Below are 47,556 nucleotides of genomic sequence, written 5' to 3'. Positions count from 1 at the left end.
CACCTGGCCGACTGACCCACCGACTCTGCCCACCCGACCCGACGGACGGAGTCCGGCGCAGCTTCCCGAAGCCTGCGAAGCAGCGCGAGGGGAGCCAACAGGAAGGGCCCGGGCGGCCATGGTCAAACAAGGCAAGTCGATCATCCGACTCACACCCGTGAAGTGGGGACCGGTGGCCACCGGCGGCTTCCCCGCACACCTGGCCGACTGACCCACCGACTCCGCCCACCCGACCCGACGGACGGAGTCCGGCGCAGCTTCCCGAAGCCTGCGAAGCAGCGCGAGGGGAGCGAACAGGAAGAGCCCGGGCGGCCATGGTCAAACAGGGCAAGTCGATCATCCGACTCACACCCGTGAAGTGGGGACCGGTGGCCACCGGCGGCTTCCCGGCGCGGTTGGTGCGGGAGGGCTGACGGCCTGGGGCGCATGAGGGCTCAGCCCCGCTGTGCCATCACCTCGATGCCGGCGACGAGGGTCTCCAGGGCGTAGGCGAAGTCCCGTTCGCGCATCTCCTCGACGGTGTCGCCGCCGCGGGCCTCCATGAGGTCCGCGGACTGCTGGATGACCTCGTGGGGTTCGAGGGTGTCGGACACCGCGCTCATGGCGTGGCGGAAGTACTCCTCCTGGGTCATGCCGGCGGTGGCGCAGCGCTGGACGAAGTGGCCCTCGATGGTGCCGAAGCCGTACACGAACTGGAAGACCGCCGAGATGGCGCCGGCCTGGCCGCGCGCGGGCAGCCCGGTGCGGCGGATCACGCGCTGCACGGCGAGCGAGAAGTCGAGCGCGTGCGGGCCGATGTTGAGGAAGGTGCCGGCGAGCGGCGACAGCCAGGGGTGGCGGACCAGGACCGCCCGGTACTCCTTGGCCAGCGTGCGCAGTTGGTCCCGCCAGTCCTCGTCGGAGTCCGCCGGGGGCAGCCGTACCTCGTCGAACGCCTGGTCCAGCGCCAGTTCCAGCAGGTCGTCCTTGGTGTCCACGTACCAGTAGACCGACATCGCCGTCACGTTCAGCTCGGCGGCCAGCCTGCGCATCGAGAACTTGGCCAGCCCTTCCGCGTCCAGCAGCCGAACGGCCGTCTCGGTGATCCGCTCCCGGTCCAGCCCCGACGGCTGCCCGCCCCGCCCCGCCCGTGCCTTCCCCTCCAGCCAGACACTGGCCCGCGCGGACCCACCACTCCGACCGGCTCCCCGCACCATGACGCACCTTCCGAGACACATTTCGCCGCCGGTGACGATGCTAGGCGCGCAACACCCCCGAAGGCGCGCCGCGCACGCCGCTCCTGGGCGCGCACAGCCCCCTTCGCAACGCGCACAGCCGCCTTCCCACGGGCGCGCGCAGCGCGCCTCTCAGGGCTCAGGGGCGCGGGGAACTGCGCGACCAGCCACGCCCAACCCGCAGCCGCCCGACTGCAGGACCCCCGAGCTATGAGGCGGCCACCAACTCCGCATCGGCCTTCTCGGCCCTGCGCAGCAGCCCCGCAGCCACCAACCCCCCGAGCAGCACAGCCACGGCCCCCACCAACAAACTCGTCTCCAGCCCGGACGAGAACGCGGACATGACCTCGGCCCTCTCCGCAGCCGTACCCGCCCCCGCCAACGCCGCAGGCAACGACGCCGCCGCCACCGAAATCAGCGCCGCGAACCGCGAGTTGAGCACCGCCCCCAACACGGCCACCCCCAACCCCGTCCCGAACTCCGCGAGCGTGCCGTTGATCCCGGCCCCCACCCCCGCCTTCGCCGGCGGAATCGCGCTCATGATCGCGTGCGCCATCGCGGGGTTGGCGATCGCGCAGCCCATCCCGATCAGCACCAGCCCGAGCAGTGTCCCGGCGTAACCGCCGGAGGCCATCGTCGCGATGGAGACCAGCCCGCCGGACATCAGCACCATGCCCAACGCGATCGACACCGGCATCCCGAGCTTCGCCGTCCACTTCGCCGACAGCCCGGAGAAGTTGAGCGCGACGACGACCAGGGCGAGGGGCGCGGTCCGCAACCCCGCCTCCAGCGCGTCGTATCCGAGCACGAACTGCAGATGCTGGGTGAGCAGGAACAGCGCGCCCCCCATGCCGAAGGTGATGAGGACCGCGCCCGCGACGGCGCCGGTGAACCGCCGGTCGCGGAAGAAGTGCAGGTCGAGCATGGGGTACGGGATACGGCTCTCCCAGTACGCGAAGGCCCCGAGGACGAGCACGGCGACGGCGGCCGTGGCCGCTACCCGGCCGGACGTCCAGCCGTGCTCGGGGCCCGAGATGATCGCGTACACCAGTGCCGTCATACCGATCGTCGACAGCAGCGCGCCCAGCAGGTCCGGCCGGTCGCCCTGTGGGTTCTTCGACTCGGGGACCAGGGCGATCACGGCCACCACGCCCAGCGCGGCGACCGGCAGGTTGATCAGGAAGATGGCGCCCCACCAGAAGTGGCCGAGCATGAAGCCGCCGAGGAGGGGACCGGCCGCGAAGCCGAGTGCGTTGACCGCGGCCCAGATGCCGATCGCCTTCGGCTGTTCCTCGGGCGTGAAGATCTGCATGGCGACGGCGAGGGTCGTGGTGAGCAGCAGTGCGCCGCCGACGCCCATCCCGGCCCGCGCGGTGATCAACTGCCCGGTGGACTGGGCGAGTCCGGCCACCAGCGAGCCGATGCCGAACAGCACCAGGCCCGCGATCAGCATCTTCTTGCGGCCGTATCGGTCGGCCGCGCTGCCCGCGGTGAGCAGCAGGCCCGACTGCACCAGCGAGTACGCGTTGATCATCCACTGGATGTCCGACGTGGTGGCCCCCAGCTCCTCCGTGAGAGAGGGGATCGCCACGTTCAGCACGGTGTTGTCGAGCAGCACAGTGAGCTGCGCGAGACAGATGACGCCGAGGATCAGCCAGCGTTGCGGATGCCCCTGGGTGGTGGGGGTGAAGGGGGTGGAGGGGGTCGACGACATGCTGTACACCGTAGAGCAGTTCCTATACGGCGTACAACGCACATCTCGGCGGCGTACGGAAAGGGCGGTGGCCCAGGGGTTTCTCCTCACCCCGGGCCACCGCCCCGCTCCACCGCAGCCTTGGCTACTTCGCCTGCGTCAGGTCGTAGAACGTCGTGCCGTCGACCGTCACCGACTCGAAGTTCTCCTGGACCCAAGAGCTGATCTGCGAGGAGGTGCCGTCGCTGCTGCCGCCCATGCCGCCGCCGGAGCCGCTGGAGATGAAGTAGTGGATCTTGCCGTCCGCCACGTACTTCTTGAACTCCGCGAGGGTCGGGGAGGGGTCGGTGCCGTTGAAGCCACCGATCGCCATGACCGGGTCGCCGGTGGAGAGCTGGTAGCTCGCCGCGTTCTGGGCGCCGATGGCGGCGGCGGCCCAGGTGTAGTCACTCGCGTTCTTCTCCAGCAGTTCCTTGGCCTCGTCGCTGACGGAGGTGCCGTTGATCAGACCGCCCATGCCGCCACCGCCGCCGCCACCCATGCCGCCGCCGTCACCGTTCTGGGTCTGGCCGTTGCCGTTCTGCCGGCCCTGGCTGTTCTGGCCCTGCTGGTTGTTCTGGCCCTGCTGGTTGTTCTGGCCGCCGCCGAAGCCGCCGGTCGGGGGCTGGCCCGTCTGACCGTTGCCGTTCTGGCCGCCCTGCTGCTGGTTCTGGCCGTTGCCCTGCTGGTTGTTCTGGCCCGGCATACCGCCACCGCCACCACCAGGACCGCCGCCCATGCCGCCACCGCCGCCGGGACCGCCACCTCGGCCGCCCTGGACGGACGGACCGGCCGTGACGATCGAGCCGGTGTGGCCCTCGCCCAGGGTGGTGAGGGTGTACGCCGTCGGGCCGGCGAGTGCCGTGACCAAGCTCAGGCCCACGACCGCCAGGGCCGGTTGACGACCCAGCTTGGCCACGAAGACCAGGCCGAGCGCCGCGACCAGGCCGCCGATGAGCACGGCCCACTTGAGCCAGGGCAGGTAGTCGGTGGAGCGGTTGAGGAGGACGTAACCCCAGACGGCCGTGGCCGTCATGGCCGCCGCCATGGTGATCGACGCCCAGAACCTGGTCCGCTGGTCCCAGAGCAGAGCCGCGCCCATGCCGATCAGCGGCGCGATGTAGGGGGCGAGGGCCACGGTGTAGTACTCGTGGAAGATGCCCTGCATGAAGCTGAAGACCACCATGGTGATCAACAGCGCACCGCCCCAGAGGAGGAAGGCCGCACGGGTGGTGTCCGTGCGCTTCAGCTTCCGGGTGGCCCAGATCGCGGCGCCCAGCAGGATCAGGGCGGCCGGGATCAGCCAGGAGATCTGGCCGCCGATGGAGGAACTGAACATCCGGTCCCAGCCGGTCTCGCCCCAGTTGCCGCCACCGCCGCCTCCGCCACCGCCGACGCTGCCGGTCTCCTCGCCGTTGAGGCGGCCGAGACCGTTGTAGCCGAAGGTCAGTTCGAGGAAGGAGTTGTTCTGCGAGCCGCCGATGTACGGGCGGGAGGACGCGGGCCACAGCTCGACGATCGCGACCCACCAGCCACCGGCGACGACCATCGCGAACCCGGCGAGCAGCACCTGGCTGACCCGCTTCTTCACCGAGGCCGGCGCGAAGACGACGTACACGATCGCCAGGGGCGGCAGGATCAGGAAGGCCTGCAGGGTCTTGACCAGGAAGGCGAGGCCGATGGCGACGCCCGCCCAGACCAGCCACTTCGTCTGGGCCTTCTCCATCGCGCGCTGCGTGCAGTAGACCGCGGCGGCCATCAGCAGCGCGAGGGCCGCGTCCGGGTTGTTGAAGCGGAACATCAGCGCGGCTACGGGCGTGAGCGCGAACACCGCCATGGTGATGAAGCCGGCCGTGGCGTTGAAGCGACGGCGTACGGCCGCCCACAGCACCCCGGCGGTGGCGACGGCCATCAGGACCTGCGGGAACAGGATCGCGAAGGAGTTGAGGCCGAAGAGCCGTACCGACAGCGCCATCGGCCAGAGCGAGGCCGGGGGCTTGTCGACGGTGATGGCGTTGGCGGAGTCCAGCGAGCCGAAGAAGAAGGCCTTCCAGGACTGGCTGCCCGCCTGCACGGCCGCCGAGTAGAAGGAGTTGGCGTAGCCGGAGGCCGTGAGGTTCCAGGTGTAGAGGCCGCCGATCAGCAGCAGCGTGAGGAGGAAGCCCGGGCGTAGCCAGCGGTTGTCCTCCGGCCGCCCTCTCCACAGCCGCTTGGCGAAGGGCTGCTTGGGCTCACCGGCGCCGGGGGCCGGAGGCGCGGCGGGTGCCTCCGGAACCACCGGCTCCTGCAGCGCGGTCGAGGTGGGCGGCGGCCCCGAGTCGGGGCCCGGACCCCCCGGCCGGCTCGTCGTCTCGAACTGCGTGGTCATTGTGCGTTCCTCGAATCCTGATCGTGCGGGCGCACCGGCCGCATCTGCATGGTCGCGTCCCCCCAGGTGCGGTCCGCGGCTTCACCGGCACGGAACCGGGTCGTGGTGTACGGGGCGTTCCCGTACGGGGCTCGTGGCGCCGTCACGTACTCGGCGCGGTCGTTCTGGGGCGCCGTCGGGCGCTGCGGCATCGGGTGGAACCGGTCCTGGTGGCCGTACGGGCCGGGCTGGCCGGGACGCACCCCCATCGATGTCGTGTATGTGGGCGAGGCCGGGTGGGCGGGCTGGTGCGAGGCGACGACGGTCGAGCCCGAAGAAGTGGGCGACCCGTCGTTGGCTGACCCGTCGTTGGGCGAGCCGTCGCCCCGGTCCGGGAAGACCCACGCCCGGAAGAGCAGGAACCGCAGCACCGTCGCCGCGAGGTTGGCGGCGATGAGGACCGCCAGTTCCGTGGAGTGCGCGGGGTCGGAGGTCGCCGCGTTGAGGGCGGCCAGCGAGCCGCTGGTGAGGGCCAGGCCGATGCCGAACACCACCAGGCCCTGTGCCTGGTGCTTGACGACACCGCTCCGGCCGCGGACGCCGAAGGTCAGGCGCCGGTTGGCCGCCGTGTTGGCGACCGCCGAGACCAGCAGGGCGAGCGCGTTGGCGATCTGCGACCCCGAGAAGGTCCGGAAGCCGCTGTAGAGGAGCAGGTAGAAGAGCGTGGAGAGGCCGCCGACGACGCAGAAGCCGAGGAGCTGGCGGGCGAGGCCACGCGGAACGTCCTGGATCTCGCGGTCCCGGGGGTCGTCCCCGAACGGCCGGGCGAGCCGGTCCAGCGAGAGCGATCCGGTGGCGAGGGCCTTGCCGACCCGCCACACACCCTTGAGGTCGTCGGTCGCCGTCTTCACGATGTGGACGGTCGAGTTCGGGTCGTCGACCCAGTCGACGGGCACTTCGTGGATCCGCAGCCCTGCCCGCTCCGCGAGCACCAGCATCTCGGTGTCGAAGAACCACCCGGTGTCCTCGACAAGGGGCAGCAGCACTTGAGCGACATCCCGGCGTATCGCCTTGAACCCGCACTGGGCGTCCGAGAAACGGGCCTGGAGCGAGCCGCGCAGGATCAGGTTGTACGCCCGGCTGATGAACTCACGCTTGGTGCCGCGCACCACCCGCGAGGAGCGGGCGAGCCGGGAGCCGATCGCGAGGTCCGAGTGACCGGAGATCAGCGGAGCCACCAGCGGCAGCAGGGCGTTCAGGTCGGTGGACAGGTCCACGTCCATGTAGGCGAGGACCGGCGCGTCGGACGCGGACCACACGGTCCGCAGCGCCCGCCCGCGCCCCTTCTGCTCCAGTCGGAAGGACTTGACCTCGGGGAGCTCCGCCTCCAGCCGCGCGGCCACCTGCGGGGTGGTGTCCGTGGACGCGTTGTCCGCGATCGTGATGCGGAAGGCGTACGGGAACGTGCGCGCGAGGTGCTCGTGCAGTCTGAGCACGCACGGCTGGAGGTCCTTCTCCTCGTTGTAGACGGGGATCACTACGTCCAGGACAGGCGTACCGGCGTTTCCGGCCGGGAGGTGCTCCCGCGCCGGCAGGGTGCCGGGAGAAGAGTCGGTTCGCATGACAACTACATTCGCGAGCCGCTCTGTTATGCCCGTGTGCTCACACTGTGGTGTGCCTGTGAGTCCGATTGCCAGTTTGTTGCGTCGGTCACCAAGTCGTTTCCATCGAACTCGCCGTCGAACTGCACGTCTTCGAGCTGCCAGTTCGCGGCGTCGTCGAGCAGCGGTACGTCCCGGCCGAGGGCCGGCAGATGCACCGTGAACACGGTCCTGCCGGGCACGCTGTCGACGGTCACGGCACCGCCGTGCGCGTCGGCCACGGCCTGCACGATGGCGAGGCCGAGCCCGGTCGAGCCGGACGCCCTGGACCGCGACGAGTCACCTCGCGCGAACCGCTCGAACACGTGCGGCAGCAACTCCTCCGGGATACCCTGCCCGTCGTCCTCGACATCGACACACATCCACGGCCCACGCCGCTGGAGGCGCGCGGTGACGGTCGTCCCGGGTGGGGTGTGTGTGCGGGCGTTCGCCAGCAGATTGACGAGCACCTGCTGCAGTCGCGCCGCGTCCGCCGACACGAGCGCCGGCATGTCGGGCAGATCGAGCCGCCAGTTGTGACTCCGCCCGGCGACACGCGCGTCGCTGACGGTGTCCACGACGAGGGGGATGAGGTCCGTCTGCTCGAACTGCAGCGGCCGCCCGGCGTCGAGCCGCGCGAGCAGCAGCAGATCCTCGACGAGCATGGTCATACGCGCGGACTCGGACTCGATCCGCCCGAGCGCGTGCCGGGTGTCGGGCCCGATCTCTTCTCTGCCGCGCCGGGTCAGCTCGGCGTAGCCACGAATGGAGGCGAGAGGCGTCCGCAGCTCATGACTGGCGTCCGCGACGAACTGCCGTACGCGCGTCTCGCTCTCCTGCCGCGAGTGCAGGGCGCCGTGGATGTGGTTGAGCATCCGGTTGAGCGCGGCGCCGACCTGGCCGACCTCGGTGTGCGTGTCGGTCTCGGAGGCCGGCACCCGCTCGTTGAGGGTGACTTCGCCCGTGTGCAGGGGCAGCTCGGAGACACGGGTCGCGGTGGAGGCGACCTTGCGCAGGGGGCGCAGGGCCACACCGACGAGGACGGAACCGGCGATGCCGGCGGCGATGAGGCCGGCGCCGGTGACGCTGAGTTCTACGACGATGAGGGTGCTGAGGGTGTTGGTGACGGAGTCGGTGGGCAGGCCCACGTAGAACGTGTCGCCGTCACGGTTGGTCTCGTACTGAACCAGGTAATCGCCCTGGTCGGGAAGACTGACCTTGTGCGCCTGGCCGTCCTGCGAGACCTCGGCGAGCGCGGCGAGGTCCGCCCCGCTCAGCGTGACGGCCGTCATTTCCGGCTGCCCGGTGGTGTCGGAGGTCGCCAGCTCGCCGACGACACCCTTGACGACGGTCCCGTTCTGTACGACGGCGCCGATCGTGTACTCCGGCGAACCGCCCTTCGTGACGAACTGGAGTTTCTCGTCCGTCGTCAGGGTGATGGTCCCGGTGCTGCCCGGCGCCCCAGCCTGACCGCCGCCCGGCCCCTTGGGCCCGTCGGTGCGCTTGGCGATGCCTTCGACATTGGTCGCCAACTGCTCGTACAGATGCTCGCTCAGCGCGAACGTCGTCACCGTCCCGATGACGGAAGCCACCACCGCGATCAAGGCCACCGCGGAGACGACGAGCCGCGTACGCAGCGTGCGCGGCTGTCCTCGCCTCAGCCTCGGCCTCGGCTGCCTCTGCGTACGCGTCCGTCGTCGCCCGCTCATGACGCGGCGGGCTTGATCAGGTAACCGGCCCCACGCCGGGTGTGGATCATCGGCTCGCGCCCGGCGTCGATCTTCCGCCGCAGATACGAGATGTAGAGCTCGACCACGTTGGCCTGCCCGCCGAAGTCGTACGACCACACACGGTCGAGGATCTGCGCCTTGCTGAGCACCCGCCGCGGGTTCCGCATGAGGAAGCGCAGCAGCTCGAACTCGGTGGCGGTGAGGTGGATGTTCGCCCCGCCGCGCGACACCTCGTGGCTGTCCTCGTCGAGCATGAGGTCACCGACGACGAGCACGGAGTCGGAGCGGCGGTCGGCGGCACCGGAGCGGCGGATGAGCCCGCGCAGCCGGGCGACGACCTCCTCGAGGCTGAACGGCTTGGTGACGTAGTCGTCACCGCCGGCGGTGAGCCCGGCGATCCGGTCCTCGACCGCGTCCTTCGCGGTGAGGAAGAGCACCGGCACCTCCGGCAGCTCGCGCCGCAGCCGCCCGAGGACGGTCAGCCCGTCCATGTCGGGCAGCATCATGTCGAGAACGACGGCGTCGGGCCGGAAGTCCCGGGCGGTCTGGATGGCACCCGTGCCATCCCCCGCACTCCGGATCTGCCATCCCTCATAGCGCAGGGCCATGGACAGCAGTTCGGTGATCGACAGCTCGTCGTCCACCACAAGCACTCGGACGGGGCTCCCGTCCGGCCTCAGCAGTTCGGTGCGCCCCTGGGGCGAGGTCGTGGTCATGCTGGACACCTTGTCGGGGCCTCCTGAGAACACCCTTTCCGGAACCTGTGATTTTTCTGAGAAACGCACAGGCGCCTCTCAGGCAACCCCTGGGAAGATCTCCGACTTCTCGGACACGACCCCCGCCGACCAGCGCTTTCCTGCCCCTTCCCACGGCAATTCCCAGGCCGGCTCACCGCGAACCCACAGCTTCAAGACCACAGGAACCACGCCGTACGCCCCTGCCCTGACCCCACCTTTATGCAAGCGCCGTCATGCTTCGCCTCCTCCTCTCACGAAGCTGTGGCTCCGCTCGACCTTGGCGATGTGCAGCGTGTACCTCTCGTACCACTCGGCCCGCCCCCGCGCCTTCGCCGCCCGGTGCTCGACATTGCCCCGCCACTCCTCGACGGCTTCGGCATCCCGGAAGTACCCCACAGTGATGGCCGACCCGCCGGGCGTCCGAGCGTGATCCATCCCGAGGAACCCCGGCACACCCTTCACCAGCTCCTCCATCCGCTCGGCGGTCTCCCCGTACCCGCTCTGGTCCTCGGTCCGCGTGGAGGTGAAGACGACGGCGTAGTACGGGGGTTCATGGGCGGGTACGGGCGCGACGACAGATGCGTCGGCAGATACGTTGCCCAGTACGTCGTCAGGTGCCTCGTCAGGTGCTATCCGCTGATCACTCATGGCATCACTCTCGGGCCGGGCCGCGCCCGACGTCCACGGCCTTTCCGAACGGGATCCAAAAGGGATCGAAGTCTTTACCTGCCGAGCCCACCGAGCCCTACAGCTCAGGCCCCCTCAGGCCCTCAGGCCCCCCTCAGAACAGCCCGTCCTGCACGCTCCCGCTCCCTCGGCTCCTCAACTCGCGTACGGGCACGGTGAGTGCGTCACGAGCCCCCTCACCGACGGGAGCGGTCAACTCCCACCCGGTCATGAGCCGCGTATCGAGAACGACGACCCCACGCCCGGTGGCCAGATGCACATCGGGCCCGGCGACGGCGAGCACCTCACCGCCCACGGCCCCACCCGCGACCAGCTCACTCACCACACCGTCGGCGGCCGGCAACCCGTCGAGCCCGAACATCCCGAAGTGATCGACGGCTTGGAACGGCACAGGCTCCAGCGACTCGGGCCACCCCGCGAGCCCGAGGGCCCGCCCATGCAGCAGCGCCAACTCCCCGACGCGCTCCTCGACGGCCGGCAGATCGGCCCTCACGACCCGCTTCTCGGCGTACGGAATCCGATCCGGCACCTTGAGCGCGGCCCGCAGCACCTCCTCCGCCCGCCGCGCGGCCATCAGCGGCCCCCGGCCGAGCCACCCGAAGGAGACCGCCCCCTGCTCCAACAGCCGCGCCGGTCCCCGCTCGACCGCCGTGATCCCGACCTTCACCATTCCGGGCCCGAACCACGCGAGGTACACGTGATACGGCCGCGGATCATCGGCGATGGTGTCGGCGGCCACGGAATGCGCCCGGTCGAGTCGCGCGCACTCCTCACACCGAGCTCCGGTACTCCGCCCCGGCACCCCTGCCCGCACCGGACACGGGTTGCCCCGAGCGCCGACGCACGTCCGCCGCCCCTCGCTCACGACCCCGAAAGCAACCGCCTTCCCCTGCGGCAAGGGGCTCCCGCGCCCGCCCGCCCAGCTCAACAGCGGCCCGTCCGCACCCCACCGCAGCCCTGTACATCTCCACACGCGTGCCATCCCCCACGACATTAGAGGGCACCACTGACAGCGCCTCCGACCTGCAGACCGAGCTTCGCCCCCTCACTCACTCCGGAGGAGCGATGGGGACTGCCCGGTAGTCCGGGACCTCAAAGAGGTTCGTCGTCGGAGGCGGCGATGCCGCGGTGGCACGGCTGCGATGCCGCGGTGGCACGGCTGGCGGCATGGCTGAGTGCGCCCCCTGCGGAGCGGAACCCAGCGGTCGGTTCTACAGCTTGCTCATCTTTGTGTACGGGCTCAAGATCCGCTGTCGCGCCGACCCGAAGTCGACGAGCGCCGCGATTCCGTCCTCGATGCCGATCACCCGGCCGAGGCCGTACATGTCGTGTGTGACCTGGTCGCCCACCTCGAAGTGCTTCGGAGGCGGGGCGACCGGGGCCTTGAAGGGGCTGGTGGGCAAATAGCGCTTCGGTGCACCTGGCTTTGTCATTGCGACCAGTATGCGCCCCCGCGTATCCGCCAGTCCTCCACGTTCCGCGTCCGCGCCCCTCCCCGACCCCCTCGACCCACCCCACGGGCCCACAGCCAGCACCAACGCCGAAGGCCCCGGATCTCTCCGGGGCCTTCGGTCGATGTGCACTCGGCAGGATTCGAACCTGCAACCTTCTGATCCGTAGTCAGATGCTCTATCCGTTAAGCTACGAGTGCTTGTTTTGTTTTCTGCCGATCCTGGCCCTTTCGGCCCGCTCTCGGCGACAGGAAGAACATTACATGACTGCCGTCGTCCTGTGAAATCCGTTTGCCATATCCCTTGTGACCTGGGGAAATGCCTTCTGGGGCGCTCTCAGGGCGGAGGACGGGAACGATGAAGCCCCGGTCGGATGGACCGGGGCTTCGGTGATCGAGCGCGGAGGCGGAGGGATTTGAACCCTCGATGGGATTGAAGTCCCAAACCGCATTAGCAGTGTGTTGGGATTCGTCTGGTTATGACGGATCCCAACCCGCCAAAACGCCCCGCCGCAGGTCAGCGCCGGAGTGCCATCCGAGGCGGTTGACCCTCGTCGGAACACGTCCGTGCCTCTTGGTGCCAGCGGCGTGCCATCAACGGCGCGGCGCCACGCGCTACTTCGAGGGGTCCAGGCCGGCGCCCACGTCACCCTCCTCGGTGCCGGCGAGGACGATCCGCCGCACCTGCTGACGGGTGTAGCCGGTCGCCTCACAGATGTCCTTTTGAGGGACCTCGTCCGCGTCCGCCTGCCGGATGGCCGCCGCCAACTCCTTACGAAGGATGTCCGCCCGCGTCTCGGCTTCCCTGAACCGGCGCGCGACGTGCTCCAGTGATCGCTTGTCCATGACACCCAGTGTTCCATTCGCCATCATGGAACATGACGTTACCTAGATCGCTGATGAATTACTAGGCCAGAACCCTTTGACAGGGAACACTATGTTCCCTAGAGTGGAGATGTCGGAAGGGAAACCGGACGACAACGCAAGCGGCCCCCGGCGGTGCGTCAACACCGACCGAGGGCCTACGGAATCACCTGCGCTAACAGGAGACCCGCTGTGCTGAACCTTCTCATGACCCCCCGCACGGTCCGTACCGTGCGCGGCATCCTCGGCACCGTTGCCGACGCCGTCCGCTCCGTCGTCGCCCCGGCGACGCTCGTCGAGCAGACCGCCGCCGAGGCGCTGGCCCCCGCCGCCGACCCGGCGGACGTCTACACCGAGGCCGACATGCCCGAGCTGGTCGCCATCGAGCGCGCCGCCCTCGGCTTCGACCTCGCCTCCGACAACGCCAGGCGTGCCGACAGGGCGAAGCGCGCCGCCCGCAAAATCCTGGACCGCCTCCCGGCCGGCCGCTACGGCAACTGGATCGTCGAGCGCGTCGCCTCCAACCGGCAGACCGCCGACCTCGACCAGATCCGGGCCATCTTCAAGGCGAACGGCCTCGGCCCGGTCCCCATGAAGTCGAACGCCCCGTCGCTGAAGGTCACCCGCGCCGAGGTCGGCGCCCCGGCCGACGCCGACACCCCGGTCCTCGCCGCCGTCTGAGCGTCACCCCGTAGACCGCCGCCAGGGGTGCGCACCAGTGCCCACCCCCGGACGGTCCACCACCCAGCACCACAGCCACAGATCACCACCGGAGAGAAGGCACCGCCGTGCTCAACACCGAGATCCAGGCCAGCACCGCCACCAACCAGCCCGTCCCGTGCATGAAGACGGAGGGCCGCAAGGTCCGCGTCACCTTCGACCCGAAGAAGACCGGCGCGCCCGCCGCGTTCCTCACCGACGGCGCCCGCGAGCACACCGAGCCCACCGAAGAGCAGACCGCCGCAAGGGCCTTCGTCGACCACGTCGAGGCCACCAAGGGCCCCCAGGGCCTGGACCGGCTCCACGCCGCACTGCCCGCCATCGTCGACAAGGCCATGCGGGACACGGTCCCCAGCCAGTACACGCCGGCCCTCGCCGCAGCGGTCGCCGAGGACATCTTCGCCCGCCTGATGGCAGCCAGGGCGAACAGCACCCGGTGCACCGACGGCGTGGCCTGGTGCGACGGAGATCCGGTCAACCACACGGACGACGACGACCACCGGCACCAGGGCGCCGAGCACACGCTGAACGGCTCCTACCTCTGCGACCCCGGTACCGAGGGCATCGCCACCTTCTACCTGGCGAAGTGGCGCGACAGCCAGCCGCACCTGGTGTTCCAGGGCACGGGCTTGTGGGCGGACATCGACCTGGCGCAGGTCGACGAGCTGATCGGTGACGCGGTCCCGTGGCTGACCCAGCTGATCGCCACCCGGCGGCACCTGTCGATCCTCCTGAACCCCGGCCGGACGCCGTTCGAGGAGACCGGCGAGCAGCAGACGGCGTCGGCCGGATTCGACCTCGCCACCCGCGCCATGGACGTGGCGCTGGAGAACACCGCCGACCGTGCCGGGACGCTGCGCGCGCTGCGCACCTTCCTGGACATGGCCGAGGCCGAGCAGGCGTAGCACCGACGGGCCCGGGGTCGGCGACCCTACCGCCGCCCCGGGCCCTTGACCCGAACCCCACCTGATCAAGGAGTCCAGACCCGTGAGCAACGTACAGCCCACCCCCCGCGACGTGTACACCTACGCCGACGCCGTCGCCCACTGCCCCACCCACCGCGCCCAACACAAGCAGGCCGAGGCCCGCTACGCCGAGTTCCTCGCCGAGTACGGCGCCTCCATCCAGCGCCGCGACCGCCTCACCCTCGGCCTCCGCGCCGCGCGCACCACGGCGGTGAACGCATGAGCGAGCAGCCCACCCCCGCACTGGACGAGGCCCGCGACCTCCGTCAGCTCCTGGCCGCCGTCCTCGAAGCCCTCGACATCCCGGCGCCCGCGACCGTCGGCGACACCGACGCGCACCACACGCTCCTCGCCGACCGGGCCATGGACGCCGTGGTTGCCCTTCAGTGCGTCCTCCAGCGCGGCGACTGCGCCGGCTGGTCGGCGGACTACCTGCGGGCCCGTCTCGCCGAGAAGCCGGCCACCGGCTACCGGCACTGGGGTGACGTCGAGCGGCCCGACGAGGACCAGGCCACCGAGAAGGCCGCCCGCGCCTCCGTCAGCACCGAGGCCGGTGAGCACCAGTGAGCAGCGCCGAGCCCAACACCACGACCGTCAACGTCCTCGTCACCCAGAGCCGCACCGTCGCAGAGCCCGACTGGTGCGCCGGACACAGCGGCGACCGCGCCCAGTTCCTGCCCGACATCACCCACTACGGCCCCGAACACGACCTCGACTTCCGCGACCACACCCTGTGGAAGGCGATGCTCACCCAGGCCCCGTACTCCGGCGCCCCGCAGATCGGCATGTACGTCGAGCAGACCGGCTACACCGGCGCCCTGGACGCGGCGGGCCTGGACGAGCTGGCGGACGCCATGCACCGGCACGCGCTGTACCTGAGGCGCCTGGCCACCCGGCTGTCCGCGCTGGAGGTCAGCGAATGATCAGCAACCCGTCCCGCGCGCTCGCCGTCGCGGCTGGCGTCGTCATCGTCGCGCTCACGGCCGCCGCGTTCTGGCTGTCGTACGCGCACCTCGCCGAGGTCGCCCTCGCCAACGGCATGGAGAACAAGGAGATCCGGGCGTGGGCGTGGCCCGCGACCCTCGACCTGTTCATCGTCGCCGGCGAACTCCTCATGCTGCGGGCCGCGCTCGCCAGCGAGGTCGACCCGTGGGCGATCGGCCTTACGGTCGTCGGCTCCGGCTCGTCGATCGCGTTGAACGTGGCCGGCGTCGGCACCGCCGCCAGCACCCTCGACTACGTGGTCGCCGCCGTACCGCCCACGGCCGCGCTGCTCGCGTTCGGCGCCCTGATGCGGCAGATCCACCAGGCCCTCGCCAAGCGCGAGGAGTCGGCCAACCGTGTCGATACCGACACAGTTGCGGCCCCCGAAGTGACCGTGGAGCGCGTCGAGGATGACCGGCCGCAGCCCGCGCTGGAGCCCGCCCCGCTGGTCGTCCCGCCGCTCGACGAGGGCGTGTTCTGGAGCCCCTCGTGGCGCCGTGATCTGACTGCCAAGGCGGCCGCTTCGGTACCCGCCGAAGAGGCTCGGGAGGCGGTCACCGACCCGTACGAGGAGTGGTCACCCGACCTCGACGACGAGAAGGGGTACGCGTCAGTCCCGACCCCCAGCGGCGACCACGGCCACGCCGAGAAGGTGACCACTTCGGTAGGCGCGGACACCCCCCGGCAGGTGGTCACCGAGGTCGTGATGCTCACTCCGTCTGAGCTGCGGCGGAGGGCCTCCAAGTTGAACCGTGAGCTGGTCGCCTCGACGTCCCGGCCGGTGACCATCGACCGGCTCCGTGACGAGTTCAACCTCAGCCGCCGCGAGGCCGCCGAACTGCGGCGGGAAGTGGTCGGCACCGTGGCAATCGTTCCCGGGGAGGCCCGGTCATGAAGCCGATCGTGTTCGGTGCCGTCCTGGCCCTCGTCTGGCTGCTGTTCGGGTCGCCGCTGACGCTGCCCTCCGCAGGCCTGATTCAGGTTGAATCGCCGGTCACCATCGCCTTCGCCGCCGGTCTCCTCGCCCGCCCGTACCTGCGCCGGTCGAGGAGGTGGACGGCATGAGCGACGCCCTGGAGAAGGCCGTGCGGGAGGCGGTCGAGGCCGCCAAGAACTCCGAGCAGTTGGACGCCATCCGCAACGACCTGATCGCGCAGGCGGTCACGCGCGGGTTGCAGTCGATGCAGTCGCCGACGTGCCAGCACCACCAGCCCAAGCCGGAGTTCGACGCGAAGAAGTGGCTCGTCATCGGCGGGGTGGTCATCTCCGGTGGCCTGGTCGCCTCCCTGTTCGCGGTCGCCGTCGCGATCGGTGCCGTGTCCGTCGCGATCCTCGCCCTCGTCGTCCGCTCGATGTGGGCCGACATGCAGAAGGGAGGCCGCTCGTGAGCCGGCCGCCCGGCCGCCGCGCCGTCCGTGTCCTCGGCCTGATCGCCGTGGCCGTCACCGTGGCCTGCCTGGTCGTCGTCGGCTGCACCCCGGAGCAGGGTCCGGCTGGCACGGTCGTCGACCGCGACAAGCGGGCCTTGACCGTCCGCCAGACCGACGGCACCGAGATGCGGTTCACGGTCAGCAAGAAGACCGCCCGGTCGTGCCCCGAGGGTGCCGCCTACCCGCAGTGCGCCGACAACCCCAGCTGGACCCGCCGCTGACCTGCCCTTCCGTCCCCCGCCAGGCGTCCTGTTTCAGGACATCTGCGGGGGTGCGGTGGGGCAGGCCAACCGGCCAGCCACAACCCGGAAGGAACCCCATGGCCGACAACCCCGACATCGCGTTCTCGGACTTCACCACCGCCGAGAAGCTGCGCGTCATCGCACTGACCGCCCGCATGGCCAAGCGCGGCCTGGCCGACGACGGAAGCGGCCGGATCATCCGTGACCTGCAACAGCGCGTCGAGGCCATCGAGAGCCAGGCGCTCAAGCGCAAGAAGAAGTAGCCACGCCCCGGGGGCGGCCCCAACTGTCCAGGCCACGGCCGCCCCCGGGCCCCTTGCACTCCGCAGAGAGAAGGAAGACCAGCATGACCGACACCGTCCCCGAGCGGGTCAACGGGCACGCCAAACCGGCCGTGTCCCTCCTCAAGCTCGCCCCCACACCCGACACCACCCTGGCCCCCGAGACGGTCGTCGAGGACAAGCCGCGCGCCCGCCGCCGGGTACGCATCGACTCCCTGCGGCGCGTCGTCGTCGAGGCCCGCGAGCACGGCGCGTACCGGGCCGTCGTACGACACGGCTCGTACGCCGTCGGCGGGACCCGCATCCTCACCCGCAGGGCGTGGGACTCCCGGACGACCGCCCGCCACGAGCGGATGATGCGCCAGGCCGAGGCCGCCGGGAACGAAGAACTCGTACGGCAGTGGGAACAGCGGGCGTATGCCTACCGGTTCGCCCGGCACCGCCGCCGCGTGGAGCTGCTACAGATGGCCCTCAACGCGCCCAAGGCTCTCGCGTCCGCCGCGGCGACCGGCACGGGCGCCCTACTGATGCTCGGCGTACTGATGGCCCTGGCCACCGAGGACACCCGCGACATTTACACGCCCATCGCGACCGTCGTGGACTTCGTCGGCTGGGTCGCGTTCATCGCCGGCGTCGTCTGGGAGCCGCTGCTGTACTCGCTGCCCGTCATGGCCATCGCCGGGGCGTGGGCCGTCGGCCGCAACCGGCAGACCGCACCCGCGTGGGCCCTCCCCGCCGACGCCGAGGACCGCGACGTCGTCCCCGACGAGGGCGCGATCATCCGCGCGCTGGGCAACCTGGGCATCGCCCCGCTCAACAAGGCCATCAAGGAAGGGTGGCAGCCGCGTTGGGTGCAGCCGACCACCCGGTCCGGGAACGGCTGGCACACCCAGCTGCAGCTTCCCCTCGGCGTCACCGTCGAGATGATCGCCGGGAAGAAGTCGGTCCTGGCGCACAACCTGCTGCGTAAGCCCGTCGAGGTGTGGCCGACCGAGCCCCCGAAGCAGGCCGGCGTACTCGATCTGTGGGTCGCCGACCAGGGCTCACTGTCCGGCGCCGTACCTGCGTGGCCGCTGCTCACCGAGGGCGTCACCGACTACTTCAAGGGCGTGCCCGTCGCCGTCTCCCAGCGCGGGGAGCCCATCATCGGCAAGCTCATGGCCGCGAACTGGATGGTCGGCGGGATCATGGGCTCGGGTAAGACGTCCATCGTCATCGCCCTGCTGCTCGGCGCGATCCTCGACCCACTCGTCATCGTCGAGGCCTACGTCATGGCCTACAACGTCGACTACGACCCGCTCAAGCCCCGTATGCGCGTGCTGGTCAAGGGCGACGAGGACGAAGACCTGCGGGCCGCGCTGGTCGCCCTGCGAAACCTGCGGGACGAGGTCACCGAGCGCGGCAAGCTGCTGGAAGAACTCGGCGGCGACGCCACCAAGCTCACGCGTGAACTGGCCCTGAAGGATCCGCGGATGCGGCCGAAGGTCGTCGTCTTCGACGAGGTCCACGAGCTGTTCGGGCACAAGGAGTACGGCAAGGAAGCCGCCGAGCTGGCCGTGAAGGTACTGAAGAAGGCGAGGAAGGTCGGCATCACCCTCGTCTTTGTGACCGTGTCCCCCACGGCCGACAGCATCCCGCGCGACGTCACCCGCAACACCTCCCACCGGGTCGCGTTCGCGGTCGGCGACCACGTTGCGAACGACGGCCTCCTCGGCTCCGGCAAGCACAAGGCCGGCATTACCGCCACCACACTCATCCCCGGCGAGGACGTCGGCACGGCCGTGACCGTGGGATTCAGCAGCAAGCCGTTCGAAGTGATCCGATCCCACTACGTCGCCCGCGACCCCGAGAAGGGCATCGACGAGGTGACGTCGGTCGTCGAGCGGGCGATGGGCCTGTACGAGGGCACGGGTGCGGTGGATGAGCCGACGTTCGAGCCGCTCGACCCGCTCACGGACGTCGCGGCCGTCCTCGGCGACGCCCCGCGGATGCTCACCTCCGAGGTGCTGCACCGGCTCGCCGAGCGCCGGCCGGACGCGTACCGGGAGTGGGGTCCGGTCGACCTGAAGAAGGCGCTGGAGCCGTTCGGTGCCGAGCCGTACAAGTCGGGTGGCAAGTCGACCGTGGCCCGCGACCGCGTCCAGGACGCCATCCTGGAGCGCCTTGCTGACGACGTCGACGACGAGGGAGGCGGCGACATCTGAGGGAGTTCTCCCTCACCGCCTCCCTATACCGCCTCCCTCGGGTTGACCTGCGCATATGCCAGCCGAGGGAGGCAAGGGAGGCGTGTCTCGGCACCTGCGGGACAGGGGAAACGGACAGTTCAGCCTCCCCTGCCGCCCCTCCCTCCCTGTGCGTCAGTCAGGCTGTTGCTGGCCGGCACACGACGAAGCCCCGCCACCGGGCGGGGCTTCTACTCGTTCTCGTGAGCTACTCAGTGTCATGACTAGTCACGCTGATCGGCCGCGGTCTGGACCTCGGCCCGAACAGGAATGAATCCCCGAAGGACGTCGAGGCGAGGCCTGACACGGTGCCGTGAAGCATCCTTCCTGATCAATCCGCGAGCTTCGAGGACGTTGAGATCACGGCTGATAGTGCGATCGTGGCGCCCGGCATACATCTCAGAGATCCACGGATTGAGATGACGAACTGACGCCGTGGCTGTCCACGAACCAGGGGGCAGCTCCAACGCGACCTGCTGGCGACGCATTGCCGAATCACCCTTTTGATCCGCAAATTGCTCGTGTACGAAGTTGCGCCAGGTCACTTCATAGTGCTGGGAACTGATCCGCTCGATCTGCGACCGCAGCCCATCGACGAAGCCCTGCACGGCATACGCCAGGAAGGTCTGCACTTCGTACGGACGCTCCTTGCTGGAGCGATGGAGGACCTGGCGGTAGCGGTCTTCTGTGATGCTGTAGTGGTCACTTAGCAGATGTGCTGCGACTGCCGGAACGCCCGCTTTGAGCAGCAGCTGAAACTCAATGGTCCGAGCGGTTCGACCATTGCCGTCGCCAAACGGATGGATCCAGGCCAGGTAAAGATGAGCTAGGACCGCTGATGTGAAGGCGGACGCAAAGCGGACCTCCTCCGGCTGGGAGGCGGCCGCTACCTCTACCTCGCGCAACCACTCGCACAGCTTGCGCACCAGGTAGTCGCAGTCCTCTGCCGGAGCGCCCACATAGTTGTGACCGACGCTCACCCCGACGGTGCGGAACTCTCCGGGCACAACATGGTCTTCGTGTTCAAGATCCGTGAGCATCAGCTTGTTGATCTCAAGGACTCGGTCCACCGTCAGATCGAGCGGCTTGCCATCAACGACATCCTTATGGATGAGGCTGTAGGCAGCCAGGATGTTGTCGATCTCCTGTTGCTGGTACTGACGTGAGGGCGGTAGCTGAAGGTCGTTCTCGGCGACGCGGCGCACCTCGTCCTCGGAGAGTGTGTTGCCCTCGATCGCAGCCGTTCCACGCGCACCTTTCGCCAGGTACACCATGTACAGCTCTTCCTGTACGTCAGGGCGAAGCGGCGTACGCGCGATGTGCTCGCATTTTGAGCGAATTTCACCGATCTGCATCCAGAGCAGCGGGGCCACGATGTCAAGTCTGTGATTGAACGTGATCCACGGGTGAGTCGACTCGTACTGTCGCACAGGATGTCCCCCCAGGATTTCAACATCAGTGCAGCTCATCGTGCTCATACGGCATTTTTACACCGTTTTTTGACCCTGGCTATGTCCAGGAGGTGTGACGTTACAGATGTCCACCGATTGAGGCAACGTGGCGGTCCGTTGCCCTCAAGTACGTTGCGGAGCCATCGCGCTGTTAGTACCCACACATCCGGTCCGCCGCCGCGCCACTCGATCAGCCCGGACGCAGCGACGTACGCCTCATCCGCGTCCTCGATCCCGGCCCGGCGCAGGAACTCGGCGACGCCCCGCAGTCCGTACGCGCGACCGAGGATCTCCCCGTCGACGCGCACGCGCACGCGCCGGCCGCCGTCCTCGTCGGGCGGGTACACGACCACGGGCATCACAGAAGCCATGCCGTCAGCCTCACCCAGACCGCGGCAGCCCGCATCCTCGTGCTCTGTCTGAGTGACAGGCCCTCGACAAACCGCACGATCAGGCGGAGCGGAGCCAAGACGGGGAGGGGAGGACTCTCCGCATGAACAGCCGAGATCGCATTCCAGTCAGGACAGTCACCCCGACTCGGGAGCAGGCGATCCGCGCCGCAGCCGAGTCGCTGATCGACGCGGTCGCCGAGCGGGCGTTGCGGACACCGCGTGAAGCGGCGGAAGCCGCCTGGTATCCCGGTCATCCGCTCGGCTCGATCGAAGCCATCGAGGCCGAGATCATCCGCCGACGAGCAGCCGGGACCGCCGCATGACCCGCGAAGAGCGCCGAGCGATTCTCGGCGACGAGACGATCGCCAAGATCCGCAAGCGCGTACAGGCCGCACCAGACCCGAGCCCCGAGCTCGTCGAAGAACTCCGCCGGATCATGACGCGCCCCGGCGGCGCGGTCCCGGCGCCCCGGGCAGCGGCTGGCCCCGACGCTGGAAGCGCGGCATGAGCGAGCCGTTCTCTCTCGCCGACGCGGAGGCCGCTTTCGGCCCCAAAGCCTGGAAGCACGTGGGCGACGAAGTCGCTGCCGCTCCGAAGTTCAGCCCCGAGCAGGTCATGGCCTTGCGGGCTTTGTTCGCCGCTAGCCCTCACCGCAGCCCCCGTAGGGCACGGTGAGGGCCTTTCGCATGTCCAGCCAGGTCACCCGCTCGGACCGTTCGCTAAGCGTCCACACTCAGCCTGATCAATGATCGAGGAAGAACCGCCCCTACTTCCCGATCTACAGGCCGGGCTATCGATGGCGACGCATCCGGAAACGTCAATTCTCGTGGCGCACTGGCTTGCTGCTGGCGGCACCCTGCTCGTCGTTGTGGGGTCAGCCGCCCAGGCTTGGTTCGCGATTGTGGAGTACCGAGATCTACTGGATCGGACACAGATCGGCGATCTTGCGCGGAAGACACTTGCGCTGACCAACAAGGCTCGTAGCGTCTTCTGGATTTTCACCTTGCTTCGTGAGACGCGGGACATGGTCCGAACGATTGAAGTGGTGCAACAGAAAGTCTTTGAGGTCAAGCAGGAAGGCGGGGAGGCCGCGCAGCGTCTCGCGGAACTTGTCCGTACATACCTCGGCTGGCTGGCCATTCTGGTTGGAGCCTCAGCCGTCTTCGTATCAACAGTGATCGAGCTTGCGGTGGACTACGGAGACGCTACTTACGCGGCGCTTGTGGGCGTGGGCATCGTGGTCGTGGTCCTGGTCGCTCAGCGAATCTTGCAGGTAGTGCGCTGGGGCAAAGCCCGGTGGAATAGATGAGCGCGACGAGCCCCCAGCGTGCCATCTGGGTGCCGACACGCCTCAAAGTGGCAGGTTAAAGCCAATACACCGCATCCCCTATGCGGTTGCACCCTCTACTGCCGCAGAGGGCCAGAGCGGGACCTGCGACACCAGGTCGACGGCCTCCACCCACTCGGCCAGAGGCAGCGACCGCTCAACGACGTACCAGGCGTCCGGGTCTCCTCCCAACCGCGTGGACGTGAGCGCCTCAGCGGCACCCGGAGGCAGATGGTCCCAGGCCCACGAAACCCACCGGTGAACCTCGCCGTCGGACACATCGAGCGCGATCCGTATCTGGCGTACGTCGAGTTTCGCCGGGAGAGACGCCGGATCGGGGTTGTCGCTGAGGTGTACGGTGCGCCGGAGCTCCGGCATATCGTCGGGATCACGGGGCCATGTGGCACGGATTTCGCCAGCCGCAAGGATGCCCGCCCAGTGCTCGGCGTCGGTGAAGTGATACAGCAGCATCGCTGCACGATATGGGCCGCCACGGGCAAACCAACAGTCCGGGTCACAACTCATCCGCATGCCCGCGCAGATGACGCCCGGCGCGGTTGTTGCGCGCAATCCATCCCACCGTGTCTACCAGCCGCGCAATCTGCCGCAATCTCCGTACGCCCGGCCGCCATCCGCCGCATTCTGAGGACTCACCCACCGGCACGAGAGGGAGACCGGCCATGGCCCTACAGCTCCGCATGCTCGGCACCACCAGCGACGACGGCAAGTGCCCCACCCTGTACGAGGACGTCGACACCGGCGACATCGTCGTGCAGGGCTACACCGTCACCGACCCCGAGGACGTCGCGCAGCTTCAGAACATCCTCGACGGCGAGTCGTTCGTGCGTGTCCCGCGCGAGCTGCTCACCCGCTTCGCCCCCAAGGAGTAGAGGCGTGCCGCAGTTCATCGACGACACGACGTTCGGCGCCTACTTCGAGGAGTTCGAGCACACGGCCTGGCGGCTGGAGTCCCGCCGCGGCTACGCCTCCGACCGTGCCGGCGAGAAGTACCGCCACTACCTCGACACCGGGGAGGTGCCGGACGACTCGCACCGGCCCTGGTGCGTCAACGTTCGGGCCCAGACCGAGCAGGGCAAGCGCATCGAGCGCGTACGGATCGTCGACTCGCCACCCACGCAGGAGCAGCTGTTCCTGCTCGCCGGTGCCGCGATCAACAACGCGGCGGGCGAGAACATCCGCAACCTGTGGCGTACGGACGCGGACAAGGCCCGCCTACCCGCTGAGGACTTCTGGCTGTTCGACTCCCGCCGCGCCCTGGTCCTGCACTTCGACGACACGGACGGCTACCTCGGCGCCGAACTCGTCGAGGACCCGGAGCGCATCGTCCGGTTCTGCCAGATCCGGGATGCCGCCTGGCATCACGCCATCCGGCGCGAGGAGTTCGTGGCGCAGGTAGCTTCGACCGTGTGAGCACCGACTACCAGCAGGCCCGCGAGGGGCTCGGTGCGTGGCTGCGTGAGCTGCGCACCGAGACCGGCCTGAACGGCAAGGACTTCGCCGAGCGCCTCGGCTGGCAGCGCTCCAAGGTCAGCAGGCTGGAGAACGGCAAGCAGACCGCGACCGAGACGGACGTCGAGGCGTGGGCCCGCGCCGCCGAGCGACCGGACGCCGTCGACAAGTTGAAGCGCCGCCTGCGCAGCCTGGAGACGGCGTACCGGAGTTGGAAGCGGCAGCTGTCGGCCGGCCACCGTGCGGTGCAGGAGAGCCACGTCGTCCAGGAGGCGCAGGCCGAGACGATCCACATCTTCGAGTCCGGCATCATCCCCGGCATCTTCCAGACCGCCGACTACGCGCGCGGCGTCCTGACCGACGTGTCCGACCGCCTTGGTACGCCCCGCGACGTCGAGGAGGGAGTGCGGGCCCGGATGAAGCGCCAAGAGGCTGTGTACGAGCCGGGCCGCCGCTTCCACGTCCTGATGTGGGAGGGCGCCTTGCACGTCGTACGGTGCGCGCCGGAGGCCATGGCCGCGCAGCTCAACCGTCTCAGCGGGTTCATCGGCCTCGACACCGTGACGCTCGGCGTGATCCCCCTCGGTGCCCGTACGCCGTTCTCCCCGAAGCACGGGTTCTGGATCATCGACGAGCGGCTCGTCGTCGCCGACACCTGGAATGCCGAGTTGTGGCTGGACTCCGCGGAGGACGTGGCGTTCTATCGCAAGGTGTGGGACCTGATGCGTGAGACCGCGGTCTTCGACCACCAGGCGCACCGGCTGATCGCGCGGGCGCGGGCCGGTCTCACCCTCTCGTGAGCAATCGGCGGCAACCGCTCTGACTGCGGGCGCAATCCCGCGCAATCGGTGCGCAACCAGGCAACCGGAGTCCCTACGGTCCTGGCCATGACCCCCTCGACGCGGATAGCGGCCCTGTACGAGGCCGGGGACGCGTGGCTCGCCGAAGCCTCCGCACACCCGCACCTCGTACGCCAGGCGTGGGATGTGGAGGCGCTCGCACCGATCGCCAGCGGCCGGCGCTGGCTCGCCGTCGAGGCCCGGCTCCTCGACACGATGAACGCGGTCAACCGGATCGGGATCGAGCGACTCGGCCCGGTCCTCGCCGACCCCGGCGTCGAGCGGGCCTGGTGGCTGATCGCGCCGGACGCGGCCGAAGACCTCGCCGACATACGGCAGGTACGCGTCCGTCCGGAGGGCTGGCCGCTGCACTGCCCGCCGACCGGCTGGTATCAGTGCGGCCGTCTGTGGATCCACCGCCCGGACGGCAGCGGCCAGTTGAACGACCCCACGCTGATCGCTGCCGCGCTCGGCCCCGGCGGCGGACACTGACTTCCTTCGGAGGCACCTGATGAGGCAGCAGACGACTGACGAACCGCCCGTCGTGCTGATGGATCCGACGCGCCCGCCGCGGCCTGTCCCGGGGTGCGATGTGTGTGCGGCGCTCGACCGGCAGCGGGCCGCCGCCGAGGCCAGGAGCGACATCAAGCGCGCCACGACCTGTGAGGTCGAGATCCGCCGGCACCCCCATCCCGGCCGGAGCGAAGAGTGAGCGCCCCGCAGTGGCAGTACCGCGACGAGGGCAGTGGCGGCCCCGGGCACCTCCAGGCCGTAGCCCCGAGCGGCGTGTACGCCCGCTATCGCGCCTTCACGGACCACACACTTGGCTGCGACGACTGCGAGTACGGAGAGGCCCGCTGCGACATGGCCAAGGCTCTGTGGGCGACTTACGCCCGGGCCCGCGAGACAGCTGCGTAGCTGCGGCCGTCGTACGATCTCCCGCCCGTCTTCCGCACCCCAGGCTCAAGGAAGGCGGGCGGGTCACCCCGCAAGGTCACAACACGGACGCATCCGCTCCACAACGGCGCTCGTCCCACGATGATGCGACTCTCCACCACACCGTCATGGGGGGACCATGAGCAACACCGAGCCGTCCACGCCTGTCACGCCTCCACCGGCGAAACGCAACCACACGAACACGATCATCATCAGCACAGCAGCCGTACTGATCGCCGGAATCGTCACCGCAGGGATCGTCGTCTCCAACTCTTCCGACGGCGACCCCGCACCGACCGTGGTCAAGGCCGCCAGCACACCGTCAGCCAGCAGCACGAAGACGAGCCCGTCACCCTCGCCCAGCCAGGAGACGCTGAAGCTCGGCGACAAGGTCGACATCGACGCAGGCGGCAACAAGTTCTCCGCCGCCGTGCTCGCCCACAAGGACAAGGGCATCAGCAGCCCGACGGGACTGTTTCAGGACGGGCAAAAGCTGGCCCTCGTCGAGGTGAAGGTATGCAACGAAGGGGAGCAGCCGATCACGGTGGCCCCGTTCACGTGGTCGTTGGCCTACGAGGACGGGTCGCGGCTGGAGCCCTTCCACATGACCGGGAGCGAGTTGCCGCCGCCGGTGTATCCGATGGATGCGAAGGTCAAGGGCGGAGACTGCGTGCGCGGCAACGTCTTCTTCGAGGTACCGAAGGGGTTCGGCCGGGCGGAGCGGGTGTTGTACTCGCCGGGGGATTTGGATGAGCCGGTGGAGTGGCAGGTCGGCAAGTAGCCGAGAGACTCCCGCCCGTCCCAGCAACCCAGGCTTCAAGGGACGGGCGGGACGCCCTCTGCTACGTCCGACGCCGTGCCGACCAGCCCAGCTGTCGCGGCTCCTGACGGGCCTGTACGGGCTCCACAGGCACAGGGGGCGGCGGCGTGTCCACGCCCGTCATCACGGCCACCATCGCCCGGACGAGCGGGCTCACGTCCGCCTCGCGGGCGGTCTGCACGAACTCCTCGCGGGCGTCGTCCAGACTGCGGGCGAACTCGGTCATGGCCAAGCTCATCCCGCCGTCCGGCGGACCGCCGTACGGCCCGCCCACCAGCCGGGTCACCGCCCCGCCGCCCGCGCCAGCAGCTCGGCCTGCGCCGCCTGATCAGCCAGCCCTGCCAACGGCCGCCACTGCGCCGCCGGATGTCGCGCGTCCTGTGCCGCCACCGCCGACCGCACGACCGCCGCGAGCAGCGAACCCGCATCCGCCGGCCGCCACACCTCGCCGCCTAGATGAACGACCCCAGTGGTCGCACCACCGAACTGCCCGTCCTCGCCCGCCCGCAGGCCCGCATGGAACAGCTCGGCAGACGCCTCCCGCACGAGGACCCCGTACTCGGTCACCGCCGCCAGCGCTACGGCCGCGGACTTCTCGACCGCGGCCACGGCGTGCACGGCTTCGTCCCTCGCGTCCGCCAGCTGCTGGGTGAGCGCCTCCCGCCGCTTCGGCGGGAACCCGGCCTCAGCGGCCGCTCGACGCGCCTCCTCGGCACGCTGGTGCGCCCACAGAGCCTTCAGCCGCCGCAGCCGGTCCCGTGCGCCGTTCGCCTCCGCCTGCGCCACCTTCAGCTCGTTCGAGGCGCGCACCCCGCCCGATACGTGGTGGTGCTCCTCGGCCTGGTCGAGCTTCACCTCGGCCGCCTCGACCGCGACCTCGGCCTCGTCGATGTCCTGTTGGGTAACCACAATGCATCTCCCTTGCCCGATGGCCGCTATTCACGTCACGGCAGACCGAATAGCTGCAAGCATTCTAGCCGTTTTACCTGCATATATGGGCTAGAATGCAAGGGCGTTCGATGGCGCGGTCACGGCAAAAGGCCCGGCTCCTGGTCACCCAGGGCCGGGCCTCCGTCATTGTGCGAACTCGACAACCGTTACCCCCAAGCACGGGGCAACCAGTCACCCATCACGCTCCCCAGCCTCCAGCGCCCGAGCGATACCCCGCGCCAGCAACTGACGACGCTTTCGCGGGGAAGCGTTCGCGGGGATCGACACCACGACCGGGCCGGCGGGCGGGTTGATACGGTCCGTCGCCTCCATCACCGCCGCCAGAAGAGCCTTCCCGTCGAGCGGCTTCGTCTCCAGCAGCGGCTTGAGACGGGCCAGTTCCTCCGCGAACTCCGAGTTACGCATCCAGGCCCCGACGGTGCTGCGGGAGACACCGACCTCGCGGGCCACATCCGCCTGCGACTTGCCAGCCGCCAGAGGCAGCAGCGCTCTCGCCCGAGCACTGCGATTCGTTGAAGCCATCGATCAGATCCCTCCTCGGTGAAGCGGCCCACCCGGGCCGTCGAGTTCCTCAATCCACGGCCGGCCACGAGGGCACGCGCGTGTACCCCGCATAGGCGGAAGCCGTCCGGCCTTGACCCCGTACTGGTCGGGCAGCGTCCAGTCCATGGCCCACCAGTAGCGGCGCCAGCACGTCGACACCGACAAGCCCATCGCGGTGGCCGCCTGGCGAAAGGTGAGGCCCCGGCCGAGGACCAGCTCAACGACCTCGACACCCTGGGTGGCCTTGATGCTCAGGTCGAGGCGGAGGTAGGGGTACGGGCCGCCGCGCTGTGGGCTCATCCTGTTTCACCTTCAACGTTGCTTTGGTGGTGTGTGTTGTGGCTGGTCAGGGGTGGGTGGTTGTTGGGTTGGTTCCGATGGGTCACGCGGCGGCCGGTGCTCGCGCGGTGGTGATCCGATTCGGGGCCCGGCCGCCGCGAGGACGACCGGGCTGGCGTGGATCATCGGACTGCCGTGATCACTTCGAGTGGCGGTGTTCCGGGGCGGGGACGTGCTCATTCACGAGATACCTTCCGGTCCTCCGGATGCGGGTAGTACACGGTCGTCTCGGCCGTGTCCGGATGCTCTCGGAATAGGGCGCCTTCGAGAGCACTGCGAGCCTGATCGATAGCGCGCGCAGCATCAGCCAACTTCTGAGCAGGTGTCGCGTCGGGCCCTGACCGGGGGTACGCGCCCTTCAGCTGGACAGAGCGGCGGGTGAGCTCGTCACGGATGGCCGCAAGGGTGCGGCCCATGTCGGCATGCTCGTCGTGGGTGAAGCGCGGTTTCTTGGTCACGGGACGATTCTCCTGATGAACTTGGGGTGGCCGGCCCCGAATGCCGCGGGGCCGGCCGTTGCTGTGCGGGTCAGGCTTCGGGCGAGTTCACCCGGAACGTGAAGCCCTCGGCGGCGTGCTCGCCGAACTCCTTCTTGGTGAGGGTCATGCCGTCGAAGTTGAAGACGGGTTCGACTGCCGTGGCTGCGAAGCCGCTCCCCATGGTTTCGCGGACGACAGTCGCCCACGCGAGGACGGGCCACGTCTGGGGAGCGTCCGGCTCGCCCTCCCACGTGATGCTGACGGTCCATCCGGGCTGGGCCGGGGCCAGGTTGAGGACACTGCCGACTGCGATGTTCATGTACTACTCCTTCGGTGGGTTGGCCGGCCGCCGGTCGACGGTCGGAGGTTCGTACGCGCGTAAGCCGGGGGTATCCGGATGCGCTCAACACGTCGGGTGGGTGGTCTGGCCGGGCTCGGTGACGTCGAGCGGGTAGCCGCATCCGGCACAGGTGACGGCATCAGAGAGAGGCTGCATTTCAGCGTCCCCAGCGTCCCTAGCGTCCCCACTGCTGTGTTCTCGCAGGTCAGAGGCGGTGCCATGGGGGGACGCTGCGAAGAGGACAGCGTCCCCCTCAGCGTTCCCCAGCGTCCCCCCTGCCTGGGTGGGGGACGCTAGCGTCCCCCTTCAGCGTCCCCCTTGTTTCCGCTGGTCACAGCGCTATCAGGGCCGTTGGGGGACGCTGGGGACGCTGCTTCGGACCTTCTCTCTGCTTCCGCCTTACGCCGCTCCTCGGTCGCCGTCAGCTTGTACAGCCGCTGCTTCTTCGGGCTCGGCCCCCGCTTGCTGTCGTCCACTTCGATACCGATGGTGCGCAGCGCCGGGGCCAGCCTCTTCAGCTGACCGCCGGCCCGGGTCGGGTCCTTCGGCCACTTCTTCGGCAGCTTGTCGGGGGTGATCACACGGTCCAGCAACTCCGACGCGGTAAGCGTCACGCCCAGCGGGCCGGACCGGTCGACCAAGGTGACGACGGCTTGAGCGAACGGCTCGCCGTCGAGGACATCGGCCACCGCATCTCGGGCCGTGGCCTTGTACGACTCCAGCGTCCTCCAGCCCTTCACCTGGTCGACGGCCGCCAGGACGCGGGCGAAGTCGGCCATGCGCGGACGCTCGGTCAGCTGGACGTCCGGCAGCACCTTCAGCACCTCGGCGAGGAGGTCGAACAGCGAGGCGAGGATGCCGGGGTGAGCGTCTGCATAGGCCTGGTCCATCTCGGCTTCCTCGCGCCGCTCGCGGTCCGGGATGGTGTGCAGCTCGATCGTGAGGAGCCGCTCGGCGAGGTCGCCCGCGAGGGCTCCGGCGTCGATGGTGGTCATGGCCAGCACGCGCCGGAACTCCAGGACCACCACGTCGTCGTCGGTGTACAGGGCCCGGTCCACGATGCCGTCACCCGTGACCGCCCGGCACAGGGCGTCGGACAACCAGTCCGGGATGATGCTCACGTTGTCCAGGCACAGGGCCCAGCTGTTGAAGGCCTGCGTCGCCCAGGACTTGATGTCTCTCGGGGCGGTGCGCTTCGGTGCGCCGGACGGGTCGATGATGCCGATGACCATCTTCGCCGCGTACGACTTGCCGGTCCCCTGCTCGCCCCGGAAGGTGAGGATCGGGTGCGGCAGGTCGGGGATGAAGCAGGCGACGAGCCACGCCGTCAGCAGCCGGAAGTGTTCCTCGTCGGTGTTGAGCAGCCCGCCCAGCTTGGCCAGGCCGTCACCGTCTCGTACGGGTTCGGGGAGCGGCTTCATCGCGCCGGATCTACGGAAGAGGACCGGGGACTTCCCTGCACGTTCCCAGCCGTCCGGGCCGACGGTGACGCACCGGCCGTCTGCGGTACCGAGGTCGACGACAAGGCGGTCCTGGTGGCGCCCGACCCGCAGGTGCGGGACGCGCGGGTCTGCGGCCTGTGCGGCACCTTCGAGGACGGTCATGGCGTCGGCGAGCGCCGATTGCGAGGGAGCCGCGCCGCCGCTCCCGTCGGTGTAGAGCAAGGCGAGCTGAGAGCGCAGCCCAGCCTTTCCCCGGAGGGGGAGGGCAATGTTCGCCCCCTCCTTCTTCACCCCGTACGGACGGCCGTCCTCGGACATGAAGAGCTCGTACTTCTCGCGTGCGAGGGCGACGAGCTGAGAGGCCTGCGACGGGCCACGTTCCCTCTTGGTGCTGGCCTCCGCCTCATCCGTAAGGCCAGCGCTGCGGAGCAGTTCCCGGGCCTGCTCGTCGATGTTGTTCTCGTCATCGCTCATGCGCTGGTCCTCATAGGTGCGTTGCGGGCGCTGCTTACGGTGCGTTCAGCAGCGCGTTCGGGGTGGCCCAGGGAGGCAGCGGCATTGACGAGGGCGCGACTGATGGAGTCGGCGTCGACGCCTGTCTCGTACGCGCGGCAGGCGGCCCAGTACAGGCGGTTGTTCAGCTCGCCCTCGGGCGCCTCCAGCACGAACTTGACCAGGCCGACCAGGGCCGCGCCCCGGCGAGGACCGGGTAGGTAGACCGTGGTCGTCCGGACCGGAGGCGGAGGGAGCATCAAGGCGAGCAGCCCGTCCGGGAGTTCAGCGGCCGACCGCCGCTCGGCGAACCGGTACACGCCTTTCGGGGTCCACGAGCCGGGGCCGACGAGGTACCCGCCGTAGCCGCGTACGTCGATACCGGGACCGAGCTTCCCCGCGGAGTTCCGTACGGGAGCGCCGGCCGGGCCCGTGAACCACAGATGGAGCCCGCCGGACGGGGTGGCGATGACGGCCGTCTCGGGCACCTCGAAGCCATGCTGCTCGGCCAGGGCCGCGAGGGAGACGACGCCGTCGACGCCGTTCTTACGGTCGAGGTCGACACCGAGAAGCGGTTCGTTACCGCGACCGCACGCGATCCCGTATCCGGTGGCGTACGGGGCCGCGTCGAACAGCTCGTCGAGCCGCTTCGGGTCGGTCGTTGCGTCGTGCACGCCGTGCCCGATCCGTCCGCACTCTCCTCGGCAGGACGGTGTGCCCGGCGGGTCGTCGCGGTGGGGTGACCGGATCGCGGGCAGCTTGCCCCGGCTGATCGGGAAGACGTCCATGTCGCGCTGCGCCGCCTGGTGTGCGGACTCGTACGCACGGAGCCACGCAGCACGCGGGGACTCTGTACTCACGCCGGCCTCCGTCCCCGGCCGCGCTTGGGCTGGAGGTTGTACCGAGCGCCGCACGGGCCGGTGACCTTGCCGAGGTGGATGTGACGGTGCCAGCCGTCGCACCTCGGGCAGCGGCCGGTGAACTCGACACGGCCACGGGTGGCGAGGGCGATGGGCCGCACAACGGGCAGACGGCCATCGATCGCACCCGAATCGACCGGGAAGAGCGCCGCCTGGTCGGCCGCCGCACGGCTCGTCATGCGGACCCCGCGGTGAGCAGGGCGGCACGCAGCTCGGCGCGGGCCTCGGCACGGGGCGGAGCGGCAAGGGCGCGCAGCTGAGCGGCGGACCTCCGCGAGCCATGCCGCATACGGGCACTGCGAGGGCGGTAGCCGTGGTGAGGCCCGCCGCGCTTCTTACGCGAGGGCTGATATGCGAAGCTGTCCACAGGCGTGTGCCTTTCTGCGAGGACGTGACCCCGGGATTGCTGGCGAGCGATGACCCGGGGTTCGTCGTTGAACGGGTTCTGCGTCGAGGCCCCTCGCGGTCGTCGGTGCTGGAATCACCGGCGCATACGCGAGGGGTCGTTTCATGCGCCCCGTAGAGGGCGGATCACCGCCGAATCGGCAGGGGTACAACCGCATGAGGTATGCGGCATGGACGCTGCGACCTGCTGATACTCGACGTGATGGCACTGTGATGGCACTGCCGGGTTGACCTGCGGAGCAGGCTCCGGGGCGTACAGAAGTGCGATCAGGTCACGCGTCGGGAGCTTGATCTTCCGGCCGAGCGTCAGGACTCGGGTCGCGGTCCACTCGCCGCGCCGGATCTGCGCGTACACGGTGTCCTTGTTGACGCCGAAGATCGACGCCACTGTCGGCACGTCCGTCGTCGGGCCGAGCGCCTCGATCGCATCTCGCGTCCAGGCGGTCACGACGCCGACCCCTGCCGCTCGCCGCTCCGGAGGTACTCCAGCACCTCGGTGCGGTCGTAGCGCAGCAGGCGGGGGCCGATGCGGCGGGGACGAGGACCGATGCCGAGTCGCGCCCACCGCTTCACGGTGTCGGGGTGCACCCGTGCGAGCTCCGCATACTCGCGCCTCGTCATCTCCGCGCAAGCGTTGGCTGAGATGCCGATAACGGCATGTTCGTTGTCCACGGTGACAAGGGTGCACGAGGGGGTGTGCGGTGTCAATCGACGCTGTATCGTCATCTGAGAAAACGGACATGACGGTGAAGGCGGATGCACGTGGGTGAAGAAGAGTGGAGGTCACGGCTCATTCCGGTCGTGGCCCAACAGGTTCGGCGACGTCGACTGGAGCTCGGTCTCAGCGTTCAGAAGTTCGCGGACATCTGCACCGAGCAGTACGGACTCCCGCTCAAGCGGTCGGTGGTCGCCAACTTCGAGGGTGGCCGGCGCCCCGCACTGAGCGTGGTGGAGTTGCTCGTGTTCGCTCGGATCCTCGCGGTGCCGCCATCGGAACTGCTCTTCCCCGTGGGGCGAGAGGATCAGATCGAGATCCTCCCCGGCATGCCAACGGACACATGGGCCGCGCTGAAGTGGTTCACGGGCGAGAGCGACCGGCTCCCCGACGACGACGAGTTCACGCAGGACAACCAGACAGTCCAGCTGTACCGGGATCACGACCGGCTGATCACGCAGTGGTGGGCCAATCGCGGGAAGCTGCTGAGCATCCTCTCCACGTTCAGGGACGCGGAGCTGACGAAGTTCCGGGCGGAGGCCGACCCCGACGCGGTTGACGAACTCCGGATGCGGGACGCGCGGGAGTCGATGCGCAGCGCCGAGGAAGGAGTCCAGGTGATCCGCGGGCAGATGCGCGGACTCGGGCTCACTCCGCCGGCTCTCGGGCTTGAGTCTGCCTACATCGAACCCGAGTCGTTCGAGGGCGCAACGCTCGATGACCTGGCCCGCACCGTCTCTGACGTCAAGCGGGTCAGCCTGCACGACGCAGTCCGCGAGGTGTACCGCCGCGCTGCCGAGCCGTTGCCGGAGAACTACGGGAACGACACCGAGGGGGAGAAGGAGTGAAGCCGTACAAGGCCTGCTCGTGCCGGGACCCGCAGACGAAGAGGCTGCTCGGCAAGAAGTGCCCGGACCTCGGCAAGAAGGGGCACGGCGGTTGGTACGCCCGGTACGAGGCACCGCCGTCCGCCGAGGGGAAGCGCCGGCAACCGCGGATCGGCCCGTTCGACACCGAGCGCGAGTGCAAGGTCGAGCTGGGCAAGGTGCTCGGCACGGCCGCCAGCCCGAAGGCGCACGACGAGCGGAAGACCACGCTCGGCGAGTACCTCGAACGCCGGTACGCCTGGCGGAAGTCGGAGGCCGAGACGGGCGAGGGCCTGGCGAAGAGCACCCTCGACGCCGAGCGCGAGACGATCGACCTGTACGGGAAGCCGGGGCTCGGACACATCAAGGTCGTCGACCTCACCGACGAACACTTCCGCGAGCTGTACGCCGCCATGCGGAAGATCAACCGGCCGGAGGAGCAGGGCGACCGGTCGGAGATCCTCCGGCGCCTGAAGGACGCACGCGCCACCCGCGAGGGGAAGCGGGTCCACTCCCGACCGATCGGCGAGAGCCGCATCCGGCGGGTGCACGCGGTCCTGCACGGGGCTCTCACGGACGCCTCGAAGTTGTCGAAGATCCGGCCGGACAACCCGTGTGACGGGGTCTGGCGGTCGAAGGGCGGGAAGCGGAAGCAGGGCCGCGCCAAGCCACTGCTGTGGGCGGTCGAGCGCGTCGAGCAGTGGGAGAAGACCGGCGTCGTCCCGGCGAAGGTCATGGTCTGGACGGCCCCGCAGACGGGCAACTTCCTCGACTTCGCCGAGGCCTCCGCCGAGCGCCTCTATCCAGCGCTCCACCTGACCGCGTACTTCGGGCCGCGTCGCAGCGAGCTGGTAGGCGCGGAGGACCAACACCTGAGCCTCGAACGGGGATGGCTGCACGTCCTCCAGGCGCAGGCCGACGACGAACTCGACGACACCAAGACCGAGGCCGGCTGGCGACAGATCCCCCTCGACGACGAGACGATCCGCGTCCACAAGGTGTGGCACAAGCGGAGGCTTGAGGAGCGTCTGGCCTGGGGCGAGGCCTACCAGGACTCGGGGAGGGTCTACGTCTACGAGGACGGCTCCGAGCTGAAGCCGGAGTACCTGTCGAGCCGCTTCCGGATCCTGATCGAGCGGTACGGGAACATCCGGGCGAAGGCCAAGGAGGGGTGGGCGGTCGAGCGGATCGCCCGGAAGTTCCGCACGACCGAGGCTGCGGTCGAGGTGGCGCTGCGGATGGTACTGCCGCCCATCCGCTTCCATGATCTGCGTCACGGTGCGGCGACGATGCTCCTCGCGGCCGGCGTCGACGACAAGTTCGTAAGCGAGGTGCTCGGGCACGCGTCCGTGGCTTTCACGAAGGACGTGTACGCGGTCGTCGCGGAGGAGATGGCGGCCGACGCGGTACGCAGGATTTCGGCTTTCATTCCGCGCCAGAGCCGCCTTTCGGCGGTTAGTGCCATCACCGTGCCATCTGGGGGCTGAACGGGGCTCTGAAAGCAACTCAGGGAGCCCAGCCGATTTCGGCCGAACTCCCTGGTCAGGTGGCGGAGGCGGAGGGATTTGAACCCTCGATGGGATTGAAGTCCCAAACCGCATTAGCAGTGCGGCGCCATAGACCGGACTAGGCGACGCCTCCAGCACAACCGCCCGCGCGAGCGCGAGTGGTGCGTGCAGATGATGACACAGCCGAGTGGGCTGTCACCAATCGCCTCCCACGGTACTAGGCGGAGAGGCCGCAGGGCAAAGCCGTATGGCACGTCGGGAGTGGTGCGGCGGGCTGATGGGGCCGGGCGGATACGGTGCGCGGCGGCGCCGAAACCGTGGGACGGGCGTGGCGTTAGTCAGGTCATGTTGCAGAGTCCTCCCGCCGCGCGCCCGACGTCTCCGGCCCATGCCCCCGCCGCACCACTCCCGACGTCCCCCGCCCCCGCCGCACGTCCGATCCCTCTCGCCGCGCCCCCCAGCCGCTCCGCCGCTCTGAGCCGGCTGTTTCTCGGTGCCGCCACCTCGCTCGCCGCGGCGGCCGCCGGCACGCTCGCGCCGGTGGCGCCGGACGCGTACGCCGCCGAGGCGGTGTCGCGGGCGTCGCTGCCCCTGCCCACCTCTGATCCTGGCTCCGGGGACCGGTTGACCGTCACCGTGCGAGAGGCCGGCGGCGGGGCGGACGGGACGTTCGAGCTGCGGTGCCATCCCCAGGGGGGCAGCCACCCGGACGCGCGTGAGGCGTGTGGGCGGCTCGACCGGCGGACGACGTGGGGGGCGGATCCGTTCGCACCCGTCCGGTCCGGGACCGTGTGCACGATGCAGTACGGCGGGCCGGCCATCGCGTATGTCACCGGGACGTGGGCCGGACGGCCGGTCGACGCCCGCTTCGACCGCGGGAACGGCTGCGAGATCGCCCGCTGGGACGCGCTGGTGCCCGTGCTGCCGGACCTCAGCGCGTAGGGATGGGAAGGGAAAGGAGGGGAGAGGGAAGAGGAAGCCCTCGGCTACGACATGCGACGCGGGCGGGTGACAGGAGAAACCAGCCATACGACGAGCGGCGCGGACAGCCCCCTCGACGCCCGCGCACAGCCCGTACATATGTGCCGCCGACGGGGCCGTGCGGCAAAACGCACGGTCACGGCATCAGCGTCCGTACAGTCACGGCATCTCCGAATGTTCGGTGTGCGACCTCCCTCTCATCCGGCGTCGCGAGCGCAACCTCTGCCCGTAGACTCCCTCGCGTGACACGTTGCGGGCCGGTTGGCAAGATGGCCGTGGGCCCAGCGGTCGGCAAGGTGCGGTAACAGGGAGGAAGCGTCTCGTGAGCAGCAGGCCATCCCGAGGCGCTGCTCGCCTCGCAGCCATACTGGACGCACTGCCCGATGCGTTGGTGCTGGTCAACGCCAACGGGACCGTCGTCAACGCCAACACGATCGCGCTGGAGGCCTTCGAGGCGCCGGGAACCGCCCTCGTGGGGCGCGGGTTGCTCGACCTGTTGCCCGAGTTCGACTCCCGGCTCATCCCGGGCTCCATGCGACGGCCCGACGCCATGGACCCGACGGGGCGGACCAAGCCGACCCGTATGACCGCCCGCAGGACCGACGGCAGCGAGTTCCCGGTCGAGGTCACAAGCGCGAATCTGGAGAACGGGCAGCAGGCGTACGACGGTTACGGCTACGCCAATGACGAGCTGCTCATGCTGGTCGTACGGGATCTTTCGGGCACCGTCGACACCGAGGCCGAACTCGCGCGTTCGCAACGGCAGACCGAGATGATCCTGCGGGCCGCGTCCGAGGGCGTGGTCGGGACCGATACGGACGGGCGGATCGTCCTCGTCAATCCGGCCGCCGCCCAGATACTGGGTTATCGGGCCAGTGACCTCGGGGGACGCGAGCTGCACACACTCGTGCTGCACTCCCGCGAGGACGGCGCCCCCTTCCCGTACACCGAGTCGCCGCTCGCGGACACGCTGCGGTCCGGGCGCAAGCACCGGGTGCGCGGGCAGGTGTTGTGGTCGAAGAACGGCGAAAAGGTGTCGGTCGACCTGACGACCGCGCCGGTGCGCGACGGAGATCAGCTCGTAGGCGCCGTGATGACGTTCACCGACCGGCGGCCGTACGACAAACTCGCCGAGGAGAAGGACGCCGAGGCCGAGACGCACGCGGAGGAGCTGGAGCGGCTCGCCAAGGAGCACGCCGAGGAACTCGCGGGCGTGCGCGAGGAGCACGCCGCCGAGCTGGCCGAACTGAACGAGCAGCACGCAGAGGAACTCGCCGCCGGGGACGAGCGGTACGCGTCGCTCGGGGAACGCGAGAAAGACCGGTACGAGGCGCTGGCCGCGCGGCACGAGCAGCTGCTCGCCGTGCTGGGCACCTCGCTGCGCGGCCCGCTCGACCAGCTCCGCGGTGAACTGGGCACGCTCGCCGCCGACGACGCCGGGCAGCTGTGGCCCGAGGCCAACCAGGTGCTGCATCACCTGACCGCCGGGTACTCGCGGATCACGACGCTCATCGACAACGTGCTCGGCTATCAGCGGATCGACGCGGGCGAGGAGGGCCTCGTGCGTACGGCCGTCATGCTCGACGCGGTCGTCGCGGCCGGTGTCGACGGGGCCGTGGAGCTGGTCGGGCCGGGGCGGGTGCAGTTCGCCGTGCACGCGCCGCCCATCGAGGCCGAGGTGGACCAGGCGCGGCTCGCGACCGCGCTCGCGCATCTCGTCGCGGATGTCGCCGGTGTCGACGCGACGGGCAACGCGCCCATGTCCGTCGGCGGCTACCTGGACAACACCGTCGTCGTGGCGGCCGCGCAGCGCGGTGAGGTCGTACGGATCGAGGTACGCGGGCCGTACGCCGGGGGAGACCCGGTGCACCAGCCGATCGTCCAGGGGATCGTGCGGGCGCACGGCGGTGTGCTCCAGACGGTCGAGGTTCCCGGGATGAGCGGCAGCGCGTATGTGCTGGAGGTGCCGCTGGGTGGCGGTGCCGGGGCCGTGCCCGCCGCGGCGGTACCCGCTGTGTTGGGCGCCGAGGCCGACTCCGGTGCCGTGGCCACCGGTGCCGAGGTCGCCCTGCCCGAGCAGGCCGCCGGTGGTGGCGGGCGGCGGCGTGCGCGGCGGTCGTCGGTGGACGCGTTCCTGGAGAGCGAGGACGCTCCCGAGGAACTGGAGGCCGAGGCCGCTGTCGCCCCGACCGGGCGGCGCAGGCGCAGGGCGGAAGACGCGGCGGTCGCGACTGGTGCGGCGGGCGGGGCTTCGGCCGGTTCCGGTGAGGCCGCCGGGCCCGCACAGGATGCCGAAGCCGAGGGCGCCGGGGGTTCCGGGCGGCGGCGTGGACATGTCGCCTCGGCCGAAGCCGCCGGTGAGCCCGTGGCCGCCGAGGGCGCGGTCGTCACGGCGGCCGAGCACGCGGCGGGTGCGGCTGCCGTAGCCAATGGACTGGGCGGAACGGTGCCGCCGCAGGGTGTGCCCGCGCCCGGCGGGCGGCGCGCGCGCCGGGAGCCCGCCGCGCAGAACGCTTTGCCACCGGCGCTGCCTGCGGGGCCGAGCCCGGTCACCGAGGAGACCGCCGACGCCGGCTCCGGCGAGGCGGCCGGCGCCCGGCAGCCCACCGGACGCCGTCGTCGCGCCCTCGGGGGCGGGGACGAGCCCGCCGCCGCGCCCGAGCCGGGTGCGCGACCCGTCTTCGCACTGCCGCCGGCCGAGGCCGACCGGGGGCCCGAGTACGCGCAGGCGGCCGGACTCGGTCCGGTGCCCCTGCCCGCGGGGCCGGGTACGCCCGGCGCGCCCATGCCGATGCCTCTGCCCGCCGGAACCGCCGTCCCCGTCCCCGCCGTCCCCGCCGTGCCCACCGTGCCCGTGCAGGGCGGGGAGGGGTACGACGGTGAGGGCGGCCAAGGGGTGGCCGTCGCCGCGGCCGGGGGCGTGGTCCCCGCCGCCGGAGGACCGGTTCCCCCTGGAGGGCACGTGCCCGACGGAGGGCCGGTGCCTGCCGCCGGGATCGGGCAGCAGGTCACCGGGGCCGGACAGCAGATCGCCGGGATCGGGCAGCAGATCGCCGGGGCCGGACAGCAGATTCCCCAGGGCGGCGCGGGAGCGCCGGGAGGGGCCACCGGCCCGGGTGCGGGTCAGACCGCCGGTGCCGGGCAGGGCCTTGGCGCTGGTCAAGTCGCCGGTGCCGGGCAGAACCCGGGTGCGGGCCAAGTGGCAGCTGCGGGCCAGGTGTCGGGTGCCCCGGCCGGTGGTGTCGACGACGGTCGCCATGACGCCGCGCTCCAGAACCCGGCCGACGACCACACACCTCCGCAACCGCACCCGGTGCCCACTCCGACGGGCCGTCGCCGGGCGGTACGGCAGGCCGCTCCGCAGCAGGGTGACGGCGTCGCCACGATGGCGCCCGCGCAAGGGGTGCCGGCCCAGGGCGCTCCCGCGCAGGGGATTCCCCCGCAGGGAGGACCGGGGCAGCCGGTGCCCGCGCGGGGCGCGGCGGTGGCCGCCGCGCAGCCCGTGCCCGCCCAGGGTGTCCCGGGCGGCCCGCACCCCGTTCACGCTCAGGCCGCTGTCTCGGCTTACGGCCAGCCCGTCCCGGGCGCGGTCGCCGCCGCGCAGCCCGTCGCCCCGCAAGGAGTTCCGGGGGGCGCCGCTCAGGTGGCCGCCGGGCAGGCCTTCCCTGGGCAGGCGGCCACCGGGCAGGCTCTCGCCGCCCAACCCGCTGCCGCCCAGGCCGCCCCCGGACAACCCGCCGTCGGACAACCCGTCGTCGGACAACCCGTCGCCGCGCAGGGCGCCGTCCCGCCCCAAGTGGTCCCCGGTGGCCCGCAGCAGGTACCCGTGCAGGCCGGAGGCATTGGCCAGTCCGTCGTCGTATCGGGAGTTCAGGGCGTACAAGGGGTTCAAGCCGTTCAGGGCGTGCAGCCGGTCCAGGGCGGCGCCCAGCCCGTGCAGCCGGTCCAGGGCGGCGCCCAGCCCGTGCCCGCCCAAGGTGTGCCCGGCGCCCAGCAGCCCGTGCCCGCCCAAGGTGCGGCCGCGGCCCCCGGCGCGCCCCAGCCGCAGCCCCAGTCCTGGCCGGACCCCCACCAGGAGACCTCCGGCGTCGGCATCCCCGTAGCCGCTCCTCAGGCGCCGCTGCCCCCGCACTCCACCCCCTCCTCGGGCACCCCGCTGCCGCCGGAGGTCGCCGTACAGCAGCAGCCGCGCGCCGCGCAGCCGTTGCCCGCCGAAGCCGCGGCCCCGGCCCCGGCCCAAGCCCAAGCCCAGAACTCGCCGGCGAATGCGGCCCCCGCCACCGCTCGCCCGGCTCCCGCTCCCACCCCCGTCGACCCCCACTCCACCCAGGGACGGTCGATCAGCGTGCGGACGCTCGGCCAGGGTGTCCCGTTCTCCCGCCAAGGTGGCCCACAGGCCCAGGCCCAGGCGGGCGCATCGGCGCAGGCACAGTCGCAGCCCCAGACCGGAGCAACGCCCGCCCCGAACCAGCCCGGTGGTTCCGGCAGGCGCCGCAAGCTCGGGACGCCGCCCCAGCCGACCGGCGACCGCCCCGAGACCACCGCGCGCCCCCACCCACAATCCACCCTGACCAACGGCACCGGCATCCGCGTCGGCACCGGCCAGACCCCGCCCCCCGCCCAGGCGGCGGTCCAGCCCCAGCAGGCAGCCGCGCAGGTGTCGCAGCCTTCGCTCGCCGGGCAGGTCCCGCTCCCGCCGCAGCCGTCCCTCGCCGGGCAGTCCCGGCTGGCGGGCCGTACGGAGGGTGCCGGGCGGTCGTACGCCATAGGGGCGCCCGACGAGAACGCGGACGAAGGTCCCGAGCCGCTCGACGGGCCCGGCGGCGCGGTGGAGGTGCCCGACCGGCCGCATCCGCAGCCGATGGACGACGAGTTGCCGCCGGAGCCGCTCGACAATCCGCGCCGGCTGCTGGTGTGGCCCGCGCCGGACGTCACGACCCACCAGGCGCTGAGCGACCGTGGCTACCGGCCCGTCATCGTGAACTCCCGCGAGGACGTGGACGCCCAGATCGCCGCCTACCCGGCCGCCCTGTTCGTCGACCCGCTGACCGGTCCCATCACCCGCACGGCACTCCAGTCGCTGCGCCAGGCCGCCGTGGCCGCCGAGGTCCCCGTCCTCGTGACGGCGGGACTCGGCCAGGCGACGCGCGAGGCGGCGTACGGTGCCGACCCGGCCATCCTGCTGAAGGCGCTCGCGCCGCGCGACTCCGAGCAGCACCCGCCGCGCGTCCTGCTCATCGAGGAGCACGCGGAGATCGCGCTCGCCCTGACCGCGACGCTGGAACGGCGTGGCATGCAGGTCGCGCGGGCCGCGTCGGATGCGGACGCCGTCACGCTGGCCGCGCAGATGCGGCCGAACCTCGTGGTGATGGACCTGCTGCAGGTGCACCGCCGCCAGGCCGGAATCATCGACTGGCTACGGACGAACGGCCAGTTGAACCGCACCCCGCTCGTCGTCTACACCGCCGCCGTCGACCAGTCCGAACTCCCGCGCCTGGCCTCGGGGGAGACGGTCCTGTTCCTCGCGGAACGCTCGACGAGCCCCGAGGTACAGACCCGGATCGTGGACCTGCTGGCACGAGTCGGTACGAACTGAGCCTGCGTACAACAGCATGTGGGGCGGTGTTTCACGTGAAACACCGCCCCACATGTCATATGTACGAGTCCTAGATCTGCGTCACGTCCAACGAACCCTCCGCGTACTGCCTCCGCAGCACCTTCTTGTCGAACTTGCCCACGCTCGTCTTCGGCACCGACTCGATGATCGTCCAGCGCTCGGGCAGCTGCCACTTGGCGATGTGGCCCTCGTCGGCGAGGAAGGAGCGGAGGGCTGCGAAGTCGGTGGTGGAGCCCTCCTTCAGCACGACGGTGGCGAGCGGGCGCTCGCCCCACTTCTCGTCCGGTACGGCGACGACGGCGGCCTCGGCGACGTCCGGGTGGGCCATGAGGGCGTTCTCCAGCTCGACGGAGGAGATCCACTCGCCGCCGGACTTGATGACGTCCTTGGCGCGGTCGGTGAGGGTGAGGAAGCCGTCGCGGCTGATCGTGCCGACGTCGCCCGTCTTCAGCCAGCCGTCCTCGCTGAACTTGTCGTCGGGACGGACGTGTTCGGCGCCCTGGCCGCCGTAGTACGCGCCCGCGATCCAGGGGCCGCGGACCTCCAGCTCACCGGCGGACTCGCCGTCCCAGGGGAGACGTTCACCGCCGGGGCCGGTGAGGCGGGCCTCGACGGAGGCGGGGAAGCGGCCCTGGGTGAGGCGGTAGGCGAGCTCCTCCTCAGAACCGGCCTCCACACCGGCCGGCGGCCGGGCGATCGTGCCGAGCGGGGAGGTCTCCGTCATGCCCCAGGCGTGGCAGACGCGCATGCCCAGCTTGTCGAAGGCCTCCATGAGGGCGGGCGGGCAGGCCGAGCCGCCGATGGTGACCTGGGTGAGCGAGGCGACCTCACGCGGGCGGGCGGACAGCTCCGCGAGCAGGCCCTGCCAGATGGTGGGGACGGCGGCGGCATGCGACGGCTTCAGCGTCTCGATCATCTCGGCGAGCGGGCCGGGCTGCAGGAACCGGTCCGGCATCAGCATGTTGACGCCGGTCATGAAGGTCGCGTGCGGCAGGCCCCAGGCGTTGACGTGGAACTGCGGGACGACGACGAGCGAGAGGTCCGCGTCCGTCAGGCCCATGGACTGGGCCATGTTGACCTGCATGGAGTGCAGGTAGATCGAGCGGTGGGAGTAGACGACGCCCTTGGGGTCGCCGGTGGTGCCGGAGGTGTAACACATGGCCGCGGCGGAGCGCTCGTCCAGCTCGGGCCAGTCGTACGTGGTCGGCTTGCCGGCGATCAGGTCCTCGTACTCGTGCACCTGGACGCTCGCCCCGGCGAGCAGCGACCGGTCGCCGGGCCCGGCGACGACGACGTGCTCCACCGGCTTGAGGTGCGGGAGGAGCGGCGCGAGGAGGGGCAGCAGCGAACCGTTGGCGATGATCACCCGGTCGGCGGCGTGGTTGACGATCCAGGCGAGCTGCTCGGGGGGCAGGCGCAGGTTGAGGGTGTGGAGGACGGCCCCCATGGAGGGGATCGCGAAGTATGCCTCTACGTGTTCCGAGTTGTTCCACATGAGAGTCGCGACGCGTTCGTCGCCGTCGACTCCGAGGTCCTCGCGCAGGGCGTGGGCCAGCTGCGCGGTACGGGCGCCGATCTCGGCAAAGGAGCGGCGTTCGGGCTCATCCTCGCCTGTCCAGGTGATCACCTGCGACGTCCCGTGGATGACCTGCCCGTGGGTCAGGATCCTGGAAATCAACAGCGGTACGTCCTGCATGGTGCTCAGCACGGCGTCCTCCCGGGGCGGCTCTGCCTACGCGGTGGTAACGGTTGCGCTGATTCTGCTCACATACCGCTCGGTATGTCACTAGGGGCAGGATGATCGATCAGACAGAGTGACCCGGCGAGCCGGATGCGGGGAGCCACATGACAGGCCAACGAACGAGCTACCGCACGGGTTCCAGCTCGGGGTCCTCGCGCAGTTTGCCCAGTGCGCGGGACACCGCCGACTTCACCGTGCCGACCGAGACGCCGAGGACCTCGGCCGTCTGGACCTCGCTCAGGTCCTCGTAGTACCTGAGGACGACCATCGCCCGCTGCCGCGCCGGCAGCTTCATGATCGCCCGCCACATCGCGTCGTGCAGCGCCTGCTGCTCGGCCGGGTCGGCGGCCTGGGCCCCCTCGGGCTCCGGCAGCTCGTCGCACGCGAACTCGTCCACCCTGCGCTTGCGCCACTGGGACGTACGTGTGTTCAGCAGTGCCCGGCGGACATAGCCGTCGAGGGCCCGGTGGTCCTCGATGCGCTCCCAGGCGACGTACGTCTTGGCCAGCGCGGTCTGCAGCAGGTCCTCGGCGTCGCACGGGTTCGCGGTCAACGACCGGGCGGTCCGCAGCAGCACTGGCTGGCGGGCCTTCACGTACGCCGAGAACGACGGGTACGACAGGTTCGTCAGGCTCGACAGGTTCGGCCGGGTCGAGGTCGATCGGGCCGGGGTCGACAGGGTCCGCGTCACTGGTGCAGCGGCCTTCGAAGCGCTGGTGCAGACGGGTGTGGTCATGGCTCCACGCTAGGAGCGGGCCCCGCCCGGCGGATCGGCCGCAGGTCCCGAAGACGAATCCCCCTCAGGTTGTAGGAGTGGGGCAGACCCCACCTACTGGAGGTGGATGAACAGCCCCCAGGTACTGAGGGTGTACCCCTGAGAAGCACCTGCCCAGGTTGTACGGCACCGGGCCCCAGGGTGCCCGAAGCCCCCCTCAGCCGCCACATCCGGATTGCTCACCCGCCCGTCCCCAGCACCAACCCCGAGGTCGGCACCCCGGTACCCGCGGTGACCAGCACCCGCTCGGCGCCGGAAACCTGGTTCACGGAGGTGCCCCGCAGCTGCCGTACCGCCTCCGCGATGCCGTTCATCCCGTGCAGATACGCCTCGCCGAGCTGCCCGCCGTGGGTGTTGAGCGGCAGCCGCTCCTCGGCGACGAAGTCCGCCGCCTCCCCCGGCCCGCAGAACCCGAACTCCTCCAGCTGCATCAGCACGAACGGCGTGAAGTGGTCGTACAGGATGCCCACGTCGATGTCGTCCGGGGCGAGCCCCGAGGTCCGCCGGAGCTGGCGGGCGACGACGCCCATCTCCGGCAGCCCGGTGAGATCACTGTCGTAGAAGCCGGTCATCTGCTGCTGCGCCCGGCCCGCGCCCTGGGCGGCCGCCACGACCACGGCGGGCGGCTTCGGCAGATCCCGCGCGCGCTCCACCGAGGTCACGACGAGCGCCTGGCCGCCGTCCGTCTCCTGGCAGCAGTCCAGCAGCCGCAGCGGTTCGACGATCCAGCGGGAGGCCGCGTGCTCGTCGAGGGTGATGGGGCGGCCGTGGAAGTACGCCGCCGGGTTCGTCGCCGCGTGCTTCCGGTCCACCACGGCCACATGGCCGAACGCCTCGGGGGTCAGCCCGTACGCGTAGAGGTAGCGCTGCGCCGCCATCGCCACCCACGAGGCGGGCGTGAGCAGCCCGAACGGCAGCGTCCAGCCCAGCGCCACGCCCTCCGCCGACGGCTCCCGGTGCCGTACGCCCGACCCGAACCGCCGCCCCGACCGCTCGTTGAACGCCCGATAGCAGACCACGACCTCCGCCACGCCCGTCGCGACCGCGAGTGCGGCCTGCTGCACGGTCGCGCACGCGGCGCCGCCGCCGTAGTGGACGCGCGAGAAGAAGGACAGCTCGCCGATGCCGGCCGCCTGCGCGACCGTGATCTCCGGGTTCGTGTCCATCGTGAACGTCACCATCCCGTCCACGTCCGCAGGCGCCAGCCCCGCGTCGTCGAGCGCCGCCCGCACCGCCTCCACGGCCAGCCGCAGCTCACTGCGCCCCGAATTCTTGGAGAAGTCGGTCGCGCCGATCCCGACGATCGCGGCCCGACCGCCGAGCCGGTCCTTGGTTCGTACGCTCATTCGACGTCCCCTGTCGTGAGGGTGGGGGCGCTGTCGGCCGAAGGCGAGCCGGCTCCCGCCGCGACCGGAAGCGTGACCGTGACCGTGCCGGTGACGTGTCTGCCGATGCCGTTCTCGCCGATGACCCTGACCGTGGCCGTGCGGCCGTCGGTCGTCTCGACCGTGCCGGTCAACACCATCGTGTCGCCCGGGTAGTTGGGCGCGCCGAGCCGGATGGCCACCTTGCGGAGGACGGCGGCCGGGCCGAAATGATCGGTGACGTACCGCCCCACCAGCCCGTTCGTCGTGAGGATGTTCATGAAGACGTCCGGCGATCCGCGCCGCCGCGCCAGCTCCGCATCGTGGTGCACGTCCTGGTAGTCGCGCGAGGCGATGGCCGCCGCGACGACGAGCGTGCGGGTGATCTCTATCTCCAGTGGCGGAAGCGCCTCCCCGGCCTCGGCCCTCATACCCGCGCCACCTCCTCCTCCGCCACGGCCGCCTCTTCCGCGCGGAACACCGGAAGCTCCAACTCCTCGTCGTAGCGCGCGAATTCGAGCCGAACGGGCATCCCGATACGCACCTTGTCGTACGGCACCCCGATGACGTCGCTGACGATCCGGGCCCCTTCCGCCAGCTCGATCAGCCCAACGGCGTACGGCGGATCGAAGGCGGGGAAGGGCGGGTGGTGCATGACGACGTACGAGTAGACCGTGCCGTCGCCGCTCGCCTCGACCGTGTCCCACTCGGGCGAACCGCACGCGTTGCAGCCCGGCAGCCAGGGGTGGCGGAGCGTGGCGCAGTCGGTGCAGCGCTGGATGAGGAGTCGATGCCGTGAGACGCCTTCCCAGAAGCCGGCGTTGTCGCGATTGACGACGGGGCGGGGACGGCGGGGCTGCTGCTCCTGGGGCTGGGGCTGGGGCTCGCGCTCGCCGGCGGCTGTGGCCGGGGCGCGCTTGCCGGGAGCGTCGGACTGGGCGCGCTTGCCGGGAGCGTCGGACGGGGCGTACTTGCCGGGAGCGTCGGACGGGGCGTACTTGAGGATCCGGAAGCGATGGGTGCCGACGAGTTCGTCGCCCTTTTCGCCGACCCGCACGTTCATCCGGGTCGTGACGAAGTACCCCGCCCCGAGCCTGGTGGTCTTCCGCTCCGACACCGACTCGATGACCGAGTCGAACATGATCTCGTCCCCCGGCCGCAGCGCCCGCAGATACTCCTGCTCGCAGTCGGTGGCGACGACGGAGGTGTACCCGGCGCCGTCGAGCAGCGCGAGGAGTTCGTCGTACGCCGCCGAGCGGGTCTCGTGCCCGCTCAGTCCGCCCATCGTCCACACCTGCAGCATGGTGGGCGGGGCGATGGCATCCGGTCCGGCGTACGCGGGGTTGGTGTCGCCCATGGCCTCGCACCAGTGCCGGATCATGGCCGAGTTGACGGGATCCTTGCCATGGCCGCCGAGGACGGCAGCGCGCCCCTCATAGGCCTTGAGCCGTACGGACAGGCCCTCGGTCACCGCCACCGTTCCCCCTCCGAAGATTTCTGACTGTCCGTCAGATTGAAGGAACTGGCGCCGGAACTGTCAAGGTCGCCGAGGCACCCCGTACGAACACCTACGAGATCCGCCGAACACGCCTGTGCGG

53 protein-coding genes, 2 tRNA genes and 3 pseudogenes are annotated in these 47,556 nt (G+C 70.1%); 27 read left to right on the top strand and 31 right to left on the bottom strand.

All coding sequences use genetic code 11. The features are described 5' to 3' along the window. Positions 1–109 precede the first annotated feature (109 nt). Both ACFU53_RS16040 and ACFU53_RS16035 read left to right on the top strand, forming a co-directional pair. Positions 110–211 (top strand): annotated as a pseudogene (locus ACFU53_RS16040) (PPOX class F420-dependent oxidoreductase); the annotation flags it as partial. A gap of 94 nt (positions 212–305) precedes the next feature. Further along, positions 306–413, top strand: a pseudogene (locus tag ACFU53_RS16035) (PPOX class F420-dependent oxidoreductase); the annotation flags it as partial. Positions 414–434: 21 nt separating this feature from the next. On the opposite strand, the gene ACFU53_RS16030 reads toward ACFU53_RS16035, so the two are convergent. The 11 genes from ACFU53_RS16030 to ACFU53_RS15980 all read right to left on the bottom strand — a co-directional run bounded on the left by ACFU53_RS16030 (position 435) and on the right by ACFU53_RS15980 (position 12,383). Next, positions 435–1,196 carry a TetR/AcrR family transcriptional regulator gene (locus tag ACFU53_RS16030; protein WP_383991690.1) on the bottom strand — a complete coding sequence of 254 codons (762 nt, stop codon included), beginning with the start codon at positions 1,194–1,196 and terminating at the stop codon, positions 435–437. A 226-nt stretch (positions 1,197–1,422) separates the two neighbouring features. Beyond that, positions 1,423–2,928: an MFS transporter gene (locus ACFU53_RS16025; protein WP_383991687.1), complete on the bottom strand. Its 1,506-nt coding sequence runs from the start codon at positions 2,926–2,928 to the stop codon at positions 1,423–1,425. 124 nt (positions 2,929–3,052) lie between these two features. Further along, positions 3,053–5,314 carry an ArnT family glycosyltransferase gene (locus ACFU53_RS16020; RefSeq protein ID WP_383991684.1) on the bottom strand — a complete coding sequence of 754 codons (2,262 nt, stop codon included), beginning with the start codon at positions 5,312–5,314 and terminating at the stop codon, positions 3,053–3,055. Further along, positions 5,311–6,915: a glycosyltransferase gene (locus ACFU53_RS16015; protein WP_383991681.1), complete on the bottom strand. Its 1,605-nt coding sequence runs from the start codon at positions 6,913–6,915 to the stop codon at positions 5,311–5,313. The genes ACFU53_RS16020 and ACFU53_RS16015 overlap by 4 nt, the downstream gene beginning before the upstream one ends. Before the next feature lie 26 nt (positions 6,916–6,941). After that, the gene (locus ACFU53_RS16010) at positions 6,942–8,642 is read right to left on the bottom strand and encodes an ATP-binding protein (protein WP_383991678.1); all 1,701 of its coding nucleotides are present in this window, start codon (positions 8,640–8,642) and stop codon (positions 6,942–6,944) included. Continuing rightward, positions 8,639–9,379 (bottom strand): response regulator transcription factor, encoded by a 741-nt coding sequence (locus ACFU53_RS16005; protein ID WP_383991675.1) that lies wholly within the window; start codon positions 9,377–9,379, stop codon positions 8,639–8,641. The genes ACFU53_RS16010 and ACFU53_RS16005 overlap by 4 nt, the downstream gene beginning before the upstream one ends. A 252-nt stretch (positions 9,380–9,631) precedes the next feature. Continuing rightward, positions 9,632–10,048 (bottom strand): antibiotic biosynthesis monooxygenase family protein, encoded by a 417-nt coding sequence (locus ACFU53_RS16000; RefSeq protein WP_383991673.1) that lies wholly within the window; start codon positions 10,046–10,048, stop codon positions 9,632–9,634. A gap of 133 nt (positions 10,049–10,181) precedes the next feature. Continuing rightward, positions 10,182–11,069: a DUF2797 domain-containing protein gene (locus tag ACFU53_RS15995; RefSeq protein ID WP_383991671.1), complete on the bottom strand. Its 888-nt coding sequence runs from the start codon at positions 11,067–11,069 to the stop codon at positions 10,182–10,184. Between the two features lie 229 nt (positions 11,070–11,298). Then, complete coding sequence (locus tag ACFU53_RS15990) at positions 11,299–11,520, bottom strand: hypothetical protein (protein ID WP_383991667.1); 222 nt, start codon at positions 11,518–11,520, stop codon at positions 11,299–11,301. A gap of 145 nt (positions 11,521–11,665) precedes the next feature. Further along, positions 11,666–11,738, bottom strand: a tRNA-Arg gene (locus ACFU53_RS15985). 414 nt (positions 11,739–12,152) lie between these two features. Then, positions 12,153–12,383 (bottom strand): hypothetical protein, encoded by a 231-nt coding sequence (locus tag ACFU53_RS15980; RefSeq protein WP_383991664.1) that lies wholly within the window; start codon positions 12,381–12,383, stop codon positions 12,153–12,155. Between the two features lie 210 nt (positions 12,384–12,593). Here ACFU53_RS15980 and ACFU53_RS15975 point away from each other — a divergent pair, with 210 nt between their 5' ends. The 11 genes from ACFU53_RS15975 (at position 12,594) to ACFU53_RS15925 (ending at position 19,227) form a co-directional block, all read left to right on the top strand. Continuing rightward, entirely contained in the window at positions 12,594–13,082 is a 489-nt protein-coding gene (locus ACFU53_RS15975; RefSeq protein WP_383991661.1) for a hypothetical protein, read from the top strand. A 107-nt stretch (positions 13,083–13,189) separates the two neighbouring features. Continuing rightward, a complete protein-coding gene (locus ACFU53_RS15970; RefSeq protein WP_383991658.1) occupies positions 13,190–14,026 on the top strand; it encodes a hypothetical protein in 837 nt (278 codons plus the stop codon). An 82-nt stretch (positions 14,027–14,108) separates the two neighbouring features. Next, positions 14,109–14,309: a hypothetical protein gene (locus tag ACFU53_RS15965; protein WP_383991656.1), complete on the top strand. Its 201-nt coding sequence runs from the start codon at positions 14,109–14,111 to the stop codon at positions 14,307–14,309. Next, positions 14,306–14,653 (top strand): hypothetical protein, encoded by a 348-nt coding sequence (locus tag ACFU53_RS15960; protein ID WP_383991653.1) that lies wholly within the window; start codon positions 14,306–14,308, stop codon positions 14,651–14,653. Before ACFU53_RS15965 ends, ACFU53_RS15960 begins: the two co-directional genes overlap by 4 nt. Beyond that, the gene (locus tag ACFU53_RS15955) at positions 14,650–15,009 is read left to right on the top strand and encodes a DUF6907 domain-containing protein (protein ID WP_383991650.1); all 360 of its coding nucleotides are present in this window, start codon (positions 14,650–14,652) and stop codon (positions 15,007–15,009) included. The genes ACFU53_RS15960 and ACFU53_RS15955 overlap by 4 nt, the downstream gene beginning before the upstream one ends. Continuing rightward, positions 15,006–15,965: a DUF2637 domain-containing protein gene (locus ACFU53_RS15950; RefSeq protein WP_383991647.1), complete on the top strand. Its 960-nt coding sequence runs from the start codon at positions 15,006–15,008 to the stop codon at positions 15,963–15,965. Before ACFU53_RS15955 ends, ACFU53_RS15950 begins: the two co-directional genes overlap by 4 nt. Continuing rightward, positions 15,962–16,135, top strand: a complete 174-nt coding sequence (locus ACFU53_RS15945; RefSeq protein WP_383991645.1) for a hypothetical protein — start codon at positions 15,962–15,964, stop codon at positions 16,133–16,135. Before ACFU53_RS15950 ends, ACFU53_RS15945 begins: the two co-directional genes overlap by 4 nt. Continuing rightward, positions 16,132–16,458: a hypothetical protein gene (locus tag ACFU53_RS15940; protein ID WP_383991642.1), complete on the top strand. Its 327-nt coding sequence runs from the start codon at positions 16,132–16,134 to the stop codon at positions 16,456–16,458. The genes ACFU53_RS15945 and ACFU53_RS15940 overlap by 4 nt, the downstream gene beginning before the upstream one ends. Next, entirely contained in the window at positions 16,455–16,721 is a 267-nt protein-coding gene (locus tag ACFU53_RS15935) for a hypothetical protein (RefSeq protein ID WP_383991639.1), read from the top strand. The genes ACFU53_RS15940 and ACFU53_RS15935 overlap by 4 nt, the downstream gene beginning before the upstream one ends. 98 nt (positions 16,722–16,819) lie before the next feature. Beyond that, on the top strand, positions 16,820–17,005 hold the full coding sequence (locus ACFU53_RS15930; RefSeq protein WP_383991638.1) for a DUF6257 family protein: 186 nt from the start codon (positions 16,820–16,822) through the stop codon (positions 17,003–17,005). 83 nt (positions 17,006–17,088) lie between these two features. After that, positions 17,089–19,227 carry a cell division protein FtsK gene (locus ACFU53_RS15925; protein ID WP_383991635.1) on the top strand — a complete coding sequence of 713 codons (2,139 nt, stop codon included), beginning with the start codon at positions 17,089–17,091 and terminating at the stop codon, positions 19,225–19,227. Positions 19,228–19,469: 242 nt separating this feature from the next. Here the strand turns inward: ACFU53_RS15925 and ACFU53_RS15920 are convergent, their stop codons facing one another. Continuing rightward, positions 19,470–20,723 carry a Fic family protein gene (locus ACFU53_RS15920; RefSeq protein ID WP_383991632.1) on the bottom strand — a complete coding sequence of 418 codons (1,254 nt, stop codon included), beginning with the start codon at positions 20,721–20,723 and terminating at the stop codon, positions 19,470–19,472. Positions 20,724–20,854: 131 nt separating this feature from the next. Next, positions 20,855–21,067: pseudogene (locus ACFU53_RS15915) on the bottom strand (hypothetical protein); the annotation flags it as partial. Between the two features lie 122 nt (positions 21,068–21,189). Here ACFU53_RS15915 and ACFU53_RS15910 point away from each other — a divergent pair. The 3 genes from ACFU53_RS15910 (at position 21,190) to ACFU53_RS15900 (ending at position 22,397) form a co-directional block, all read left to right on the top strand. After that, positions 21,190–21,411 carry a hypothetical protein gene (locus tag ACFU53_RS15910; protein WP_383991629.1) on the top strand — a complete coding sequence of 74 codons (222 nt, stop codon included), beginning with the start codon at positions 21,190–21,192 and terminating at the stop codon, positions 21,409–21,411. After that, complete coding sequence (locus ACFU53_RS15905) at positions 21,408–21,596, top strand: hypothetical protein (protein ID WP_383991627.1); 189 nt, start codon at positions 21,408–21,410, stop codon at positions 21,594–21,596. The genes ACFU53_RS15910 and ACFU53_RS15905 overlap by 4 nt, the downstream gene beginning before the upstream one ends. Positions 21,597–21,833: 237 nt before the next feature. Continuing rightward, a complete protein-coding gene (locus ACFU53_RS15900; RefSeq protein ID WP_383991624.1) occupies positions 21,834–22,397 on the top strand; it encodes a hypothetical protein in 564 nt (187 codons plus the stop codon). 78 nt (positions 22,398–22,475) lie between these two features. On the opposite strand, the gene ACFU53_RS15895 is transcribed toward ACFU53_RS15900, so the two are convergent. Beyond that, positions 22,476–22,886: a hypothetical protein gene (locus ACFU53_RS15895; RefSeq protein WP_383991622.1), complete on the bottom strand. Its 411-nt coding sequence runs from the start codon at positions 22,884–22,886 to the stop codon at positions 22,476–22,478. 209 nt (positions 22,887–23,095) lie between these two features. Between ACFU53_RS15895 and ACFU53_RS15890 the strand changes: the two genes are divergently transcribed. From ACFU53_RS15890 to ACFU53_RS15860, 7 genes are all read left to right on the top strand, one after another. Then, positions 23,096–23,305, top strand: coding sequence for a hypothetical protein (locus ACFU53_RS15890; protein ID WP_383991618.1), 210 nt, complete (start codon positions 23,096–23,098; stop codon positions 23,303–23,305). Positions 23,306–23,309: 4 nt separating this feature from the next. Beyond that, positions 23,310–23,846 carry a DUF6879 family protein gene (locus ACFU53_RS15885; protein ID WP_383991616.1) on the top strand — a complete coding sequence of 179 codons (537 nt, stop codon included), beginning with the start codon at positions 23,310–23,312 and terminating at the stop codon, positions 23,844–23,846. After that, positions 23,843–24,685: a helix-turn-helix domain-containing protein gene (locus tag ACFU53_RS15880; protein WP_383991613.1), complete on the top strand. Its 843-nt coding sequence runs from the start codon at positions 23,843–23,845 to the stop codon at positions 24,683–24,685. Before ACFU53_RS15885 ends, ACFU53_RS15880 begins: the two co-directional genes overlap by 4 nt. Positions 24,686–24,772: 87 nt before the next feature. Next, positions 24,773–25,216 carry a hypothetical protein gene (locus ACFU53_RS15875; protein ID WP_383991610.1) on the top strand — a complete coding sequence of 148 codons (444 nt, stop codon included), beginning with the start codon at positions 24,773–24,775 and terminating at the stop codon, positions 25,214–25,216. 19 nt (positions 25,217–25,235) lie between these two features. Next, positions 25,236–25,436 (top strand): hypothetical protein, encoded by a 201-nt coding sequence (locus ACFU53_RS15870; RefSeq protein ID WP_383991607.1) that lies wholly within the window; start codon positions 25,236–25,238, stop codon positions 25,434–25,436. Next, on the top strand, positions 25,433–25,642 hold the full coding sequence (locus ACFU53_RS15865; protein WP_383991604.1) for a hypothetical protein: 210 nt from the start codon (positions 25,433–25,435) through the stop codon (positions 25,640–25,642). Before ACFU53_RS15870 ends, ACFU53_RS15865 begins: the two co-directional genes overlap by 4 nt. 157 nt (positions 25,643–25,799) lie before the next feature. Next, positions 25,800–26,441: a DUF4352 domain-containing protein gene (locus ACFU53_RS15860; protein ID WP_383991601.1), complete on the top strand. Its 642-nt coding sequence runs from the start codon at positions 25,800–25,802 to the stop codon at positions 26,439–26,441. Positions 26,442–26,502: 61 nt separating this feature from the next. On the opposite strand, the gene ACFU53_RS15855 is transcribed toward ACFU53_RS15860, so the two are convergent. The 11 genes from ACFU53_RS15855 to ACFU53_RS15805 form a co-directional block, all read right to left on the bottom strand. Beyond that, a complete protein-coding gene (locus ACFU53_RS15855; protein ID WP_383991598.1) occupies positions 26,503–26,706 on the bottom strand; it encodes a hypothetical protein in 204 nt (67 codons plus the stop codon). Between the two features lie 56 nt (positions 26,707–26,762). Then, positions 26,763–27,389, bottom strand: a complete 627-nt coding sequence (locus ACFU53_RS15850; RefSeq protein ID WP_383991596.1) for a hypothetical protein — start codon at positions 27,387–27,389, stop codon at positions 26,763–26,765. Positions 27,390–27,602: 213 nt separating this feature from the next. Then, positions 27,603–27,953 (bottom strand): helix-turn-helix domain-containing protein, encoded by a 351-nt coding sequence (locus ACFU53_RS15845; RefSeq protein WP_383991592.1) that lies wholly within the window; start codon positions 27,951–27,953, stop codon positions 27,603–27,605. A gap of 3 nt (positions 27,954–27,956) precedes the next feature. Continuing rightward, positions 27,957–28,274 carry a hypothetical protein gene (locus ACFU53_RS15840; RefSeq protein ID WP_383991589.1) on the bottom strand — a complete coding sequence of 106 codons (318 nt, stop codon included), beginning with the start codon at positions 28,272–28,274 and terminating at the stop codon, positions 27,957–27,959. A 215-nt stretch (positions 28,275–28,489) separates the two neighbouring features. Continuing rightward, complete coding sequence (locus ACFU53_RS15835) at positions 28,490–28,771, bottom strand: hypothetical protein (protein ID WP_383991586.1); 282 nt, start codon at positions 28,769–28,771, stop codon at positions 28,490–28,492. Positions 28,772–28,841: 70 nt separating this feature from the next. Next, positions 28,842–29,111, bottom strand: a complete 270-nt coding sequence (locus ACFU53_RS15830; protein ID WP_383991584.1) for a hypothetical protein — start codon at positions 29,109–29,111, stop codon at positions 28,842–28,844. Between the two features lie 314 nt (positions 29,112–29,425). After that, entirely contained in the window at positions 29,426–31,048 is a 1,623-nt protein-coding gene (locus tag ACFU53_RS15825; protein WP_383991581.1) for an ATP-binding protein, read from the bottom strand. After that, a complete protein-coding gene (locus tag ACFU53_RS15820; protein ID WP_383991578.1) occupies positions 31,045–31,926 on the bottom strand; it encodes a bifunctional DNA primase/polymerase in 882 nt (293 codons plus the stop codon). Before ACFU53_RS15820 ends, ACFU53_RS15825 begins: the two co-directional genes overlap by 4 nt. Then, the gene (locus ACFU53_RS15815; RefSeq protein WP_383991575.1) at positions 31,923–32,165 is read right to left on the bottom strand and encodes a hypothetical protein; all 243 of its coding nucleotides are present in this window, start codon (positions 32,163–32,165) and stop codon (positions 31,923–31,925) included. The genes ACFU53_RS15820 and ACFU53_RS15815 overlap by 4 nt, the downstream gene beginning before the upstream one ends. A 329-nt stretch (positions 32,166–32,494) precedes the next feature. After that, on the bottom strand, positions 32,495–32,839 hold the full coding sequence (locus ACFU53_RS15810; RefSeq protein WP_383991572.1) for a helix-turn-helix domain-containing protein: 345 nt from the start codon (positions 32,837–32,839) through the stop codon (positions 32,495–32,497). Beyond that, positions 32,836–33,012, bottom strand: coding sequence for a helix-turn-helix transcriptional regulator (locus tag ACFU53_RS15805; RefSeq protein ID WP_383991569.1), 177 nt, complete (start codon positions 33,010–33,012; stop codon positions 32,836–32,838). Before ACFU53_RS15805 ends, ACFU53_RS15810 begins: the two co-directional genes overlap by 4 nt. A gap of 180 nt (positions 33,013–33,192) precedes the next feature. Here ACFU53_RS15805 and ACFU53_RS15800 point away from each other — a divergent pair, with 180 nt between their 5' ends. Together ACFU53_RS15800 and ACFU53_RS15795 are read left to right on the top strand one after the other, a co-directional pair. Further along, positions 33,193–33,954, top strand: coding sequence for a helix-turn-helix domain-containing protein (locus ACFU53_RS15800; RefSeq protein ID WP_383991566.1), 762 nt, complete (start codon positions 33,193–33,195; stop codon positions 33,952–33,954). After that, positions 33,951–35,459 (top strand): tyrosine-type recombinase/integrase, encoded by a 1,509-nt coding sequence (locus tag ACFU53_RS15795; RefSeq protein ID WP_383991563.1) that lies wholly within the window; start codon positions 33,951–33,953, stop codon positions 35,457–35,459. Before ACFU53_RS15800 ends, ACFU53_RS15795 begins: the two co-directional genes overlap by 4 nt. Positions 35,460–35,519: 60 nt before the next feature. Here the strand turns inward: ACFU53_RS15795 and ACFU53_RS15790 are convergent. After that, positions 35,520–35,613: transfer RNA gene (locus tag ACFU53_RS15790), tRNA-Ser, on the bottom strand. Between the two features lie 212 nt (positions 35,614–35,825). Between ACFU53_RS15790 and ACFU53_RS15785 the strand changes: the two genes are divergently transcribed. Beyond that, positions 35,826–36,422 carry an SSI family serine proteinase inhibitor gene (locus ACFU53_RS15785; protein ID WP_383991560.1) on the top strand — a complete coding sequence of 199 codons (597 nt, stop codon included), beginning with the start codon at positions 35,826–35,828 and terminating at the stop codon, positions 36,420–36,422. Positions 36,423–36,783: 361 nt separating this feature from the next. Next, the gene (locus tag ACFU53_RS15780; protein ID WP_383991558.1) at positions 36,784–42,057 is read left to right on the top strand and encodes a PAS domain-containing protein; all 5,274 of its coding nucleotides are present in this window, start codon (positions 36,784–36,786) and stop codon (positions 42,055–42,057) included. Between the two features lie 70 nt (positions 42,058–42,127). On the opposite strand, the gene ACFU53_RS15775 is transcribed toward ACFU53_RS15780, so the two are convergent. The 5 genes from ACFU53_RS15775 to ACFU53_RS15755 all read right to left on the bottom strand — a co-directional run bounded on the left by ACFU53_RS15775 (position 42,128) and on the right by ACFU53_RS15755 (position 47,435). Continuing rightward, positions 42,128–43,786, bottom strand: a complete 1,659-nt coding sequence (locus ACFU53_RS15775) for a long-chain fatty acid--CoA ligase (protein ID WP_383991555.1) — start codon at positions 43,784–43,786, stop codon at positions 42,128–42,130. Positions 43,787–43,943: 157 nt separating this feature from the next. Next, the gene (locus ACFU53_RS15770; protein WP_383991552.1) at positions 43,944–44,555 is read right to left on the bottom strand and encodes a SigE family RNA polymerase sigma factor; all 612 of its coding nucleotides are present in this window, start codon (positions 44,553–44,555) and stop codon (positions 43,944–43,946) included. 218 nt (positions 44,556–44,773) lie between these two features. Then, a complete protein-coding gene (locus ACFU53_RS15765; protein WP_383991549.1) occupies positions 44,774–45,940 on the bottom strand; it encodes a lipid-transfer protein in 1,167 nt (388 codons plus the stop codon). After that, complete coding sequence (locus ACFU53_RS15760; protein WP_383991547.1) at positions 45,937–46,389, bottom strand: MaoC family dehydratase; 453 nt, start codon at positions 46,387–46,389, stop codon at positions 45,937–45,939. The genes ACFU53_RS15765 and ACFU53_RS15760 overlap by 4 nt, the downstream gene beginning before the upstream one ends. Next, positions 46,386–47,435, bottom strand: a complete 1,050-nt coding sequence (locus ACFU53_RS15755; protein ID WP_383991544.1) for a bifunctional MaoC family dehydratase N-terminal/OB-fold nucleic acid binding domain-containing protein — start codon at positions 47,433–47,435, stop codon at positions 46,386–46,388. Before ACFU53_RS15755 ends, ACFU53_RS15760 begins: the two co-directional genes overlap by 4 nt. Positions 47,436–47,556 lie beyond the last annotated feature (121 nt).

This window comes from Streptomyces sp. NPDC057474, assembly GCF_042802555.1.
In the GTDB taxonomy this organism is placed as follows: domain Bacteria; phylum Actinomycetota; class Actinomycetes; order Streptomycetales; family Streptomycetaceae; genus Streptomyces.
The sequence above is the reverse complement of the archived record's forward strand: the minus strand, read 5'-3'. Positions and strand labels throughout refer to the sequence as shown.

Excerpts from the sequence above, each read along its gene's own strand:
- ACFU53_RS16010 (WP_383991678.1), bottom strand. The coding sequence starts at position 8,642 with ATGAGCGGGCGACGACGGACGCGTACGCAGAGGCAGCCGAGGCCGAGG.
- ACFU53_RS15830 (WP_383991584.1), bottom strand. The coding sequence starts at position 29,111 with ATGAACATCGCAGTCGGCAGTGTCCTCAACCTGGCCCCGGCCCAGCCC.
- ACFU53_RS15945 (WP_383991645.1), top strand. The coding sequence starts at position 15,962 with ATGAAGCCGATCGTGTTCGGTGCCGTCCTGGCCCTCGTCTGGCTGCTG.
- ACFU53_RS15845 (WP_383991592.1), bottom strand. The coding sequence starts at position 27,953 with ATGGCTTCAACGAATCGCAGTGCTCGGGCGAGAGCGCTGCTGCCTCTG.
- ACFU53_RS15990 (WP_383991667.1), bottom strand. The coding sequence starts at position 11,520 with ATGACAAAGCCAGGTGCACCGAAGCGCTATTTGCCCACCAGCCCCTTC.
- ACFU53_RS15960 (WP_383991653.1), top strand. The coding sequence starts at position 14,306 with ATGAGCGAGCAGCCCACCCCCGCACTGGACGAGGCCCGCGACCTCCGT.
- ACFU53_RS15995 (WP_383991671.1), bottom strand. The coding sequence starts at position 11,069 with ATGGCACGCGTGTGGAGATGTACAGGGCTGCGGTGGGGTGCGGACGGG.
- ACFU53_RS15760 (WP_383991547.1), bottom strand. The coding sequence starts at position 46,389 with ATGAGGGCCGAGGCCGGGGAGGCGCTTCCGCCACTGGAGATAGAGATC.
- ACFU53_RS15825 (WP_383991581.1), bottom strand. The coding sequence starts at position 31,048 with ATGAGCGATGACGAGAACAACATCGACGAGCAGGCCCGGGAACTGCTC.
- ACFU53_RS15940 (WP_383991642.1), top strand. The coding sequence starts at position 16,132 with ATGAGCGACGCCCTGGAGAAGGCCGTGCGGGAGGCGGTCGAGGCCGCC.
- ACFU53_RS15815 (WP_383991575.1), bottom strand. The coding sequence starts at position 32,165 with ATGACGAGCCGTGCGGCGGCCGACCAGGCGGCGCTCTTCCCGGTCGAT.
- ACFU53_RS16030 (WP_383991690.1), bottom strand. The coding sequence starts at position 1,196 with ATGGTGCGGGGAGCCGGTCGGAGTGGTGGGTCCGCGCGGGCCAGTGTC.
- ACFU53_RS15930 (WP_383991638.1), top strand. The coding sequence starts at position 16,820 with ATGGCCGACAACCCCGACATCGCGTTCTCGGACTTCACCACCGCCGAG.
- ACFU53_RS15870 (WP_383991607.1), top strand. The coding sequence starts at position 25,236 with ATGAGGCAGCAGACGACTGACGAACCGCCCGTCGTGCTGATGGATCCG.
- ACFU53_RS15860 (WP_383991601.1), top strand. The coding sequence starts at position 25,800 with ATGAGCAACACCGAGCCGTCCACGCCTGTCACGCCTCCACCGGCGAAA.
- ACFU53_RS15890 (WP_383991618.1), top strand. The coding sequence starts at position 23,096 with ATGGCCCTACAGCTCCGCATGCTCGGCACCACCAGCGACGACGGCAAG.
- ACFU53_RS15905 (WP_383991627.1), top strand. The coding sequence starts at position 21,408 with ATGACCCGCGAAGAGCGCCGAGCGATTCTCGGCGACGAGACGATCGCC.
- ACFU53_RS15900 (WP_383991624.1), top strand. The coding sequence starts at position 21,834 with ATGATCGAGGAAGAACCGCCCCTACTTCCCGATCTACAGGCCGGGCTA.
- ACFU53_RS15765 (WP_383991549.1), bottom strand. The coding sequence starts at position 45,940 with ATGAGCGTACGAACCAAGGACCGGCTCGGCGGTCGGGCCGCGATCGTC.
- ACFU53_RS15910 (WP_383991629.1), top strand. The coding sequence starts at position 21,190 with ATGAACAGCCGAGATCGCATTCCAGTCAGGACAGTCACCCCGACTCGG.
- ACFU53_RS15785 (WP_383991560.1), top strand. The coding sequence starts at position 35,826 with ATGTTGCAGAGTCCTCCCGCCGCGCGCCCGACGTCTCCGGCCCATGCC.
- ACFU53_RS15925 (WP_383991635.1), top strand. The coding sequence starts at position 17,089 with ATGACCGACACCGTCCCCGAGCGGGTCAACGGGCACGCCAAACCGGCC.
- ACFU53_RS16015 (WP_383991681.1), bottom strand. The coding sequence starts at position 6,915 with ATGCGAACCGACTCTTCTCCCGGCACCCTGCCGGCGCGGGAGCACCTC.
- ACFU53_RS15950 (WP_383991647.1), top strand. The coding sequence starts at position 15,006 with ATGATCAGCAACCCGTCCCGCGCGCTCGCCGTCGCGGCTGGCGTCGTC.
- ACFU53_RS15805 (WP_383991569.1), bottom strand. The coding sequence starts at position 33,012 with ATGACGAGGCGCGAGTATGCGGAGCTCGCACGGGTGCACCCCGACACC.
- ACFU53_RS15920 (WP_383991632.1), bottom strand. The coding sequence starts at position 20,723 with ATGAGCACGATGAGCTGCACTGATGTTGAAATCCTGGGGGGACATCCT.
- ACFU53_RS16020 (WP_383991684.1), bottom strand. The coding sequence starts at position 5,314 with ATGACCACGCAGTTCGAGACGACGAGCCGGCCGGGGGGTCCGGGCCCC.
- ACFU53_RS15895 (WP_383991622.1), bottom strand. The coding sequence starts at position 22,886 with ATGCTGCTGTATCACTTCACCGACGCCGAGCACTGGGCGGGCATCCTT.
- ACFU53_RS15770 (WP_383991552.1), bottom strand. The coding sequence starts at position 44,555 with ATGACCACACCCGTCTGCACCAGCGCTTCGAAGGCCGCTGCACCAGTG.
- ACFU53_RS15855 (WP_383991598.1), bottom strand. The coding sequence starts at position 26,706 with ATGACCGAGTTCGCCCGCAGTCTGGACGACGCCCGCGAGGAGTTCGTG.
- ACFU53_RS15980 (WP_383991664.1), bottom strand. The coding sequence starts at position 12,383 with ATGGACAAGCGATCACTGGAGCACGTCGCGCGCCGGTTCAGGGAAGCC.
- ACFU53_RS16005 (WP_383991675.1), bottom strand. The coding sequence starts at position 9,379 with ATGACCACGACCTCGCCCCAGGGGCGCACCGAACTGCTGAGGCCGGAC.
- ACFU53_RS15840 (WP_383991589.1), bottom strand. The coding sequence starts at position 28,274 with ATGAGCCCACAGCGCGGCGGCCCGTACCCCTACCTCCGCCTCGACCTG.
- ACFU53_RS15875 (WP_383991610.1), top strand. The coding sequence starts at position 24,773 with ATGACCCCCTCGACGCGGATAGCGGCCCTGTACGAGGCCGGGGACGCG.
- ACFU53_RS16025 (WP_383991687.1), bottom strand. The coding sequence starts at position 2,928 with ATGTCGTCGACCCCCTCCACCCCCTTCACCCCCACCACCCAGGGGCAT.
- ACFU53_RS16000 (WP_383991673.1), bottom strand. The coding sequence starts at position 10,048 with ATGAGTGATCAGCGGATAGCACCTGACGAGGCACCTGACGACGTACTG.